The sequence below is a fragment of the Rhodopirellula sp. UH5 genome (genome assembly GCF_056839225.1).
The window spans coordinates 1,326,446-1,382,492 of the sequence record NZ_CM166390.1 but is presented as its reverse complement, the minus strand read 5'-3'; the positions used below and the strand labels follow the sequence as shown (position 1 = coordinate 1,382,492).

The 56,047-nt window shown below is 56.4% G+C and carries 54 protein-coding genes (2 of these 54 cut by a window edge); 28 read left to right on the top strand and 26 right to left on the bottom strand.

Features of this window, described 5'->3' with window-relative positions; all coding sequences use genetic code 11:
* A protein-coding gene (locus tag UH5x_RS05195) for a hypothetical protein (RefSeq protein ID WP_047813676.1) crosses the window boundary here: on the bottom strand, positions 1–131 show its 5' portion. It extends 145 nt beyond the left edge of the window; the window shows 131 of its 276 coding nt (coding positions 1–131); the start codon lies at positions 129–131; its stop codon lies off the left edge, out of view.
* A gap of 399 nt (positions 132–530) precedes the next feature.
* On the opposite strand from UH5x_RS05195, the gene UH5x_RS05190 reads away from it, so the two are divergent.
* Both UH5x_RS05190 and UH5x_RS05185 read left to right on the top strand, forming a co-directional pair.
* A complete protein-coding gene (locus UH5x_RS05190; protein ID WP_173442635.1) occupies positions 531–704 on the top strand; it encodes a hypothetical protein in 174 nt (57 codons plus the stop codon).
* Positions 705–755: 51 nt separating this feature from the next.
* Positions 756–1,106 (top strand): hypothetical protein, encoded by a 351-nt coding sequence (locus UH5x_RS05185; protein WP_482634957.1) that lies wholly within the window; start codon positions 756–758, stop codon positions 1,104–1,106.
* An 83-nt stretch (positions 1,107–1,189) separates the two neighbouring features.
* On the opposite strand, the gene UH5x_RS05180 is transcribed toward UH5x_RS05185, so the two are convergent.
* The 10 genes from UH5x_RS05180 to UH5x_RS05135 form a co-directional block, all read right to left on the bottom strand.
* Positions 1,190–1,543 carry an Hpt domain-containing protein gene (locus UH5x_RS05180; RefSeq protein WP_047813674.1) on the bottom strand — a complete coding sequence of 118 codons (354 nt, stop codon included), beginning with the start codon at positions 1,541–1,543 and terminating at the stop codon, positions 1,190–1,192.
* A gap of 164 nt (positions 1,544–1,707) precedes the next feature.
* Positions 1,708–3,171, bottom strand: coding sequence for a sigma-54-dependent transcriptional regulator (locus UH5x_RS05175; protein ID WP_047813827.1), 1,464 nt, complete (start codon positions 3,169–3,171; stop codon positions 1,708–1,710).
* 169 nt (positions 3,172–3,340) lie between these two features.
* Positions 3,341–4,459 (bottom strand): glutamate--cysteine ligase 2, encoded by a 1,119-nt coding sequence (locus tag UH5x_RS05170; RefSeq protein WP_482634956.1) that lies wholly within the window; start codon positions 4,457–4,459, stop codon positions 3,341–3,343.
* Positions 4,460–4,566: 107 nt separating this feature from the next.
* On the bottom strand, positions 4,567–5,811 hold the full coding sequence (locus tag UH5x_RS05165) for a M20 family metallopeptidase (RefSeq protein WP_482634955.1): 1,245 nt from the start codon (positions 5,809–5,811) through the stop codon (positions 4,567–4,569).
* Positions 5,808–6,137: a DUF4235 domain-containing protein gene (locus UH5x_RS05160; protein WP_047813825.1), complete on the bottom strand. Its 330-nt coding sequence runs from the start codon at positions 6,135–6,137 to the stop codon at positions 5,808–5,810. Before UH5x_RS05160 ends, UH5x_RS05165 begins: the two co-directional genes overlap by 4 nt.
* 112 nt (positions 6,138–6,249) lie before the next feature.
* Positions 6,250–6,519 carry a hypothetical protein gene (locus UH5x_RS05155; RefSeq protein ID WP_047813672.1) on the bottom strand — a complete coding sequence of 90 codons (270 nt, stop codon included), beginning with the start codon at positions 6,517–6,519 and terminating at the stop codon, positions 6,250–6,252.
* Positions 6,520–6,524: 5 nt separating this feature from the next.
* On the bottom strand, positions 6,525–7,010 hold the full coding sequence (locus UH5x_RS05150; RefSeq protein WP_482634954.1) for a phage holin family protein: 486 nt from the start codon (positions 7,008–7,010) through the stop codon (positions 6,525–6,527).
* Positions 7,011–7,015: 5 nt separating this feature from the next.
* The gene (locus UH5x_RS05145; RefSeq protein ID WP_482634953.1) at positions 7,016–7,225 is read right to left on the bottom strand and encodes a hypothetical protein; all 210 of its coding nucleotides are present in this window, start codon (positions 7,223–7,225) and stop codon (positions 7,016–7,018) included.
* Entirely contained in the window at positions 7,222–7,608 is a 387-nt protein-coding gene (locus UH5x_RS05140; protein WP_047813670.1) for a hypothetical protein, read from the bottom strand. Before UH5x_RS05140 ends, UH5x_RS05145 begins: the two co-directional genes overlap by 4 nt.
* A gap of 2 nt (positions 7,609–7,610) precedes the next feature.
* Positions 7,611–8,042 (bottom strand): CsbD family protein, encoded by a 432-nt coding sequence (locus UH5x_RS05135; RefSeq protein WP_047813823.1) that lies wholly within the window; start codon positions 8,040–8,042, stop codon positions 7,611–7,613.
* 490 nt (positions 8,043–8,532) lie between these two features.
* Here UH5x_RS05135 and UH5x_RS05130 point away from each other — a divergent pair, with 490 nt between their 5' ends.
* Together UH5x_RS05130 and UH5x_RS05125 are read left to right on the top strand one after the other, a co-directional pair.
* Positions 8,533–8,988: a TIGR03067 domain-containing protein gene (locus UH5x_RS05130; RefSeq protein WP_047813669.1), complete on the top strand. Its 456-nt coding sequence runs from the start codon at positions 8,533–8,535 to the stop codon at positions 8,986–8,988.
* Positions 8,989–9,056: 68 nt separating this feature from the next.
* Entirely contained in the window at positions 9,057–9,545 is a 489-nt protein-coding gene (locus tag UH5x_RS05125) for a hypothetical protein (RefSeq protein WP_047813668.1), read from the top strand.
* 120 nt (positions 9,546–9,665) lie between these two features.
* Here the strand turns inward: UH5x_RS05125 and UH5x_RS05120 are convergent, their stop codons facing one another.
* The gene (locus UH5x_RS05120; RefSeq protein WP_482634952.1) at positions 9,666–10,706 is read right to left on the bottom strand and encodes a YheT family hydrolase; all 1,041 of its coding nucleotides are present in this window, start codon (positions 10,704–10,706) and stop codon (positions 9,666–9,668) included.
* 226 nt (positions 10,707–10,932) lie between these two features.
* On the opposite strand from UH5x_RS05120, the gene UH5x_RS05115 reads away from it, so the two are divergent.
* From UH5x_RS05115 to UH5x_RS05095, 5 genes are all read left to right on the top strand, one after another.
* Positions 10,933–11,604 carry a hypothetical protein gene (locus UH5x_RS05115; RefSeq protein ID WP_482634951.1) on the top strand — a complete coding sequence of 224 codons (672 nt, stop codon included), beginning with the start codon at positions 10,933–10,935 and terminating at the stop codon, positions 11,602–11,604.
* Positions 11,605–11,768: 164 nt separating this feature from the next.
* A complete protein-coding gene (locus UH5x_RS05110; protein ID WP_482634950.1) occupies positions 11,769–13,178 on the top strand; it encodes a mechanosensitive ion channel domain-containing protein in 1,410 nt (469 codons plus the stop codon).
* 8 nt (positions 13,179–13,186) lie between these two features.
* On the top strand, positions 13,187–14,443 hold the full coding sequence (locus UH5x_RS05105; RefSeq protein WP_482634949.1) for a DUF2254 domain-containing protein: 1,257 nt from the start codon (positions 13,187–13,189) through the stop codon (positions 14,441–14,443).
* A complete protein-coding gene (locus tag UH5x_RS05100; protein WP_482634948.1) occupies positions 14,433–15,752 on the top strand; it encodes a mechanosensitive ion channel domain-containing protein in 1,320 nt (439 codons plus the stop codon). The genes UH5x_RS05105 and UH5x_RS05100 overlap by 11 nt, the downstream gene beginning before the upstream one ends.
* Positions 15,752–16,780, top strand: coding sequence for an AI-2E family transporter (locus UH5x_RS05095; RefSeq protein WP_482634947.1), 1,029 nt, complete (start codon positions 15,752–15,754; stop codon positions 16,778–16,780). The genes UH5x_RS05100 and UH5x_RS05095 overlap by 1 nt, the downstream gene beginning before the upstream one ends.
* A gap of 390 nt (positions 16,781–17,170) precedes the next feature.
* On the opposite strand, the gene UH5x_RS05090 is transcribed toward UH5x_RS05095, so the two are convergent.
* Positions 17,171–19,207 (bottom strand): flagellin, encoded by a 2,037-nt coding sequence (locus tag UH5x_RS05090; protein WP_482634946.1) that lies wholly within the window; start codon positions 19,205–19,207, stop codon positions 17,171–17,173.
* A gap of 139 nt (positions 19,208–19,346) precedes the next feature.
* On the opposite strand from UH5x_RS05090, the gene UH5x_RS05085 reads away from it, so the two are divergent.
* Positions 19,347–19,784 carry a hypothetical protein gene (locus UH5x_RS05085; RefSeq protein WP_482634945.1) on the top strand — a complete coding sequence of 146 codons (438 nt, stop codon included), beginning with the start codon at positions 19,347–19,349 and terminating at the stop codon, positions 19,782–19,784.
* A gap of 317 nt (positions 19,785–20,101) precedes the next feature.
* On the opposite strand, the gene UH5x_RS05080 is transcribed toward UH5x_RS05085, so the two are convergent.
* From UH5x_RS05080 to UH5x_RS05045, 8 genes are all read right to left on the bottom strand, one after another.
* Positions 20,102–22,630 carry a right-handed parallel beta-helix repeat-containing protein gene (locus tag UH5x_RS05080; RefSeq protein WP_482636130.1) on the bottom strand — a complete coding sequence of 843 codons (2,529 nt, stop codon included), beginning with the start codon at positions 22,628–22,630 and terminating at the stop codon, positions 20,102–20,104.
* 81 nt (positions 22,631–22,711) lie between these two features.
* Positions 22,712–24,886 (bottom strand): right-handed parallel beta-helix repeat-containing protein, encoded by a 2,175-nt coding sequence (locus UH5x_RS05075; RefSeq protein WP_482634944.1) that lies wholly within the window; start codon positions 24,884–24,886, stop codon positions 22,712–22,714.
* Between the two features lie 1,129 nt (positions 24,887–26,015).
* Complete coding sequence (locus UH5x_RS05070; RefSeq protein WP_482634943.1) at positions 26,016–27,017, bottom strand: amidohydrolase family protein; 1,002 nt, start codon at positions 27,015–27,017, stop codon at positions 26,016–26,018.
* A gap of 919 nt (positions 27,018–27,936) precedes the next feature.
* Positions 27,937–28,419 (bottom strand): pyridoxamine 5'-phosphate oxidase family protein, encoded by a 483-nt coding sequence (locus UH5x_RS05065; RefSeq protein WP_047813658.1) that lies wholly within the window; start codon positions 28,417–28,419, stop codon positions 27,937–27,939.
* Positions 28,420–28,579: 160 nt separating this feature from the next.
* A complete protein-coding gene (locus tag UH5x_RS05060) occupies positions 28,580–28,852 on the bottom strand; it encodes a GlsB/YeaQ/YmgE family stress response membrane protein (protein ID WP_047813657.1) in 273 nt (90 codons plus the stop codon).
* A 101-nt stretch (positions 28,853–28,953) separates the two neighbouring features.
* Positions 28,954–29,448: a DNA starvation/stationary phase protection protein Dps gene (dps, locus tag UH5x_RS05055; RefSeq protein ID WP_482634942.1), complete on the bottom strand. Its 495-nt coding sequence runs from the start codon at positions 29,446–29,448 to the stop codon at positions 28,954–28,956.
* Positions 29,449–29,502: 54 nt separating this feature from the next.
* Positions 29,503–30,309 (bottom strand): SDR family oxidoreductase, encoded by an 807-nt coding sequence (locus tag UH5x_RS05050; RefSeq protein ID WP_482634941.1) that lies wholly within the window; start codon positions 30,307–30,309, stop codon positions 29,503–29,505.
* 76 nt (positions 30,310–30,385) lie between these two features.
* Positions 30,386–30,604, bottom strand: coding sequence for a hypervirulence associated TUDOR domain-containing protein (locus tag UH5x_RS05045; RefSeq protein ID WP_047813820.1), 219 nt, complete (start codon positions 30,602–30,604; stop codon positions 30,386–30,388).
* Between the two features lie 293 nt (positions 30,605–30,897).
* Here UH5x_RS05045 and UH5x_RS05040 point away from each other — a divergent pair, with 293 nt between their 5' ends.
* From UH5x_RS05040 to UH5x_RS05025, 4 genes are all read left to right on the top strand, one after another.
* Positions 30,898–31,080 (top strand): zinc ribbon domain-containing protein, encoded by a 183-nt coding sequence (locus tag UH5x_RS05040; protein WP_047813819.1) that lies wholly within the window; start codon positions 30,898–30,900, stop codon positions 31,078–31,080.
* A gap of 280 nt (positions 31,081–31,360) precedes the next feature.
* Positions 31,361–31,858: a nucleoside deaminase gene (locus tag UH5x_RS05035; RefSeq protein WP_482634940.1), complete on the top strand. Its 498-nt coding sequence runs from the start codon at positions 31,361–31,363 to the stop codon at positions 31,856–31,858.
* Positions 31,851–32,321 (top strand): response regulator, encoded by a 471-nt coding sequence (locus UH5x_RS05030; RefSeq protein WP_047813654.1) that lies wholly within the window; start codon positions 31,851–31,853, stop codon positions 32,319–32,321. The genes UH5x_RS05035 and UH5x_RS05030 overlap by 8 nt, the downstream gene beginning before the upstream one ends.
* A gap of 32 nt (positions 32,322–32,353) precedes the next feature.
* Positions 32,354–32,974 carry a DedA family protein gene (locus UH5x_RS05025; RefSeq protein ID WP_482634939.1) on the top strand — a complete coding sequence of 207 codons (621 nt, stop codon included), beginning with the start codon at positions 32,354–32,356 and terminating at the stop codon, positions 32,972–32,974.
* 20 nt (positions 32,975–32,994) lie between these two features.
* Here the strand turns inward: UH5x_RS05025 and UH5x_RS05020 are convergent, their stop codons facing one another.
* Positions 32,995–33,513, bottom strand: a complete 519-nt coding sequence (locus UH5x_RS05020; RefSeq protein ID WP_047813652.1) for an MgtC/SapB family protein — start codon at positions 33,511–33,513, stop codon at positions 32,995–32,997.
* Positions 33,514–33,665: 152 nt separating this feature from the next.
* Between UH5x_RS05020 and coxB the strand changes: the two genes are divergently transcribed.
* From coxB to UH5x_RS04990, 6 genes are all read left to right on the top strand, one after another.
* Positions 33,666–34,739, top strand: coding sequence for a cytochrome c oxidase subunit II (gene coxB / locus UH5x_RS05015; protein WP_482634938.1), 1,074 nt, complete (start codon positions 33,666–33,668; stop codon positions 34,737–34,739).
* The gene (gene ctaD / locus UH5x_RS05010; RefSeq protein WP_482634937.1) at positions 34,736–37,237 is read left to right on the top strand and encodes a cytochrome c oxidase subunit I; all 2,502 of its coding nucleotides are present in this window, start codon (positions 34,736–34,738) and stop codon (positions 37,235–37,237) included. Before coxB ends, ctaD begins: the two co-directional genes overlap by 4 nt.
* Complete coding sequence (locus UH5x_RS05005; protein ID WP_482634936.1) at positions 37,237–37,650, top strand: transmembrane prediction; 414 nt, start codon at positions 37,237–37,239, stop codon at positions 37,648–37,650. Before ctaD ends, UH5x_RS05005 begins: the two co-directional genes overlap by 1 nt.
* On the top strand, positions 37,650–38,321 hold the full coding sequence (locus UH5x_RS05000; protein WP_047813649.1) for a cytochrome c oxidase assembly protein: 672 nt from the start codon (positions 37,650–37,652) through the stop codon (positions 38,319–38,321). The genes UH5x_RS05005 and UH5x_RS05000 overlap by 1 nt, the downstream gene beginning before the upstream one ends.
* Before the next feature lie 42 nt (positions 38,322–38,363).
* Positions 38,364–39,458 (top strand): c-type cytochrome, encoded by a 1,095-nt coding sequence (locus tag UH5x_RS04995; protein WP_482634935.1) that lies wholly within the window; start codon positions 38,364–38,366, stop codon positions 39,456–39,458.
* A gap of 205 nt (positions 39,459–39,663) precedes the next feature.
* The gene (locus UH5x_RS04990; protein ID WP_236696121.1) at positions 39,664–40,008 is read left to right on the top strand and encodes a DUF3140 domain-containing protein; all 345 of its coding nucleotides are present in this window, start codon (positions 39,664–39,666) and stop codon (positions 40,006–40,008) included.
* 214 nt (positions 40,009–40,222) lie between these two features.
* On the opposite strand, the gene UH5x_RS04985 is transcribed toward UH5x_RS04990, so the two are convergent.
* Entirely contained in the window at positions 40,223–41,125 is a 903-nt protein-coding gene (locus tag UH5x_RS04985; protein ID WP_482634934.1) for an SDR family oxidoreductase, read from the bottom strand.
* A 240-nt stretch (positions 41,126–41,365) separates the two neighbouring features.
* On the opposite strand from UH5x_RS04985, the gene UH5x_RS04980 reads away from it, so the two are divergent.
* Positions 41,366–42,352, top strand: a complete 987-nt coding sequence (locus UH5x_RS04980; RefSeq protein ID WP_482634933.1) for an NAD(P)-dependent alcohol dehydrogenase — start codon at positions 41,366–41,368, stop codon at positions 42,350–42,352.
* A gap of 536 nt (positions 42,353–42,888) precedes the next feature.
* On the opposite strand, the gene UH5x_RS04975 is transcribed toward UH5x_RS04980, so the two are convergent.
* The 3 genes from UH5x_RS04975 to UH5x_RS04965 all read right to left on the bottom strand — a co-directional run bounded on the left by UH5x_RS04975 (position 42,889) and on the right by UH5x_RS04965 (position 45,404).
* The gene (locus UH5x_RS04975) at positions 42,889–44,244 is read right to left on the bottom strand and encodes a dihydrolipoyl dehydrogenase family protein (RefSeq protein ID WP_482634932.1); all 1,356 of its coding nucleotides are present in this window, start codon (positions 44,242–44,244) and stop codon (positions 42,889–42,891) included.
* A complete protein-coding gene (locus tag UH5x_RS04970; protein ID WP_047813643.1) occupies positions 44,241–44,753 on the bottom strand; it encodes a carboxymuconolactone decarboxylase family protein in 513 nt (170 codons plus the stop codon). The genes UH5x_RS04975 and UH5x_RS04970 overlap by 4 nt, the downstream gene beginning before the upstream one ends.
* 84 nt (positions 44,754–44,837) lie before the next feature.
* Positions 44,838–45,404 (bottom strand): type 1 glutamine amidotransferase domain-containing protein, encoded by a 567-nt coding sequence (locus UH5x_RS04965; protein ID WP_482634931.1) that lies wholly within the window; start codon positions 45,402–45,404, stop codon positions 44,838–44,840.
* A gap of 674 nt (positions 45,405–46,078) precedes the next feature.
* Here UH5x_RS04965 and UH5x_RS04960 point away from each other — a divergent pair.
* The 7 genes from UH5x_RS04960 to UH5x_RS04930 all read left to right on the top strand — a co-directional run.
* Positions 46,079–46,918: a C39 family peptidase gene (locus UH5x_RS04960; protein WP_482636129.1), complete on the top strand. Its 840-nt coding sequence runs from the start codon at positions 46,079–46,081 to the stop codon at positions 46,916–46,918.
* Positions 46,919–47,105: 187 nt separating this feature from the next.
* A complete protein-coding gene (gene sbnA / locus UH5x_RS04955; protein WP_482634930.1) occupies positions 47,106–48,134 on the top strand; it encodes a 2,3-diaminopropionate biosynthesis protein SbnA in 1,029 nt (342 codons plus the stop codon).
* Positions 48,131–49,768 carry an FAD/NAD(P)-binding protein gene (locus tag UH5x_RS04950; RefSeq protein WP_482634929.1) on the top strand — a complete coding sequence of 546 codons (1,638 nt, stop codon included), beginning with the start codon at positions 48,131–48,133 and terminating at the stop codon, positions 49,766–49,768. Before sbnA ends, UH5x_RS04950 begins: the two co-directional genes overlap by 4 nt.
* 142 nt (positions 49,769–49,910) lie before the next feature.
* The gene (locus tag UH5x_RS04945; RefSeq protein ID WP_482636128.1) at positions 49,911–51,281 is read left to right on the top strand and encodes a Y4yA family PLP-dependent enzyme; all 1,371 of its coding nucleotides are present in this window, start codon (positions 49,911–49,913) and stop codon (positions 51,279–51,281) included.
* Between the two features lie 330 nt (positions 51,282–51,611).
* Positions 51,612–52,796 (top strand): AI-2E family transporter, encoded by a 1,185-nt coding sequence (locus tag UH5x_RS04940; protein ID WP_482634928.1) that lies wholly within the window; start codon positions 51,612–51,614, stop codon positions 52,794–52,796.
* 80 nt (positions 52,797–52,876) lie between these two features.
* A complete protein-coding gene (locus tag UH5x_RS04935; protein ID WP_482634927.1) occupies positions 52,877–54,358 on the top strand; it encodes a catalase in 1,482 nt (493 codons plus the stop codon).
* 866 nt (positions 54,359–55,224) lie between these two features.
* A protein-coding gene (locus UH5x_RS04930) for a tyrosine-type recombinase/integrase (RefSeq protein WP_482634926.1) crosses the window boundary here: on the top strand, positions 55,225–56,047 show its 5' portion. The gene runs 524 nt beyond the window's last position; only the first 823 of its 1,347 coding nucleotides appear in the window; its start codon is at positions 55,225–55,227; its stop codon lies beyond the right edge, outside the window.

Sequence of the window (56,047 nt, the reverse complement as noted above, 5' to 3'; positions counted from 1 at the left end):
TGCCCCGAGTCACCTTGCACGTCGACATCGACAGACGGCATTTCGCCATCGCGAGTTTGTTCCACGTCGCAACCGGTCGTTGCAAGTGCCAAGGAAGCTGACAACAACGTCATGAAGAATGTCTTGTTCATTTTGGTTCTTTCCTAAGAGGATCAGGGCAGCGGCGATGAGCCTGATCTGGAGATCGTGTTGGTGCCGCGAGATGACTAAGATGGCAAAGGGTGTGCCAACTCACCGCGGTCGTGCCTAGGAAGAGCGTCTGCTGTGGCTCGAAGCGACTCTTGTTCTGCATGAAGCGATTGTTTTCCACCCGGGCAACGCTTGAACTGACAGCGGATCGGTCAGGTTGGTGCAAAATCACGCTGTCGGCCGCAACCAGCTGTGAGCGGCATTTGGATCGCTGGCGTGGGAATGGATCCGAAATGTCGTCGGCGCTGCAAAGCGGCGCTGAGTGGCACGGCCGTTGCTTTCTCTTCAGCCTGTTGGCCCCGTCACTTCGCTGGGGCGCACTCAAACGAAGGAACTTCATCATGGCCAATGAAACTGGCATTCTCGAAGAAACAAAGAAGGCTGTTACTGATAACGAGCGTCCACTCGGTGAGGAATCACCCGGGGCACCCTTCTTGTTCGTTGCACTCAGCTACTTGGCTGTTCTCGCGGTGGTATCAGGCGTGGTTGCGATGATCATGTGGGCCTCCAGTTGAGGCTCGCGATTCCCGATGGTGTGACACTACTCAACCTTCCTGGAGACCAAGATGAAACTTTCACCTGAACTTGAGGCAGTGCTGTCTGAGCTGGCGACGCTGTGCTGCGACGCACTGGAGCCAAGCCAAACACTGAATCATGCCCGCGTCGAATCGCTCTGCCAGAATTTGTCGACCAGCGGTTGGAAGCGGTATTCTCGAAACAGCCCACCGCTGTCAGTCGTGTTGAAGGACAGGGCGAAGGAGCAGCGGCCGGAAATCACGATTCATCGTGGTGGCGAACTGGACGCGGTGGTTGGGAAGATTCAGTCCGTTTATGACGATGTCAGCCGAATGCAAGCGTCGTCGGATGAGGAGTCACCAGCAGGGACGGCGATGCCACCCCGCACATCCTTGTCCTGAACGCAGGACCGCATCGCAGGCGGCGTCAGCTTTTTGTGTCAAAAGCTTGTTTTGCCATTGCCCGGATGGGCTTTGAGCGGTCGTCACTCAACGCCGCGAGCAAGCGTCTCAATTTCCACCATCAGCTGCTCGAGCTTGGGTTCCACCGATGCGTGGGTCCGTTGGGCAGCGGCGGCGTCTTCGCTTCTGGCAGCATCAATGAATGGCTGCAGTTGATCGACTGGTGAACCAGCTTCAAAGGTGCTCAGCAGTCCCTTGAGCGCATGTCCCGTTCGAGCGGCCTCGTTCCAGTCGCCATTGTCGACGGATTCGTGAACCTGTTTCAGCATCGGAGGCCCGTCTTCGGCAGCAATGTTGGCGAGCATCACGAGCATGTCTTCGTCGCCGGCAACTCGCTGAAGAGCAGCAGCAAAACGTTCGCGTTGGGCTTCGTTCATAGGAGGGTTGAGGGGGATGTCTGATCGGGCACGAATGCCTTTCACAGGGATGGAATGGAGGTGGGTGTCAACTGAATTCGTATCCATTCAGGCGGTGCATCAACAAGCAACGCATTGAATGTTCGGCCGGACACCGGCAAAGAAGCAAAGAATGATTGACGAACTCAGGACTCAACCGCGATGTCGCTTTTCAGAACGATGTTGTACGAATTGATTCGGTCTCGAAGTTTCCCACGGGTGATTCCTAGAATTTCAGCGGCCTGGCTTTGATTGCCGTCGGTCGCTTGCAGGACCTGCAGGATGACGAAACGTTCCATGTACTCCATCGCTTCACCATACACATTCGTCGACTTCTCCTTCAACAGTCGCTTCACCAGTTGTGGAAGCTGACTGCCGGGGGCTTGGTTTTCGAGTGTTTCAGCCGACTTTGCATCGGGTTTGTTTCCGTTTGGTCTGGGACCAGCAATCGCGTCCGGCAGGGTGTCCGGTGTGATCACAGGCATCACTGTGTCGAGAACACAGCGACGGATGACGGCGCGAAGTTGGCGAACGTTTCCGGGCCACTCGTAAACTGTCAGCAAGTCAACCGCTTCGGGGGACAGGCCTTCCAGGTCAGGTTTGTTGAATTCTATCTTGGCTTGCGCCAGGAAGAATCGAATCAACGCGGGCACGTCACTCAGGCGATCCCTCAGTGGCGGCAGTTCGATGGTGACCCCGTTGAGACGATACAGCAGGTCCTCTCGATAGTCTCCGTCCACCACCATCTGTTCGAGTGGTCGGTTTGTAGCGGCAATGATGCGGACGTTGGTGGTCAGCTCTTTATTGCCACCGACGCGTTCAAAGCGTTGTTCCTGCAGCACGCGAAGAACCTTGGCTTGAACCGACGGTGCCATGTCTCCGATTTCGTCGAGAAACAGGGTTCCGCCGTTGCACTGTTCAAACTTACCGATCCGCCGCGATTCGGCGCCGGTGAAGGCTCCTTTCTCGTGGCCGAACAGTTCGCTCTCGAGCAAATTGTCTGGGAGTGCAGCGCAGTTCACCGCGAGAAAGGTTTCGTCGCTGCGATGGCTGTATTGAAACAACGCCCGAGCAACCAACTCCTTGCCCGTCCCGCTCTCGCCTCGCACGAGAATGGGAACGTCCTGCTTGGCGACCTTTCCGACTGCCTTGAAAACGTCCAGCATGACCGGTGAGCGACCGATGAACAATTCGGCGGATTGGTCGCCGCCCTCGTCATCGGCAGAGATCGCGACTGGGACACTGCTGATTTGCCGCTGTTCGATCGCCTTCTCAACCAGGTCACGAAGCGACTCGACGTTGAGCGGCTTGGCGATGTAGTCGAACGCCCCCAGTTGCATCGCTTCGATCGCGGTTTTGCTGGCCGCTTCCACCGTCATGAAGATCACGGGGATGCGTCGATCGTGCTCGCGAATTTCACAGTAAACGGCGAGGCCATTTTGGTCAGGGAGCTGAATGTCCAGGAGCACCGCATCGAAATTGCCCTCCCGGATTTGGTTCAGTCCGGTTGCGGCATCGGCGGCGACCGACACGTCCGCGATGGGAGCCAACGCTCTCTCGGCGAGCGCCAAGATGGTTCGGTCATCGTCGATGACAAGAAGGCTGGGCATGGATTTTGACCACTTTGAGCGAGGAGCGGATTGGGCCCCCGTCTCATTGTGAGGGGCTTGAAGAGCGGTGCCTGCTGCCATAGGAGATCACCCAGTGTGAGAGATTATCGTTTGAAGAATCGTTTGTCGATCAGTTTGGTTGATGGCCGAGCAATTTTCGGGCCAACATTCAAGTGGCCATGGCCGTGGGGACTGTTTCGGCGACCACCTGAGCGACCACGTTGCTCAAATTTCCGCCACGGCGTTGGCGATCCGCGCCAGTCCCCGTCGCGAGCAATTGGTTGACGAAGGCTTCCACCGGGCGGGCTTCGCCGGTGGCAAGCAGAGCTGGTTGAAGAGCTGCCATCAGACGCCCAAGCAGGTCGGCGGCGGGGATCTTTTCGCAGGACGCCGGATCGATCAACTGATCACTCATTCCATACCGGGCGGCGTGCCAAATGGAATAGGAAAGGACAGAAGGATGGATCGCCGCGATGGGGCGTTGATGCTCAGCTTCTGAGATCGCTAGCATCACGATGGCGCGGACAATCCCCACGTACCCGACCGTTTCCTCCACATGGGTCATGACGTCCGCCGCTCGAAACTCAATGGTTGGCACACGAGTTGGCAATCGGATGTCCCAGTAGAGAAAGCTTTCGTCTCGGATCGCGCCGCATGCCACCAAGTCATCAACGCACCTTGAATAGTCAGCGAGTGACTCGAACTGCGGGGGCGGCCCGGCCATCGGCCACTGAGCCCACAGTTCACGGCGGTAGCTCGCGTAGCCCGTGTCCACTCCGTTCCAGAATGGCGAGTTGGCGGTGATTGCTTGCAGGATTGGGAGCCAACGCCGGCAACGGTTCATGACTTGAATCCCGAGTTCTCGGTCTTCCATCGCGACATGCACGTGACAGCCGAAGATGAACAATTCGCGAGCGATCTGTTGGTACCGATCTGTCATCGCCAGGTATCGGTCCTTGGGTGTCAGGGCCTCATCTTCGGGCACTGCCAGCGGATTCGTGCCGGCTGCGGCAAGCTCGGTCTCGTTTGATCGGGCGGCTTCGATCAACAGGTGACGCGTTTGATGGAGAGCATTTCGAACCTCTTCCAGGCTGCTGCAAACATCGGAAGCCATCTCGATTTGATTCAGATGCAGTTCATGTTGGATTTCTGATCCGACCTCCTGGGAGCCACGATTGCGACGAATTGTCTGCATCACCTCCTTGCAGTTCGGGATCAATTCGCCGTTTTGAGGGTCGACCAGTTGGTATTCTTCTTCGACGCCGATGGTGGGGATGGTGTACGACATGAGGGATCTCCAATCAAACAGTGGACCGCCGATTGGATACCGGACGGGACAGGAACGAAGTCAGGGGAGGACGACAGTGATTCCGTGCATGACAGCGCCGGACTGAGTCACTGAAAGCGAGGCGAATTCAGATTTGGAAATTCGTTGAATGACGAATCTGAATCTGCCGTGTCTTGGATCGCAGCCAGAGCCAGGACGCTGGCGCCGATCGGTAACGCGGATTCGTCAATGTCGAACTTGGGTGTGTGAAGCGGTTCGCTGCCCAGGTCCATGCCCGCAACGCCGAGTCGGAACATGGCGGCGGGGACCTGCTGTGCCATGAACGCAAAGTCCTCGGCACCCATGCTGGGTTGCGTGATTTCACGTACGTTTGCTTCGCCCAGAATCTCCTCGCCCGCTTTTCGAAGTCGCCGAGCGACGGTGACGTCGTTGATAACAGGCGGTGTGTGTTGCCCGAAGTTCAAGTCAATTCGGCAGGAATGAATCGATGCAATCGCTCGCGAAATCTCTGCCATCATTTCTTTTGCTCGCTCGGCGCTTTCGGATGAGAGCGTGCGAAGGGTGCCGCTGAGCGAGGCGTTGGAAGGGACGACGTTGGGTGCATTTCCGGTGTGAAAGCTGCCAACGTTGATCACAACCGCATCGCGTGCGTCGATCGCGCGGGGAACACGACGGTAGATATCCGTCACCCATTGGGAAGCCGCCCCGACCAAGTCGCCGGTCAAATGAGGCCTTGCGCCGTGGCCACCGGGGCCGGTCATCTCCACCGTGAACAGATCACATCCCGCCGTGAAGGCTCCCTCGCGAATTCCGATGGTGCCGACAGGACGCGTGGGGTCCACGTGCAGTGCAATTGCCGATCTCACTCCTTGGAGGGCGCCCGACCGAATCATGTGAAGCCCGCCGCGGCTGGTTTCTTCCTCCGGTTGAAAGATCACGCGGGAGTTGACAGGAAAGCCATCTCGAGCGAGTTCCGCGAGGATCGCTGCGACGCCATAGGCGATCGCTGAGTGAGCGTCGTGCCCGCAGGCATGCATGACTTGCTCGGTGTCGCTGGCGTATTCCTGTTGGACCAGCGACTGAATCGGCAGCGCATCAATGTCGGCGCGGATGGCGGTTCGTCCGAGCTGCAGTTCTTCCCCGATGTCGACGTACAAACCACGGTTGTCGTCGGCGAGCTTGGGATGGAGTCCCAGATCGGTGACGATCTCGGCGAGGAAGTCAGTCGAGCGATACTCCTGGCCAGAGAGTTCCGGATGTCGATGGAGGTAGCGGCGCACCTCTCGCATTTTCATGGCGTGGGAACGCGACAGGGCTTGCAAGCGGTCAAGCAGACTCTGTTCGATCATCATGAGACGGATCGCATTGAGCGATAGGCCGAGGAGGATGCCCGGCGGGAAGCAATCCGGGCAGCACCGACGATGGCGCCCGACACCGCGCCCCACATCAATGCCTCTCGCCACTGAACCTCATGGGAAGCTGGGTTTTTCGGTGGATCTCGCTTCAAGGCAGCACGCCATCCCACTTGCAACGCTTGTCGAACCAGAAAGGTGCAGCCGATCGCTGCTGCGAAAGCGATGGCATTTTCAGTCTGCCCAATGCCTTGGTTGCGGCCATCGGGTTCGTCGGCAAACAGATCTGTGGTCCGTTCCTTGAGCTGTTCAAGTTGTTCGTGCATGGGAGATGTCCTTGGTGAACGAGCAACCAGATGCGGTTGCTCGGAAAGAATTTTGAAGCGTGCCATCGGTTGGAACGCGGAAGGGAATTCGCCCGAGGGGCGGGGACCACGCTTACGGCTTGAGTTTCCAGCCGACCATGACGCCCAAGCCGAATGCCCAGCAAGCAGCCACGTCGGGATGGTCCTTCGCGTAAGCCTTCGCCAGCGCGAACAAGTCTTGTGCCGGCTCCTTGACGTAGTGTTGAGCCGCGTCGCGGCTGAAGTCCATCGCGCCATGTGCAACACGATCGGCCGCATCACGTGCTTGGTCCGACATGCCGTTCATATTCGCGGTGTTCGAGGAAGAACCGGTTTGGGTCTGTGGTGTGGTTGCTTCGTTCATGACAATTACCTTTGAGGAAGTGGAGTGACAGGTTCGGGTGAGTGATAGTTGGGCGGCTCACGATGCGTTTGAAAGGACTCTCGACGCAGCTGATTTCGTGCGGAAGTGGACGGCGAAAGCATCGTGGCCTTGAGCCAACGAACGTTTTCAGCCAACTCCGACTTGGTTTCGGACATTGCATCGGTCGCGGCCTGGATTGCCTTCGCAGCGATGAACAGAAAGCTACCCACAACGGCAAAGGTCACGACGGCGAGCGTCAGCAAGGCGCCACCCGTCGACAATTCCGTCATCTCGTCGAGTAGGAATCCCAAGCCAACCAGGGACACGGTCAACGCGGATCCCGCGAGTGCGAGCGCGATGAGTGCAAAGATTGCCGCGGTGGTCAGTTTGCGTTTCGCAGCCTGAGCATCGACCGACATCAACTGCAGTTGCAGTTCGCAGAGGTCAAGCACATCCCGGAGGACTTTTTGAATGCTGGCATTGTTTGGCATGTCGATCACACGGGTCGGCGTTTAACGATCCAACCAAGAGCCACACCAAAGACGCCCGCCGCGACAAGCGAGGCGGTTGGGTACTTGGCAACGGATTGGTTGATGAACTTCAGTTTGCTGGGTGTCTTGCCATCCGCATCGAGGCCGAGTGACTCTGGAAGAGCCTCGTCGAACTCGATGCGTCTGGGTGGACGAGAATGTGCGGGAGCAATCATGTGGACGTTCGGTTGGTCAGGATGCGATTGATTTGATGAGCTGCCACGGTGCTGGCCTGCCGAATCGCGAGAGTCATCACGGTCCCGGCAATCCCAGCCATCAGCCCTTTCTTGGCCGGTTCCGGAGACGTTTGCTCAGGACGCGAGCTTTCGCGAATGATGATCCGGTCCGGTCTGCGTCGATTGGGCACGATCAAGAACCCGAGGGCCGCGACACCTGCCAAGATTGGCAGAGGGTGTCGAGACATGTGGTACTTCCAGTCCGTCAGTTGACGCACACGAACGCGAGCGTCGTCGACCTCATAAGGAAGTTCCGTTCGGATCTCAGCCATTCGCTGCTTGATCGCCGCGGACTGCTTCTTGGTTGCTAACGTGGTCGCCATGATCACTTCTTGTTTCCGAAGAACAACAGTGCGCCAGCGGCGATTCCCAATCCAAATGCGATCGCGAGTGATTCGCCTGGACGGGTTCGCACGGTGTCGGCCAACTTGGCCCCGTACTCGCCGGACTGGGAGGCCAGACGCTGGTAATTCTGGCGAGCGTAGGCGGCGGCATCCGCGGCGGCGGCTTGGGCTGCCTCACTGTACTGTTGGACGGTTTCGGAGGCCTGGTCACCGAAGTTGCGATTCAGCACGCTGTCGAGAAACTTCTCGATCTCGTTCTGAGTGGCACCCGTTTTTTGCTGCACGACGCCGACAAGTTGCTCGGCTGAGCCGCGTGCTTGTTGCAGGTCGTCTTCGGTCAATTGGCCCCAGTTCTCTTTCAGGCGGCCTTTGACTTCGTTCCAGTGACCCTGCAGTTCTTGACGATTAACCATGAGTTGAACTCCTTTTTGAATGTGTTTTGTCTTGCTTGCAATCTCGTCTGAGATGGCGTTGGATGAGAAACGCATTTCGCGGGCCAAAACCTGTTCGGATTTTTTGGTCCTCGGTTGTGACAACGTTTTGGGTATAGCGGGCGTTGGTCAAAACCCTTTGTCTGGGTTCGAGAACTCACGACTTGATTTCAACCAGTGCGCACATTCGAGTGGGGTGGCGAGGCGTTGCCGGTGCTTCCCCGAGCACCTTGGTCGGTTGTCGTCCAGTGCAACGAGGCAGGCCCTCCAATTTGCCGACCAATTGAGGCGTCAGCGTTTCGGTGAGGAAACAGGTGAGCCTGTCGAATCCAGGTGGTATGGCGATTGCGTTCGTTGTCAGGTTCAGAACGCTCCACTTTCCGCAGCGTTGGCTCACCGGGGGTGACGAGGGCAACTCGCCTGTCCTCGGCGGGTCTCAACCATATATCTGCTTCCGCGAAGGACCATTGCTATGTCACGCTATTCGATGTTCGCCGTTTTGCCTTGTCTCGTTTTCGCCTCCATCGTTCCAGCTCAGGGTGACGAACACACGCAGCCGCTGCTCAAACGTTTGGCAGGCGTTTGGGACGTGGAAGAGGGCGTGAACCAAGGGGAAGAGATTCCCGAGGATGAATTGGAGGGGACGATCATGAAGATCGAGAAGAACATGATCATCACCTACGATCGCGAGAAGCGTGAGGTGTACCGAGCCTTGTTCACCGTTGACGAAACGAAGAAGCCCGTTCAGATCGACATGACTACCGAGATGAAAGGAATGCCTCCGATGAAATCGCTTGGCATCATTCAAATGGAGGAGGGTGACGAGTTTGAACTTTGCTATGCCTTGCCGGGCGCCGATCGGCCGAAGGAGTTTCAATCGCCCAAAGGAAGCAAAGTGATGCTGTTTGAAGCCGAACGGGAAGACTGATCGTGTTGTTGTGAGGTTGCACCCGTTCCCGAGGCCGTTTTTAGACCACCCACAAAGAAAGAAAAGTCATGAGTCATCAATGCTTGGTTGCCGAGTATTCCAGCCGCGAAAAGTTGGCGATCGCCGTCGAGGCACTTCAGAAAGATGGGTATCAAGCCGCTGACTTCAGTGTCATCACTGCGGCTGACCAGCGACATGACGTTGTGTCTGGCAGCGGCAGCAGTGATCGGGCTTCGTCACCACCACCCGAAAAGACGACCGGCGCAGCGACGCTTGCGGGCGGCGCGATTGGAGCGCTGCTCGCAGCGCCAACGATGATCGGGCCGTTCTTGGTCGCAGGACCGATCGCAGGGATGGCGGCCGGAGCTGTCGGTGGTGGTCTGCTTGCGTCTGTCAAACGCTGGGGATTGGATGAGAAGTCGAGTGCCAATTACGAATCCAACCTGAACGCTGGTTCTTCGCTGATCGTAATTGAAGGGGACCAGGCCAAGTTGAACACCGCTGCCCAAACCCTGCAGACATGTGATCCCGTTTCGATGGAACGATACGAGGCTTGAACTGAAATGGGGAGGCAGCATCAAGAGCAACGTGGTTGGATCGGCGTACGTCGGTCCAGCCACGTTCTTGTGAGTCTCGTCTCAAAGTCGCGGATTCCTGTTGATCATCGTTCCGGTTGATCACTGAAACGATTCGAAAAATGCAATGGCCGCGGATTCATGCCAGCGCTGACGGTTTCGATCAAGGAATCCCGTGTGACCACCGGAATCGCACAGCATGGGGTGCAAAGCCGCGTTGTTTTCCCATTCAATGCCTTCGAAGACATCCGGGACAACAACAGGATCGTCTTTCGCATGCAACAGTAGCGTCGGCGTGCGGATCTTTTGCAGGGAATCGATCGCTGAGTTGTCTGCGTAATAATCTTCTGCTCCCTCGTACCCAAAACGGGGCGCTGTGAATTCGTCATCGAGCTCCCAGACGGAGGAGACTGATTCGAGCGTGCCTCGTTCTTTCTCAGTCAGCTTTGCCGAGCTTCGGAGGAGTTCATCGCGTTGTTTGTTCAGCAGGTATTGATCGAACACGCGGTTCGATCCCGTTTGTAGATTTCGTGAAGTGATGCTCATGTCGAGCGGGGCGGACACACTGACCGCGGCGTCGAAGTTCGACTTCGAACCCGATTCTGCCAAGTACTTCAACATCACATTGGCTCCTAGAGAGAACGCAACGCAGGCGAGACCGTTTCTGGTCCAGGCTGATCGTTCAGCTTTCAGGTGTTCGGTCAGATGGCAAATGTCCGCGGTCAAGTCCGGGTGATGAAATCGCGAGCAATTTGAGGAGGATCGTCCTGCGCCGCGGTGGTTCCAAAGCAAGACATCAAATCCGCTGGTGTTGAGCCGTTGCCCAAGCGAACGCATGTACCGGCTGAGCGCGTGGCCGCCCATCCCATGAAAAATCGTCACCAGTGGTTTGCTTCCAGAGTTCTGCGTGGCTGGAAAGTAGTAGCCACTCATCTCGTCCGGAGGCGTGTGATCGTCGGGCACTGAGATGGCGATGGCATCCGGTCGAGATTGCAAATCGAGCCGTGGATTCAACCATTTGACCGAGAGTGTTTGCAGCCAGCCTCCACGGCAAAGGGGATGTGGATCAAAGGGCTCAATGGAATCAATGCGTCTCGCGGAAGGGGTGGAATCGTCCGCGTCTGTCGGACAGGCATCAGGCATGGGTGACTTTGGAAAGGCGAGGCTGAAATTGGTGAGAGTTGTACCCTCGAATGGATTTCAGATTGTTGACGGACGTCATGGTTTCCCCGTTTTTTGCGTTGATTCGCAAGTGAGAAGGGAGGTGCCAATTGAGTAGCGAATTTCAGGCCAACGCCAATTGGAACGGTGTTTGCGTAGATCCTCTCAAACCAAACACTTCGCAAGCACTCAACGATGGGGACCAACGATGACACATTCAACCCACTCCCGACACGCCGCCGTCGCGATCGCAGTCACAGCACTGACGGTGTTATTCGCGATCACGATCACTCACGCGGACGACGGTTTGTTTGACAACGATGGTGCATCCACCGTCGCAGGCGACGTGCTGGAATCTCGAGGCGATTTAGCCGAAGGGTTGGGGCGTGGAGCCGTCCTGCGTTCGCTTTCGGCGAAGCGATTTCAAGAGGCCATCGCGAAACAACTCGAGAACAGGAAAGAGTCAGTCGAGCTGTACTATGACCTCAAGGAGTTGCGAGAGGAGCAACTTGAGGAGGATCGCTTGTCAGCGTCCGATCGAATGAAGATCGCGAACTCACAGAAGCCTGATCGTTTGAATGAGAATCAAATCAAGCGAGACACCGGCGAAATTTTCTGGCCCGAACCGCTGGACAGTCCCGTGTTGGAACCGTACCGCCGTCCAATCGAAAAGACCTTGGCAAAACGATATCAGCCGGAGACTGAATACCGAGAGTTCGATTTCATCAAGGTTCACCGGATGGTCAAACGCATGGAAGAAGCGGTTGATTCGATCAAAGACGAGCTGGATATCCGTGAAGTGGTCGCACTGAAAGACTATCTGGTTCAGATCGACTACGAAGCCCGCTTCGATAGCAAGAACAACCGCGTCGACTTTTAGGTCGGCTGCCAGGATTTCCTCTGCAGGCACCATGATGCCCAGGCTCGAATCCGAGCCCTGGGGCGTCCGATCCTTCTGTGCCCTTCTTGCTGGTACGCTTCTTCCAGGCCCCCGTGCCAATTTTGTTTCTTCCCTGCACTCGGTGTGGCTTTATGATTCGGTTGATGAATGTTTCGTGCAGGGCGCTGCTTATGTTGGTGCTCGGTTTGGCCGTGTGTGGAGAGCATGCCCATTCACAAGACGAAACTCCAACCGCCGACGATGTGGCCGCGGAAGTGACTGGCAGTGAAACGGAATCGACGAAGAAGGCAGTGCAGGTCGCCGATGAAGTGCAGGTCGATCCCGTCAACAGTGATCAGCGAATCGAGTCACGGTTGCAGGAGATCATGGAGGCGACCGGTTGGTTCGACAAACCGGAGGTGAAGGTCGATCGTGGTGTCGCGTTTCTCAGCGGCACATCGGACACAAAGAGTCATCGAGAATGGGCCGAGTCGACGGCAATCAAAACGTCTGACGTGGTTGCGGTTGTCAATCGGCTCAAAGTCGCTGAGTTGCCTCTTTGGAACTTTGCTCCCGCGATAGCATCCCTCAAGCAACTTGGCCGCGAGGCGACCGGAGTGTTGCCGCTCGTGCTGGTTGCGATCGCAGTTTCAATCGTGTCCTATTTCCTGGCCCGAGTTGGAGCTGGATTGACACGTTGGTTCACTCGTTCGCGGATTGAAAGTTCGCTGTTGCGTCAAGTTGCCGGGAACGTGGTTGCGGTGCTGATCTTCATCATCGGCACCTACGTCGCTCTTCGGGTTTCGGGGCTGACCCGATTGGCGGTCACGGTTTTGGGCGGCACCGGTTTGGTTGGATTGGCTTTGGGATTTGCTTTTCGAGACATCGCCGAAAACTACTTGGCCAGCATCCTGCTCTCGCTCAATCATCCATTCCGGGTCGGTGATCTGATCGAAGTGGAAGGGGCCAAGGGCTTTGTTCGCAAGGTCACGACTCGCGGGACGGTTTTAAACACCCTGGAAGGCAACCAGATTCAGATGCCCAACAGCACGGTCTTCAAAGGGAAGATCATCAATTACACCGCGACCCCGCTGAGCCGCCAGGATTTCACCGTGGGGATAGGATTTGAAGATTCAATCGTGGAAGCTCAGGAGATCGTGATGTCGGTCTTGAAGGATCACGTTGGCGTGGTGGATGATCCGGCGGCCATTGCGATTGTTGAATCTCTGGGGTCAGCGACTGTCAATTTGCGTGTCTACTACTGGTTCGACCAAACGACGCATTCGCCTCTGAAGGTCAGCAGCAGTGTCATCCGACTGGTGAAACAGAAACTCACGGAAGCAGGAATCAGCATGCCCGATGAAGCTCGCGAATTGGTTTTCCCTCGAGGTGTGCCCGTGCAGATGGTGGATCAGTTGCCTACCAAGCCACCTGCACAGCCGCAGAGGGCTCCGTCAGTCACCGAACCCACCACGTCGGTTGGCGAAGGAGACTTGGGCCCCGAGCAAGGCGAAGTGCTGCGAGCGACAGAGGACGACGAAACCGTCGAGGGTGAGGCGAACTTGATCGCATGAAGGCTACCTTGCAACAGCTCATTTACCGAATCAAAGGAAGCTATTGGTTCATTCCCTCGTTGATGGTCTTTTCAGCGATCGTGCTTTCCCAGTTGACGATCTGGCTGGACCGTACCCTCGGGTACACCTGGTTGCAGGACTATTGGTTCACGTCGATGAATCAACCCGACGGGGCTCGGGCGTTGTTGGCGACGGTCGCAGGATCGATGATCACGGTCGCCGGCGTCACGTTTTCGTTGACGATTCTCGCTGTGTCGCATGCAACATCGCACTTTGGTCCGCGATTGCTGGACAACTTCATGCGAGATCGCGGCAACCAAATCACGTTGGGAACATTCGTCGCGACGTTTTTGTATTGCTTGTTGGTGTTGCGGGTCGTGCGCGGCGGGTCGGTTCCTGAGAGTTGGGACTTGACGGTGGAGGCCTTTGTTCCACAGCTTTCGTTGTTTCTCAGTTTAGTGCTGACCATCGCCAGTGTCGGTGAGCTGATCTACTTCATTCACCATGTGCCTGACAGCATTCACATTTCGACCGTGCTGCGTCGGCTATCGATCGACATGTCGAACAAATTTGACGAGTTGTATCCTGAGACGATGGGGCAAGCCTTGGAGGAAGAGCAGGATGTCCCGAGTCTTTCCAATGATTTTCTGCATGTGGTGACGTCGGAGGGGGCGGGGTACCTGCAAGGGATCGACGACGAGCAACTGATTCGGTTTGCGAAGGAACAGCAAGCGGTGGTGCGATTGGTCAAGCGTCCGGGAGATTTTGTCTGCCGCAGTGAAGTCATTGCCGAGGTCACACGAATCACGGGCTGGAGCGACGACGACGCACGTCAGATTCGACGCGGCTTCGCGATTGGCTATTCACGCACGCCGACTCAGGATGTGTTCTTTATCCTCAACGAATTTGTGGAAGTCGCGACCCGGGCGCTGTCGCCGGGCGTGAATGATCCCTTCACTGCCATGCAGTGCATCGACTGGTTGTCGGATGGATTGATTCAGCTGTCACAGCGAAAGCTGCCGACACGCTACCGCATGGATGAGAACGAGGAACTGCGAATCATCACAACGGAGGTCACGCGGGCGGATTTCGTTCAGTCAATGATTTGGCAGTTGGTTCCCTATGTTCGTGGTGATCGAAATGTGTCGCAGTATTTCATTGCGTCCCTGGAACGCGTGATTCAGATCTCAGACTGCAAGACGCTCAACCAGTTGATCGAAGAACCCATCCGTACTCTCGAACAGGCCTGGCACGATGAAAACTGATTCACAATTCAGTCGCGGGCGTCGGTGGTCGGTCTGGACAGCGTTCTGTGTCTGCCTCTTCGTGAGCCTGAATCACGCGGAGGGGCAAGACGCAAACGAGACGGAACCCACGGTGGAAACCAATGCTCCCGCGGAAACGGTCGCCGTGCAGAACATTGTCGACGACGATGCGATTCGTGATCGACTGACGGAGATTTTTGACTCCGCCAAAAACGCTGGCTGGCTGACCGATGTGGAGGTCCAGTTGCAAAGCGGCATTGTCACGATCCGAGGGAAGGCTGACACGGACGAACACCGGCAGTGGGCCGAGAACGTGGCTCGGAAAACGGAAGACGTGGTCGCGGTGATCAACGAGTTGGCGATTGACAGTGCGGTGAATTTGGAATCAACCCGCGATGTCGTCAGCAAATCCCTGGATTCGCTGTGGACCGATTTTCTGGTTCGGTCTCCTTTGTTGGTCGCGGCGTTGGTGGTGGTTCTCATCACGTCATTGCTTTCGAAGCTCGCGAGCTGGGTCATTCATCGATTGCTGGACAAACGCGGGATGCGAACCAGTCTCAAGGACTTGATCAATCAATTGACGTTGATTGCAATCTGGATTGTGGGGTTGCTGATCGCAACCGTTGTTGCTTTTCCCGGGATGACACCCTCCAAGGCCTTGACCGTGCTGGGGCTGGGGTCAGTCGCGATCGGTTTTGCATTCAAGGATATCTTCGAAAACTTCTTCGCCGGGATTTTGATTTTGTGGGGCTACCCGTTTGACCGAGGTGACTTCATCACCTGTGGTGACGTGACAGGAGAGGTCAAGCAAATCACGATTCGCAACACTTTGATCCGCAAGCTGGATGGTGAGTTGGCCGTCGTTCCCAATGCGACGCTGTTCAAGAACAATGTGGACGTTCTAACCAGTCAGCCACAGCGTCGAGTGAGAATCATCTGTGGGGTCGCCTACGACGAAGACGTCGATCAATCTCGCGATGTGATCAAGCAAGCGGTTCAGTCTTGCGAGAGTGTCCAAGGCAAGCGGACTGTCGAGGTCTTTGCAAAAGAATTCGCGGACTCCAGCATCAACTTTGAGGTTGCCTGGTGGGCCGGATCCAAGCCCTTGGATATCCGTCGCAGTCGCGACGAGGTGGTTGCGGCGATCAAGCGAGAACTGGATGGAGCCGGGATTGAAATTCCATTCCCGTATCGGACACTGACCTTTAAGAACCCAGGACAGCTTGGTTTTCAGTCGCCTGAACCATCCATTCAAACTGGCGAGTCGGACAAGTTTCACTCCTCTCAAACAGACGAAAGCGATTCCTGATGGATGACACTGGTTTTGCACGACGCGTTCTGATTGCCAGCGGCATCACGCTGCTCGTCGTGGCGGTTGCGGCATTGTTCTACGTTGCTCGGAATTTGGTGCCGTTGATCTTCGGGGCGATTTTGATTGCGGTGGTGCTGAACCAATTGGCCACGGTTCTGGGACGCGTGGTACCAGCATCGCTGTCTCATAAAGCACGGGTCGGATGGGTGATCTCAGCGGTTGCATTGCTGTCCTGTGTCATGTTGTATTCGTTCGCCAATTCGGCGGTGGACAAAGCCACTCAGTTCAAGGACCGAATCGAAAGTTCAGTTCAAGAATCCTTTGAGTCGTTCAAGACGCAACCGTTGGTGGAAGATCATTTGAAGGACGATGCGAAGCTCAGTTCGATGATGCCTTCGTCAGGCAAGTCGATTGGATTGGCCAAGAATTTCTTCACGTCCGCGTTCGGTGGAATGGCGGACTTCCTGATTCTGTTGATCCTGTCCATCTACTTCGCAATCAGTCCCGACAAGTACCGCGTTGGTGCGATTCGGCTGCTGCCAACGGGGTGGCGTGACAAGACTTCTGATTTGCTCTCCGATTCTTCGACAACGTTGTGGCGGTGGATGATCGGTCGTTTGATTGCGATGGCGCTGGTGGGAATCGTGTTCGGAATCGGATTGGCTGTGATCGGCGTTCCGATGCCCTTGGAATTGGGGGTGTTCGCTGGTTTGGTGACGTTCATCCCGAACATTGGCGGGATCGCGGCAGTGGTGCCTGCGTTGTTGTTGGCATCCCAGGAGGGAACAACGGCCTTGATAAGCGTGCTGGTTCTCTATCTGGTGATCCAGACGATTGAAAGCTACCTGATCACGCCGATGGTTCAAGAACACCAAGTCGAACTTCCGCCAGCAATGGTGATCTTGGCGCAGATCGTCGGCGGGTTGGTCTTTGGATTCTGGGGAATCGTGTTTGCCACGCCAATGTTCGCGGTCAGCATGCTGTGGATCAAACAGGTCTACGTCGAGGACTGGTTGGAAAGTTGATGGCGCCAGTGTCAAGCTCGGAGATGGCTGGCTCACAAGCATGCGGAATCACCGTCTGAAAGGAAGGTTCATGGATCTCGCCATGGGGGTGATAGCATCAACACGGCGAGGCAGACGAATGAGATGTTATTCTGCTCTAGTGGTCTGTCACAGCTAAAAGTGAGGGTTGATCGTAGTGGACGAGGCCACGAGTCCTTGGATTTGACGCCAGTTCAGGACTCGTGGCCTCGTCCACCACCCTAAAAACAAGTCCTGACAAACCACTAAGCAGGTCGGCAGGAGTCTTTCGGCATTTGGACTGTTTCGGTAAGCGTCGTTGCTCCCAGGTACAACCGGGGCTAACGCCCAAACGGCTCACATGATTGTGCCCGATCAATCCTGCCGACCTGCTTAGCCAAGAAGTGACAGGACATTCCGTGGGTTTTGGTTGGCGAGCGACAGCACGTTGGTTCCTGATTGAACCAAGATTTGTGCTCGGGTCAGATTGGCAGATTCTTGAGCGAAGTCGGCATCGCGGATGGAGGAGTCTGCTTCTTGCAAATTGGCTTTGGTCTCATTGAGCGACACCAGGTTGCTCTCGAGTGTGGTGCTTTGGAACGATCCTAGGCGGCCTCGCATGCCAACGACTTTGCTGATGACCTCGTCAATGATTGCGGCGGCACCCTGCACGTCGTTTGTCAGCGACTTGGCTTGTCCACTGCCCAACTCGTAGAGACGTCCTGACGCGCCGCCCAGTTTTCCGGTGGAGACGCTGCCGATTCCAAGTGACGCTCGTTGGGTGCTGGTGGCATTGGGGCCGAGTTGGAAGGTGGCGCCACCGCCTGTGATGCTGAATTGGAAATTGCTGCTGCTGCCTTCCTCGACGGTCACTGACAAATCCAAGCCGGATGTGTTGATGGAAAGATTGTTCCCACTTCCACCGGCTTTCACACCGTTGACGGTTGCTTCGACGTCACTTCCGAGACCTCGGGATTGGCTCAGGTTGCTTTCGAATGTGCCGTCGTCACCTTCTCGGATCACTTCGATTTCGACGGATTCGCCACTGCCGTAGTCTTGACTGGTGAAACGAAGACCGTCGTCGATGCTCGCAACCACCCCGGTTGAATCACTGACCAAGTTCACAGCGGCAGCAATCTGTTGAGCGGTGGCACCCTCGGAAAATTGAAAGGTTTCTCCGCCGGCACTCCCTTTGAGTTCGAAGATCAAGTCACCCTTCAGCTTGGGTTGGAAGTTCGTGAGGTTGGTGCTGAGGTCAGCGGCGGTCAAGTTCAAGCGTTGCGATGATCCGGTGGCTTCTTCCCCATCGCTGTCGATGACTGTGGCGGTTAGGTCAGCACCTCCGGAGAGCGAGGGGAGGTCGTTGACCAGTTGCGCGATGTCGACAAACCCCTTCCCGGTTTCGTCCGTTCCCAATGCGATGTTGACAGTGTTGGTCTGTTCATCGAAAGAGGCGGTTGTCGCGGCTTGATCCGCATCGGTGTAGGCGATCGCGATATTTCCACCATCACTACGGCGAACTTCCAGGCCGGCGTGCACTGGGGTCACACCGCCAGTTTGCTGGGTGTGCTCTGAATAGCCTCCCTCGTAATGGGCTTCGATGCCGGGAAGAGCGTTGATTCTTGACGCGCTCAAACCAATGGCATGAGGCTGATCGTAGGAGTCGTAACGCAAAGTCAGAACACCGCCGGCGATTGATGCGGCAGGAATGTTGTTGAAGTTGCCGTCGTCGACAAATTGGACGGAATCGAAGTCGCCAGTGATGCGGATGCCGCTGTCATTGAGCACCGCATGATAATACGTGTTGGTTTCCAGCTTGCTGGTGGCGACCGCTTCTCCATCGAGCGGCGGATCAAAGGTTCCAGCGGCCACGGAAATCTCCGCCTTGGCCGCCGCGGAACTGACATTGACTTCCACGTCGATTTTGCCGCTGGTGCCCAGATTCGCTTGGTCGATCGAAAAGTCGGTCACACCGGGGACCGTGTCCAATGTACTGATGAATTCTTGCGATCCATCGAGCAGTTTTTTGCCTTGGAACGTCGTTGTTTGAGAGATTCGGTTGATCGCCTCGAGTGACGAATCAATTTGCAATTGATTCGCGGCAATTTCCTCGTTCGACAATGCACCCGTGTTGGCTGCCTCAACCACCAATCCTCGGACGTCATTGAGCAAATTGCTGACTTGGCCGAGCGCGCTGTCGGCGGTGCTGATGATCTGGCTGGCTCGGGTGGTGTTGCTGATCGCCTTGGTCAGGCCAGTGATCTCGCTTCGCAGAGCTTGGCCTGCCAAGAGGCCGGCGGGATTGTCGGAGGCGCTATTGATTCGCAAGCCGGTGGACAACCGAGTTAGCGATTGCTGAAGATCATGGTTGCTGGACGCCAGACGGTTCTGGGCGACCAACGACGAAACGTTCGTGTTGATTCGGGTCATGGCGACGGGGGCAACGTGAGCCAGGATGTGTAGCGAAAGTGACGGCAGGGGGGTATGGAACCATGACACATTTTTGAAACACAGCTTCAATTAGCGCCTCGTGTGGCTGCCAAAAACAAAGGCGAATGCCGTTGCCCACATGCCCCATCCACTACAGTCGCTTCAACCCAAGGAGAACATGGAGTTTCGGGCCGCGATCTGCGCTCACCATCTCTGTTCTGGACTGTGGGTGGTGGGGCGCAACTATCAGCGGACCGCGGAGGAAGTCATCGCGCAGGACATCGCCTCTTTTTCGTACTTTGGTTGGCAACCTGAGTTTGAGTATCAGGTCGATGAGGCTCGAAAGATCGTCACGGTGACCGCTCCCGATGCTCCGCCCCGCAGCGCTCGGTACACCAGGGACCAAGGCAGCACGATTCTGCCGCGCGGCGAAACAAACGTCTTTTTCGAACCCGTTCAAGTTCCCCGAAACCCGCCCGATCCTTCCACACAGGAGTGGCCCATGGGGGATGTCGGAGCGACCGTTCCGGTTCCCGATGGCGTTGACTCCAAAGCAGTCGCTGCCGCGCTGGATTGAGCGATGACGCAAGAGGATCAGAACACTCGGGCCTTGGTGGTCGCATACGATGGCAAGATCATCGGTGAGCGTTACGCGGACGGTTGGACGAAGGACACGCCGCAGCTCAGTTGGTCGCAGGGAAAGAGCATCACCGCAACGCTGATCGCCATTCAGCGTTCGCCCCGGTTGGGCGTGGAAGCCACCACGCACTTCCAAACAGTTCCAATGCCGGAAGACTCCTGCCGACCTTTTTCGCGTTCGCTGGTCGTGACATCACGACATCCCTTGGCAGACGGTGGTGCAAACGACGAGGAACCGTTTGGACTTGGACGGTGTTACTCCGTTCGAGTCAGTTGGAGATCGTCGAGGAGGACCACCGCATCGCCATCGGCTTGGCTGACGAAGCCCAGCCAGTCCAGACGATTCCATTTGTCGCTGACGAGCGGCAAGCCGTCAAATGTTTGCGTTTGCTGGTGGGGGATTGATACGGAAACGCTCCACTCGCCCGCGTCTGTTCCGAGTTTGGCGGTCACCTCAACGAGGATCCATTCGTCGACGGGGAGTGTCGTCAGGACACGATTCGGGGAGCGAAGCTGGCCATTCTCGAACCACAAACTGGGACCGCTTTGGTAGGGGTGAGAGGAATCCCGCCATTCATGCTGGAACACCGCATTGTTTCCGAGGCGGATGGCGAACTTGCAACTCGTTGTGCCGTCGCTGTGCTTGGGTTGGATGGATAGCATCGGATAATAACGATGCTTTTGACCGGGAGTGTCGGTGAACTGCAAGACCTTGTTCCCGCTGTTTGCGAGCGCCGAATCGATCACCTGGATTCCACCGAGGTCCGGCGTGGCAGAAACAGATGAGCCAACCGGAAGATCACCGAACTCAAAGTCTTCTCGAAAGGTCAGCGGCGGAGGGGCGGGGGCCTGTTGCATCGTTGGCATCGACAACGACCTGGCTCGTTCTTTCCACGCCTCATCACCATCAACGCCAGCCTGTGACGCATCGAACGGCTGGAAGCCAATCTTTTCAGCGATCGATGTGTCTGCAAACCGGAAGTCGTCCTTCGCAGGATCGACAAACAACGGATCAGCGATGAGTGAATTCTCGCTGGTGTCGGCCTCGCTCAAGTCGACAGGCTTGCCCATTCGCCAATACAAGTTGCCACCAATCTCAACGCCATCGTCACCCCAATTGCCATGAAACAATTTTTCGGAGTCCCACAGAATGATGTTTTGCTGGTAGGTGAAGGAGAGATGCTTTTCAACTCTGCTGCGTCGAACTTGATACTCACGACCGAAGGCGAAGATGTTGTTGCGGATCACATTTTCGCGACCGTAGTGTTGGTGGTAGCCACCGGACTTGGTGCGATAGACAAGATTGTTTTCCAACAAGATGCCAGTGCTGCCCTCGTCGTTGTACAGCCCCCAGCCACCGTATCCCCAAGACTCGATGTCGTGGATGCGATTTCCTCGTAGGACTGTGCCTTCAGACGGGCCAAGCGTGTAAATGCCGCCCATGTCACTGAGCCAGCCTTTGCCGAGATGGTGAATGTGGTTGTGTTCGATCCGATTGCCCTTCGCCAGGCTTCGATCGTATCCCCACCGCCAACCGACGGAGATGCCGGTGTAGTACATGTTGGCAATTTCGTTGTGTGTCACATGGTTGTCGGCACTGTTGCCAATCCAAACGCCCACCGCACACGGAAAGAGATGCCCAGCGTCGTAGACAATGTTGTTGTCGACAACGATGTCGTGGGTCCGTTCCGATTCATTGGTTGCAATTCTTGTTTCACCGACCCGCACTCCTCCTGCGCCCAGGTCGTGCACAAAGCTGTGCTTCAGGACTCCTTCCGTGCAACCCTTGCGGAACCAGATGCCATAACCACCGGTGTGGCCAATTTCGCAGTGATCCAAGACAACGCCTTTTGTCCCATCGATCTGCATCGCAGCCTCGATCGGAGAGGCGGATTGCGATGGCTCAAACCCGGATCGAGGCGTGAGCATTCCGCAGTGGCGGAACGCGATGCCACGAAATTCGAGCTCCTCAACGAACTTGTCGTGGGAGGAATCTCCCCGGATCACGACCAGTTTCTCGCAAACGGGGACGATGAACTCAGCGTCATCCATGGACTCGCCTGATCGCGGTCGGTAGCTGAGTTGCCCTCCGGACGCCAGAAAGAACTCCCCGGGTTCGTCGAGAGCCTTGAGGTAGTTTTCCAGGATGTAACCGGTGTTGCGGGTCAGTGGGTTCCAGGACTTCATTTTCCGACCGGAAGTGACCAATTGACCATTCTCGACGTTGGCGCTGTCGAGGAATCGACGCGTGGTATCCCATTTGTGGAAGGCGAGTAGTTGGACCTGGCGAATCTCTTCTGGAGTGAGTCCTTCAAGGCCGACGATGTCCTCGGGACGAACCGAAAGCGTTTGCTGGGCACGCTTTCCACCGTCGATTGGCTGTTCTCGGCAAGCAACGAGATAGTGAAAGAAGTGGTCGGGTTCACGTGCTCTCACAGCGCGTTGGCCGTTGACCCACAGTTGTTCAAAAAGCCAGTCCGGAGGAAGTTGAGTGGTCCAAATGCCGCCTTCTCCCTCCGTCCATTGCGACGTGATGCGTCGACCTCCTGAGATCACCGGGGTGGTTCCCGCGACGGCTTCGTAAACCACGTTGCCATCGCCGAGTTCAAACGCCAGTGGCTCGGTGATTTCATAGCGACCGTCTCCCACGAGCACGCGAAATGCTTCCTTCGGTGTCTCCATTCGCCGCTTGCGGATCTCGTCGCGGGCTTCCGCCAGCGTTCGCAACGGACCATCTTTGCTGACCTGCAACGTTGTCTCCGCGGAGACAACTGTCGCCATCATGATCCACGCGAGCAGGAGGGGAGTCAGTGTGCGAGGCATTCTTCGATCCAATGGTGTTTCGGTTGTGGGGCGAGGCAAAGTTCAGTGGTCAGGCTGCAAACCAATTTGATCCATGGGGATCCGCTCAAAGGTCGGCAGCTCTTTCAAAATGTTGGAGTCCGATTGCAGTTGGAAGTCTTGGCGGGTGGCATTTTTGAATCCGGCGGGAAAGGGGATTCCAACACCGCCAAGATTTGTGAACCCTTGGATGCCAGCCGCGGTCGCAATCCCTTCGGACGCTCCCGTTGTGTTGACAACGAGGTTGTCAGAGATCTCAAACTGATCGAGCAATTTCTTGACGTTTCCATCGAAGCTGCAGACTTGCTTGGAAACGTCGACAAAGATGTTGCGACGGATCGGATTGTAGAGCGGTTCCCGGGGCGAGTCCTGCATGATCTTCGCGAGGTGTGGGTAGCGGTTGCTCCAAGGCGGATGCTGGTAATTGAATTTCTCCGCCTTTGCTTCCAGACGCCAACTGGGGTAGTCGGGATTGTTCCACTGCTTCCAGGTCATCCCGCGGGCATCCATGTGCAATCCAATCGGGCAGTCGATGATCAGATTGTTGATGACCGGGTTGTCGCGGCCGCCGCCAATCATGATCGCGCGACCAGCTCGGTAGAACACGTTGCCTTCAATTGTGTCGCCGCAATCGCAGTCGTCCAGGTAGATTCCCATCGTGTTGATGTGCTTGTCGTCACCACCTCCCAGATCGTGGATGTAGTTGTGGCGTAGTACATTGCCGCGACTGGTCCAATCACGTCCCGTGTAGAACGCGCCCGAATCGCCTGTTTCCATCACAACGTGGTGGACCTCATTCCGTTCGATCAAGTGTTCGTTGCCGCCGTAGGTCACCGCATTGTGAGGGGCGTCGTGGATCAAGTTGTTGCGAACGATTTGCCCACACCCCTGGACACTCACGCCAGGCTGGTAGGTCCGTATGAATTTGGCATAGTCATGGATGTGGTTGTTGACGATGCGATTGTTGGCGGGCGTGAGCGTCCGTCGATCACCGCCGTTGACCGAGATGCCTGACGTTCCCAGGTTGTGCAGATGACAGGAACGGACTTCGTTGTGACTGCCAATGATCGAAATTCCTGAACGGGCGTGATTCGCTACTGTGCAATTCTTGATCGTGACGTGCTCCGCGTTCCGCAAGACCATCGCGTCGCTGAAGCTGAACTGCAACGTCAAACCTTCGAGCGTCACATACTGGGTGTCACTCATTTTCACCATCGGAGAGGCGAGGACAGCCAAGTCAATGTTCGCACTTTGAAAGTCGGCCGGAGGGTAGACGTAGAGCTTTTTCTGCGATCGGTCGAGGTACCATTCGCCTGGAGCATCGAGTTCCTCGAAGACATTGATCGCATGAAATCGTCGTTCTGCCTTGCCCCATGTGCCGCCCATGATTCCGTAGTTGTGCGGTTTGGCCAAGCGAATCGCCTTCGTTGAATGATCGTAGGAGGCCACGCGGATGACTTCGTCAAACCAATCGTGTGTCCAGTACCCTCGCAGCCACACACCCTGGTCGATGTTCCACTTGCTTGGACGAGTGTTCTCAAACTGAAATGAGCCCGGATGAGGCTTGCGCAAGGATTCGTTCTTTGCATCGGGTTGTGGCAAGCCCGTGTCAATCACTTTCGAGAAACCCGCCCAACCGCCATTCGCAGCGTCCTTGTTCGGCCAGCGAGCCAGTTCCATCGGTTGCCCGTTGATGTACAGCCATGGCCCGGTCGAGACGCCACGGAATGCGTCGCTGAATGCCTGGAACTCCCCGGGGAAATTTTTAAGATCACAAACTCGCACGAGTTCGCGTGCCGAAGGATCCAACCGCTTCTCCATTTCACCGTCAGTGACCGATCGGAAGTCACCTGGTTTCAGTTGGATGCCGCCATGAAGTTGGGCGGCACCGATCTGGACCGCTCGATAGACGACAGGCGATTCTGCTGTGCCGCTGTCCGCCTTGGTCAACTCAAATGACTGATCCAGAGGATAAGTACCAGCCCCGATGTGAACGACCACGGGTGAGTCCGTTGGTATCGCGCCGGAGTCTCTGGCCGCACGGATCGCGTCGCGTGCCTCGGTCAGCGATCGAAATGGTTGCTTCTGACTTCCCTTTCCTCCGGCACTCGCATCGGCCGCGACATGCAGGTTCCAGTCGCAGTGGGCGATGTTCGACATGGTCAGCAGGGCCAGCAACAGGCAAGCAGTGGTTCTCATTCAAGATGTTCTGGGGATGAAGGGGCAAGAATGGCAGTGAGGTGGTGAGCTAACTTCACCCACCATGTTAGCGGAATCTTCTTGTCCCCAGGCTCTGCCTGGGGACACACTGGCTTGGAGGCTCCTGCCTCGCGAGTTTGATTTGGCAGGCGGGAGCCTGCGGTGCATGGCGTTCCCAGGCGGGAGCCTGGGGACGAGCGGGGGAGATCTTGTTCCCAGGCTCTGCCTGGGGACACGCTGGTTTGGAGGCTCCTGCCTCGCGAGTTTAATTCGGCAGGCGGGAGCCTGCGGTGCATGGCGTTCCCAGGCGGGAGCCTGGGGACGAGCGTGGGTCTTGTTCCCAGGCTCTGCCTGGGGACACGCTGGTTTGGAGGCTCCTGCCTCGCGAGTCTGATTCGGCAGGCGGGAGCCTGCGGTGCATGGCGTTCCCAGGCGGAAGCCTGGGGACGAGCGTGCGAGATCTTGTTCCCAGGCTCTGCCTGGGGACACACTGGTTTGGAGGCTCCTGCCTGGCGAGTTTGATTCGGCAGGCGGGAGCCTGCGGTGCATGGCGTTCCCAGGCGGGAGCTTGGGGACGAGCGGGGGAGATCTTGTTCCCAGGCTCTGCCTGGGGAAACACTGGCTTGGAGGCTCCTGCCTCGTGAGTTTGATTCGGCAGGCGGGAGCCTGCGGTGCATGGCGTTCCCAGGCGGGAGCCTGGGGACGAGCGTGGGTCTTGTTCCCAGGCTCTGCCTGGGGACAGACTGGCTTGGAGGCTCCTGCCTCGCGAGTTTGATTCGGCAGGCGGGAGCCCGCGGTGCATGGCGTTCCCAGGCGGAAGCCTGGGGACGAGCGTGGATCTTGTTCCCAGGCTCTGCCTGGGGACACGCTGGTTTGGAGGCTCCTGCCTCGCGAGTTTAATTCGGCAGGCGGGAGCCTGCGGTGCATGGCGTTCCCAGGCGGGAGCCTGGGGACGAGCGTGCGAGATCTTGTTCCCAGGCTCTGCCTGGGGACACGCTGGATTGGAGGCTCCTGCCTCGCGAGTTTGATTCGGCAGGCGGGAGCCTGCGGTGCATGGCGTTCCCAGGCGGGAGCCTGGGGACGAGCGGGGGAGTCGCACGAGGTGGCGCGTTGGCCTGGCCTACCAGCTTCAGCGATCCTCGTTCACTTTCCACTTGTAAGCCGCGAGGGAGTTCTTCCAGAAGTACTTTTCTTGGAGTTCACGCGGTTTGTCAGCGAAGTGGTCTTGGACGATGCTCACGATCTGATCCAGAGGTGCAGCACCGTCGCTGTTCGGCCAGTCGCTGCCAAACAGGATTCGGTCGTCTCCAAACACATCGATCAGTCGATCTAGTTTGGGGCGATGCACCTCGAGGTCCTTGACGATCTTGCCAGCGATGCGATGAATCACGCCCGACAGTTTGACATAGACGTTCGTTCGATGGTGGAGAACTCTCAGGACATTGTCGTAAGCCGTTTGAGTGGCCGCGGTGGGTTCCAGCCGGGGCAGGTGATCGATGATGATGCGTAGATCCGGCACGCTGTCGTTGAGCTTCACGACCGCTTCCAGCAACGGCACGGACGGGTTGGCAACATCCAGCGACAGATCCCGGTCGGACAGCAAACGCATACCTCGAAGGAATGCATCGTCTTGGACCATCTTCGGGAGATCGTAGCCCCACAGCGTTCCGTGCCGAATGCCACGAAACAACGGGTTCTTGGCGTGGCGAACCAACAATTCGGCGAAGTCCGGTTTCTCCGGCTGCAGATTGCCGACCAGCCCGAGCATCATGTCGTCCGACTGCATGACTTGAAGCGCCCACAGGTTGTCTTCCACCCACGGGCTGGCTTCGACCTTGATCGCACCCGTGATTCCCAACGGAACGGCCAGCTTCCGATAGTCGGCTGGCATGGCAATGGTGGGGGAGTCACCGCCCGGACCTACGTAGGGCGCTCCCTGAGGACGAGACCCGTCGAAGAGATGGATGTGGCAATCGATGATTGGAATCGGCTCGTCTTTCGGACTTGGTGCCGCGATTGCAGACTCTGACATCGCCATTGCTCCCATGGCAACGGTGCTCACCATGAATCCACGGCGGGTCGTGTGTTCGACTGACGAGGCCGAACGATCGGATGAGGATTCACCACTCATGCTGTTCCTGGTCCGTGTAGAGGTCATGCAATTTTGAAGTGCCGTGTTCGTGACGTCTTGCGACCCCCGCCCGCTGGCAAAGGGCGAGTCGATTTTGCAATAGGTTGACCACTCTTGGCCGACGTCCGCAACTTGGACGGGCAAGAGTGCCTTTTTATACCCCACAACTCGAAACACCAAAGATTAGTGTCCGATCAGAGTGGATTAGTGTTCCGCCAGAGCGGCCAAGGGAACACTAATCTCCGCTGATCGAACACGAAGCAGGTCGGCAGGAATGATCAAGCACAATCATGTGAGCCGTTTGGGCGTTAGCCCCGGTTGTGCGTGAAAACCGTGGCTAACGCCAACGGCTCACATACCCGATGACACCTGCGTATCTGCCTAATGGTTCTTGGGCAAGGGATGTTTGGCTTCAAAACGCCTGTATTTACAACGCAAACGGCTCCCAGAAGTTGTGGGGTACAAAAAGGCAAGAGTGCCCATCCTACAGGCTACCTGCGTTGAAACCTCATTGACGGCTCAACCTCTGTATTCGAAAGGAGCATTGGGGGCTGTCCTGGGCTGTTCAATCTTTGAGGTTGCAGCGCTTCTGGTGTGTGCAAGTTTCTGTCTCGCATCGACAAGTCACCTCTCCCTCATCTTTGTCGGGGGAGAGGTCGAACAGGCCGATGGAGGCCCTGTTCGGGTGAGGGGGCGATTCACAGCAAACCGCCTTTTTGGCCTCGTTTCACACATCGCGTGCCCCCTCACCCGGATCTCGCTGAACGCTCGCTCCGACCTCTCCCCCAACTTCGTCGGGGGAGAGGTGACAGGCAAGAAACTGTCCACAAAAACGCTGTGTCGACACCAAAGATTGTCCAACCGGGGCGAACGCCCAAACGGCTCACAGGATTATGCCCGATCATTCCTGCCGACCTGCTTACAACGAGACGCTGGCGTTGATTTTTTCGTCCGTTTCGGCACGTTCGCCCTGGACGTACGCTTTCCCCGCACGCAGCAAGTACTTGATCCCGGTGAAGCCGCTGTTGTCCCAGTACTCTCCATGGTCGGGTTCGACGCGGAGCAAGGTGATGTTGGGATCGTTCTTGCCTTCGGGGAACCAAACCTTCCAGGCTTCTTTCCAAAGTTGGTCCAGCTTGGCCGCGTCATCGATGACGCGGCACTGCCCCGACAAGGTGACGAATTTGTTGGACGCCTGCAGGGTAACCGCCACGTCACGGTCCAGCATCAATTCCGCGATTTTTCCGGAGTTGCGACTAGTGACAAACCAGAGTTGACCGTCGTCGGTCGCTTCGGCGATTGCCATCGGACGAGCGTCCAGCCCGCCATCATCGGTCTTGGTGACGAGCATGGCATTGTCGAAGTCGTGAATGAGTTCAATCAGCTTCTTTTGAGTGTTCATCTTGGTACCTACTAACGGGGGCGAGTTACGTGACTGGCATGAGTTGCAAATGGGAGGCCAACATGCCTGAGATCATGCCTTCGCACAAAAAAACGAGAGGTGGGAACCTCTCGCAGTTCGAAACGGTGATTCGATCCGGTTCACACGAATCGTTTGCGGATCAGTGCATGTGGGTCTGTGAAGGCGACCGATTCCAACGGGTTGCGATGGCGAGCACGGCGACGGCACCGATGATCGATCCGATCCATCCGGACGCTTGCATGGCGGACCCACCGAATAGTAGGAAGGCAAGGAATCCGCCGACGAACGAACCTGCGACGCCCAACAGCGTCGTCTTGATCATTCCCAGGTCTTGGCGACCCGGATAGATGAGGCGAGCAAGGGCTCCAACGATCAATCCGAAAATGATCCAGCCGATGATAGGAATTAACATAGTGGGGCTCCTTTCAAGAGCGATGTGTGAACTTCAAACGAGGTGGACTCACTTCGAAGGAAGCGAGTCGTTTTCAACGAGCAAAGACTCGGGACGCCAGGTCAGACTTCTTGGGCTTGCAACATCCACAGATGTTTCTCGAGTTCCCCGGACAGGGCAATCAGCATGTCTTCACTGATGGCGTCCAGTTCACCGAGCTTTTCGATGGCACTTCGAAGCGAGTCAATCATTTGCTTCAGTGCGTCGGCGACCTTCGCAATGGTTTCGCTCACTTTGACGAAACCGCCGGGGTATTCTTCCAGTTCGCTTTCCGCGACGACGGTCGAACTGCGCCCATCGGCAGGTACACCCAAGGTAACGATCCGTTCCGCGACTTCATCGCTTCCGGCACGTACCGTTTCTATGATTTCATCGAGTTGCAAGTGAATGCTGCGGAAATTCTGTCCCACCACGTTCCAGTGGGCTTGTTTCATCAGCAGGGCAAGGTCAATCAAATCCGTCAGGTTGTGTTGCAACAAGGAAGTCACTTCCTGGTTCGTTTCGTCCTCGAGGATCTCACGTTTGAACGGAGTTTTTGTCGTGGTTGTGGTGGACATGCTTTAATCTCTTGGGTTTGTGGGAGAAGGAATAGATGAGCGGGAGGGAGTTCGCTAGGGAGCCAAGTAGTCTTCGCGAAAAGCGGTGGCAGCGAGTGGTGCGGCGGCTTCGAAGCCTCCGTCGATCGGCCAGCGTGCTCCGGTGATGAATCCCGCTTGCTCGCCAGCCAAGAAGTTGATGACGGCCGCGACTTCATCGGGATGACCGACTCGGCGGACGGGAATTGCCTCACGCGGCGAGCTGCTTGCCTCGTCGGCATCCATGTCGTTCATTGGTGTCGCGATTTCACCGGGGGCAACGGAGTTCACCGTGATGTTGAGCGGTGTCAGATCCAATGCCAAACATTTCACCAGGCCGCCAAGAGCGTGCTTGGTCATGGTGTACAGCGTATCGACTGGACTGGCGATCGCTTCGTGAACGCTGGTGACGACGATGATTCGTCCAGGCGTCCTTTTGGGGGCGCCGTCCAAACCACCGGGCAACATGTGGTGCACGGCCCGCTGGATCGCCAAGGTTGCACCGATCGTGTTGACGTTGAAGATTCGCTGTGCTGTCGCAACGTCCAGATCTGGCATGGTCTGGTTGACCATCATGCCGGCATTGTTAACGAACACGTCCAAACCACCCAGTTCGTCGGCCATCTCATCAACCACTGGATTCGCGGTTTCAGGATGTGTCAAATCCAAGTGTTTGATCACGCACGAACGTCCTGTTGCTTGCACCATTTTGGCAGTGCGCTGGGCCTCTTCTTCGCTGTGAGCGTAGGTGATTGCAACGTCATGCCCCGATTGAGCCAGGGCGACAGCGGTCGCGCGGCCAATGCCTGTGCTGCCGCCGGTGATGATTGCTTTGCGATTCATGGGATTCTGTGATGAGGATCTTTGGTAGCGGACTCTTGCCGCTGGATGTTGCGTTGCGTTAGGAGACCCGAGTTGCTCAGGCGTCCTCCAGCTCGGTTTCGCTTTTCAAAACATGGTCGCCGTCTTCCTGTTCGATGAAATAGGCAGGTGTTTCGTCGCTGGCGTTTCGTGTGACCTCATTGCCCTTGATGGTCTTCGTCACCTTCTCCTTGTGGGACTCTTTGATCTGTCCCTTGGCGGTTCCGCTGCCATAGTTCCACGTGACGTACTGGTTGACTTGGAATTTTTGGCTCATGAGAAGTTCAGGCTGCTCTCGGGGAGACGTGTTTCGGTTTCGAACGTCGCGGGCTGAGTCCGAGCGAAGCACAGGAAACGATTCAGACTGCGAAGATCAGACTGGTAGAAACTTGGAAGCAAACGCCGGGCCAAAGGTGATGCCGTTACGATTGGCTCGCCGCTTGCGGATGATGGAGAGGCGGACGCAAACGGTTCATTGCATGCCTTCGCGGCCGTCTTTCGCTGCGGCAGTTCAGCCTGGGTTTTGGCTGAATTGATCCCACAGCATTCTTTCACTCACGGACAATGGTCATGAACGACACTCAACAAGACACCGCCCCTCTGAATCACACGCCTTGCCCCGGGTGCGGGAAGCAGGTGGATGATCGCGTTCCGGCTTGCCCTCGATGCGGCGAGAAGATCTACGTCGAACATCCGGGCGGGATCACTCCGACCAAGCACGAGCCTTTGCCGGCGAACGATCCCAGGAAGTAGTGTTTGGTTCCCTTTCTTGCGACGCGGTCGATTGCAGATCATTTCACATCCGCAAGCGTTGTCGCGTTCGTTTGAACGCGATCATGTGTCCCGCTGATTGTGATGATTTGTTCAGTTGAAGTTCTCCTGTGAGGGAGGATCAGGTTTGATGTTCATCGCCTGACGCTTCGCCGTGGAAAACGCTGGGTCCACGAGCGGTATGCAGCTGGCGGTCGATCGCGGCACGACACTTGCGTCGCCTTGATTTCAAACTTTCATCCTTTCTTATTGATCTAATTCCATGTCTTCATCCTCGGCAGTTCGCAGCGATATGCTTCGCCAGTGGATGAAGTCTGTTGTGTCGGTGACGATCGAGGGAGTGGCCAGCGGCGAGCATCCGTTTGGTGCTGGCGTCTTCACCGAGGACGGAAGGCAAATCGCCGTTGCTCACAACCAAGTGGTCACACGCTGTGATCCGACAGCCCATGCAGAGATTCTGGCCATCGGGAAGGCTGCCAAAAAGCTTCGGGGGCCGGACCTGTCAGGTTTATGGATCGTTTCAACCGGCGAGCCCTGCCCGATGTGTCTGGCTGCAATCGGGTTGGCAGGGATCCAACGAGTTGCGTATGGAGCGTCCGCAGCAACCATCGAGGCGGCCAACTTCGGCACCTTGGGATTGAAGGCCAGTGATCTCGCAAGTCAGTTGTCGCCGGCCATTGAACTGACCGGCGGTGTCTTGGAGTATGACTGTTCGGCTCTTCTGATCAATCATCGAAGGAAGGATCAGGGCGATGGTTGAACTGAATTGGAAGGTTGCCCAGGAACTGCCGCTACCAACGATTGGCATGGGAAATGTTTTGGTCGTGGACGATGTCGCCGTGATGCGAACGATCATCTCAAGAGTTTTGAGTGACCTGCAGGTTGAAAGCGTGCAGGCTTCCGACGGTCGCGAAGCATTCGAATGGTTGTCCAAGCGGGCTTTCAACGCTGTGATCACCGACATCGAAATGCCAAATTGGAGTGGCTTTGATTTGGTCGATGCAATGCGGAGGTCAAAGGATCAGCGAGTGGCAACCATGCCGGTGATTGTGACGAGCACGCTGGCAAGCAAGGCAGTCGCTCGGAGAGCACGGCAGTACGTTGGGGTGTATTTCCTGCAGAAACCAATCTCCGTCTCACGGTTGAGCGTCACGCTGAAGATGGTTGCCACCAGCCGTTGGCTGCATGAGCGATTTTCGGCTGGTCAAGAGATTGGTCTTTGACACAAACGTCACTTGCGAGGATTTGATCAATCATGGATCAGTGGATCGAAACAGTCTTGGAGCAGTTTGGAGCGTTCGGCGTCGGAATGTTGATGCTCCTAGAAAACGTGTTCCCTCCCATTCCATCTGAGTTGGTGATGCCTTGGGCGGGATACTCAGTCAGCCAGGGACAGTCTTCTTTTCTCGCGGTTGTCGTTTCCGGTAGCCTTGGATCCTTTGCAGGGGCGTGGGCGTGGTACTGGGGCGCACGTCGAATCGGAAAACAACGTTTGGCGGCGTGGGTGGATCAGCATGGTGCCTGGCTGACCATCAGCCGTGACGACATTGACCGGGTCGATCGTTGGTTTGGAGAGTGGGGTGCCGCAGCCGTGCTTTTGTGTCGTTTGGTTCCCGGTTTGAGAACGTTGATCAGCGTTCCCGCTGGCTTTGCAGAGATGCCCCCCTTCAAGTTCTCCGTTTACACCGCCGTCGGGACGGTCGCTTGGACCTCGCTGTTGGCCGTGATCGGCTGGTGGCTCGGTAAGAATTACGGCGATCTCGCCGGTCCGCTCAGTTGGGTCAGCACAGGAGTGATCGCTTTGATGGTGGCGATCTGGCTCTACCGGTTGGTTCAGCAACGTCGTATGCGAGCCCGTAGCACAACGCACGGATGAGAGAATGGATGGCGACCTGCTTAGCGTCGGTCTTGAGGCTCTTCTGAGCTATTCTTTGCCGAACTCGTTTTGGACCTTCGAATCACCCACTTTGCGATGCGATGTTCGATGCATCCCACAATGAGAAGCACGAACACGGCCGCGATCGCGACGCTGGTTGCCAGTGCCACTCGTTCCACAGCGGTTGCGACACCGATGCCAGCCGTCAGAAAAATGCTCGCCGCTGTTGTCAGTCCTTCGACCTGTTCGCCTTTCTGATGAACGATCGTCCCGGCACCTAGGAAACTGATGCCAACCACGATCGCTTGAAGGACACGAATCGGGTCCGCGCTGAGGAGCGAATCGGGCTCGCGAGATTGGAAGTGATTCACTGCTTCCTGAGCCAGCAGCATCATCAGCGATGATCCAGCGCAAACGAAAATGTGAGTCCGGATTCCAGCGGGCTTGCGAGCGAACTCACGTTCGATTCCCAGCAAAGCGCCCAGGCCACCAGCGGTAGCGATGGTTTGCAATTGGGTGATGTCGAGACTGTCTAGCATGCGCTCTGCACCGAGCAAAAATTGTGCCCTTGCTTGAGAACGGTCGTGAACTCAGTGTCCGGTACCTGTCGCGGGAAGCACCCCTTGGGCCGTCCCCGGCAAACGGTACCTGCAACGTATCTTCAGCTCATGACATCGTTGGTGATCTCCGGGTGAACACGTTCAGTCCACGAGCCTGTCCGGCATGGCGATTGCTGCTGACAACCGCAATCTGGCGTCCCACCGATCCGAACATGCGTTGCATGGTCACTGGACGAATTGCTATCCCGCTGAGCATTTATCGACCACCGTCTATGAACTTCGCTGCCTCCCAGTCCGCTCTCGATCCCGCCGGTGTCGGTGCCGATTCGATTGCGGACTTGTTTTGGGTGATGTTGTTCGGTGGAAGTTTGATTTGGCTGATCGTGGTCGGGTTAGCAGTCTATGCGATTGTGGTCCCGGGTCAGCATGACCAGAAGAAGACACGAATGCTTGTCATTGGTGGCGGGGCAGTTTTCCCAATATTGGTTTTGACGGCGCTCCTGACGTACGGGTTGGCGATGTTGCCCGAGCTGCAACGCCCGGCTCCGGATGGCAGCCAGGTGATCGAGGTCACCGGGGTTCGATGGTGGTGGCGAGTTGTCTACCAAACGACAGACGGAAACAAAGTGGAGACCGCCAACGAAATTCATTTGCCGGTGAACGAACCCATCGAATTCAAGCTGAAGAGCGACGACGTGATCCATGCGTTTTGGATTCCTTCGTTGGGCGGCAAGATCGACATGATTCCTGGTCGCGAAAATCGGTTGAAGCTGGTGCCCAATCGAATCGGTGTCTATCGCGGTGTGTGCGCCGAATACTGCGGTGAGGCCCACACGCAGATGGCGTTTGATGTGATGGTGGAGTCACGAGAGGATTACGACGAGTGGCTACGCCAACAAAAAGTGCCCGCGGTCGAAATGTCAGGCTTGGCGAAACGAGGTCAACGCGTCTTTGAGTCGTCCGGTTGTGGCGCTTGCCATGCGATTCGCGGAACGTCGTCTGACGGAGTTGTCGGTCCCGACTTGACGCACTTTGGTAGTCGCCGAAGCATCGGTGCGTCTGTGATGCCAAACAATCCGGACAATCTGACTCGCTGGGTCACCGAAACTCATCGCATCAAACCGGGAGTGGAGATGCCTACGTTTGAAGTCTTGGATGATGCCGAGCTGCAATCGTTGGTTCGCTACTTGGGGGAATTGAAGTGAATGATCCAAGAGCGAAGCGGTTGTTGAAAGCGTGGGAAACGCCCAAAGGTTGGCGTTATTGGTCGGCGGTCAACAACAGCGAAGTGGGACTGTGGTACACGCTCACTGCGTTTGCGTTCTTTCTATTTGGCGGTGTGCTGGCGCTCATCATGCGGGTTCAATTGGCGTTGCCCGACAACCATTGGCTGACACCTGATCAGTACAATCAGATCTTCACGATGCACGGCAGCGTCATGATGTTCTTGTTTGCCGTGCCGATCTTGGAAGCGATCTCGATCATGCTGCTTCCCGAGATGTTGGGCTCACGTGACCTGCCGTTCCCAAGGTTGTCAGCCTACGGGTACTGGTGCTTCTTGATTGGTGGCGTGTTTGTGTGCGCCTCGCTGTTTTTCGGCGTTGGCCCCCGCGGTGGTTGGTTCATGTATCCACCGATGACAACGGAGTACCAAGAGGGGATTGGGCCCGACATTTGGTTGCTGGGGCTTTCGTTCATTGAAATTGCTTCCATTGCTGCAGCGGTGGAACTCATTGTTGGTGTTTTGAAGTGCCGGCCGCCGGGAATGCGATTGAATCTGATTCCGCTTTACGCTTGGTACATCCTGGTCGTGGCGGTCATGATTCTGTTCGCCTTTCCACCATTGATCGCTGGTGATTTGTTGATGGAATTGGAACGAGCCATGGATTGGCCGTTCTTTGATGTCGAGCGTGGTGGCGACCCGATGCTCTGGCAACACCTGTTTTGGATCTTCGGACATCCTGAGGTCTACATCGTTTTCCTGCCTTCGATCGCCTTGGTCGCGATGATCATTCCGACGTTCGCCCGTACGCCGATGGCTGGATATGGGTGGATCGTGCTGGCAGCGGTGGGAACCGGGTTTTTGAGCTTTGGGTTGTGGGTTCACCACATGTTCACGACCGGATTGCCGGGGATCTCGATTGGCATCTTTTCCGCTGCGTCCCAAGCGGTGGCGATACCCACCGGCGTGCAGATTTTCTGTTTCATCGCGACGTTGTTGGTGGGCCGTGTCCAACGCAATGTCTGTTTGAAGTTTGTGCTGGCCGGGTTGGCGACGTTCATCATCGGCGGGTTGACAGGGGTGATGGTTGCGATCGCCCCGTTTGATTACCAAGCTCACGACACTTACTTCATCGTTGGGCATCTGCACTACGTGTTGATCGGTGGCACGATTTTTCCAATCGTTGCGGGATTTTACTACTACTACCCATTCGTGACGGGCAAGCGACTTTCGGAAAGGCTGGGCAACATCGCGTTTTGGTTGATGTTGATCGGATTCAATGTTGCCTTCTTTCCGATGCACCTCGCGGGATTGACTGGGATGCCTCGCCGGGTCCACACATTCCCGGGTGGAATGGGGTTTGAATTGCCAAATTTGATCTCATCCATTGGCGCATTTGGGTTGGGAGCGGGATTCGTGGTGCTGCTTTGGGACGTGTTTCGCCCCAAGGGGAACCAGCCATATGTACCGCGAAATGTTTGGAACGCGGGAACGCTTGAGTGGAGCGGGCAGGTGCCTGATCATCCCTGGGGTATTCGCTCCATACCGATCATTGAAACGAGATACCCGCTGTGGGAGCAAGAGAATCTGATGGCCGAGATTGATGCCGGACAATTCTACTTGGCCGATGCGGAGGAGGGGCGGCGAGAGACGTTGGTGACCAGTGCGGTGGACGCGGAATTGATCCAGTGTTTGCGTGTTCCGGGGCCATCGTTTTTGCCTTTTTGGGCGGCAGTGTTCACCGGTGGAGTGTTCATCTTTTCAACCTATCACTGGTGGATGCTGGCCGGTTGTTGCAGCGTGCTCTCGTTCGCAACGATCGTGACTTGGATGTGGACGGGGACGGCAGAGATCCCTGAAAAAGAAACCAAGCCGGTTGGATTGGGCCAATCGTTGCCACTTTATGTGTCGGGTCCCGCGGCGGTGGGTTGGTGGGCGATGTTCATCACGATGCTGGGCGATATGACAGCATTCATCTCGCTGGTGTTTGGGTATTTCTTCTATTGGACCGTGCACGAAGACTTCCCCCCGGCACACTGGAACGGCGAGCCTGTTGTCGGCGCAGGATCGCTTTGGCCCCTCGTTTCGGTTGGATTGGGGGCTGTGGCGTGGTTCGCGGTGGTGATGGCGCGGCGTTGGAATCACAACGACTTCATTCTGGGGTTTTATGCGTCGAGCTCGTTGGCGGTGGCGGCCGCACTGGCGTCTGGCGTGGCGCTTGTTTGGGGACCGCATTCCAACGGGATGGATCCAACGGTGCACGTGTATAGCTCGACCACCGGAGTGTTGGTCCTCTGGTCTTTCGTACATTTGATTCTCGGTGCCACGATGCTTCTTTACTGCATGGCTCGGCGCCTCTTCGGGAAGATGGATGCCGAGCATGACGCGGATATCGTGAACGTCACATTGGCGTGGCACTTTTTGTTGCTGACCGTTGCGATCACCGGATCGGTGTTGGCACTCTTTCCTTGGGTGGCTTGATGAGTGAGCGTGTGAATCGGCAGGCTGTTCCACTGCATGAGCATGAGCGACTGCGCCCGATGCGGATGCGTTTGTGGTGGATTGCGATTTCGCCGACGGTTTGGGCCATTCACTTTCTGGCGAGTTACATCACCGCGGCGATTTGGTGTGAGAAGATGATGGCAGGCAACCTGCGGCCGTTGCAGTTCTCCGTTGCGATCTACACCGCGATCGCGTTGCCCGCAATGGGATGGGTTGGTTGGGCGAGCTACCGCAACTTTCGTCGCGGCGATCCGCCGGTCCCGTATGACTTTGACGATCCGACGGATCGAACTCACTTCCTCGGATTCACCGCCTTTTTGTTGTCAGTGTTGAGTGTCGTCGCGACGCTGTTCACGGCTTTGGTGTTCGTGTTGATTGGGAGTTGCGACTGATGAAAGTGTGGATGTGGAATTTTGGCTGGGCTGTGCTCGGACTTGCTTGGTTGGGACCGTTGCCTGAACTCGCGCAGGTTTCCTTCGCCGCGCACATGACGTTGCACATGGCGGTGGTTGCGGTTGCGTCGCCGCTGCTGGCGATTGCGGCAGCCGGGACAAGGTTGGATCCTGTTCGGAAGGTGCCTGGTCTGTTCTCACCGATCCCAGCATCCGTGGGCGAACTGTTGATCGTTTGGGCTTGGCATGCTCCCGGCTTGCATCACTTCGCTCGTCACTCCCTGATCGGTTTTGTGATCGAACAATCCATGTTCTTGGCTGCCGGCGTGTGGGTTTGGATCTCTGCGTTCGGGGGCTCGTTGCCTCGCTCACCGGCACGCAGTGGAGCGGGTGTGATTGGTTTGCTGTTGACTTCGATGCACATGACGTTGCTCGGTGCCTTGCTGACGCTCTCACCAAGACTTCTCTATTCACATCATCATTCAGGATGGCTGGATCCGATCACGGACCAACACCTTGGTGGAGCAGTGATGTTGGTGGTCGGCGGCATTGCTTTCTTGGCGGGAGGGCTTTGGCTCACAAGGGATTTGGTCGGCGATGGTGAGAATGGTTCAGCACGGCTCTCCGTTGCGTCTTTCCAAACGCATTGCGGGAGTGCATCACATGAATGATCCTGGGTTTCATCTTTCAAAGCAGAGTGACGGTGCCGAATCATGTTGTTGACTTGGAAGCGAGCATTGTTCGCAGCTTGCGTTTTTGGGTTTCTGGGCAGCGTTGTCTTGGTAAGCGGTGTCGTTCCGGTGAAAGCGAGCAGTGGTCATTGGCAGGTCACACGTTGGTTCCTCGATTTCGCAAGCGACCGATCGGTGAGTTTTCACTCTCGAGGGACTGAGCCACCCGAAGACAGTGAACTGATGGACGTGCGATTGGGGGCCGAGATCTTCCAAACCAATTGTCGTTCCTGTCATGGTTTGCCCGGGAAAGAACAACCGCCCGTTGCCAAGGGGATGACGCCGACACCGCCGAGACTGGACCGATCACTGCTAGAGAAAGAACCGAGGGAACTGCACTACATCATCCAACATGGAATCAAGTTCGCTGGCATGCCCGCTTGGCCTGTTCCAACACGAGGCGACGAGATCTGGCCGGTGGTCGCCTATTTGCGACAAGCATTGAAGGACGATCGCGGTAGCTTTCATGCGGAACGATCAGAGAGCGATCTGTCTGCACTTGCGAAGCTGCCTCTCCTTCAAGCTTGCGTTGATTGTCATGGCGTGGATGGGGGCAGTCGAGCGGGCAAGCAGGTTCCGCATCTGACGGGGCAAGGAGAAGCGTATCTTCGTCAATCGTTGATCGCGTTCCGATCCTCCGAACGTACCAGCGGTGTGATGATGCCGGTGTGTCATGATCTGACCGATCAAGAGATTGAAGCTTTGTCCAAGCACTATGTCGAGATGAATCCAGCCGATGTGCGGTCCAGAGTTGACGAAGCGATTCCGGATCAGGCTGCGATTGATCGCGGCCGTGAGCTCGCGATGCGTGGTGATCGCGGTCGAAAAATTCCTTCTTGTCAGAAGTGCCACGGACCGGATTTGGAGAACCGACGTGATGATTATCCAAGTTTGTCGGGGCAGTCGAAGTGGTATCTGCAGCGACAGTTGGAACTGTTTGAGAAGCGAGCACGTGGTGGGACACAAACGGCACGTTTGATGCATCCGATCGCAGACAAGCTGTCCGAGCGAGATCGTTCCGATTTGGCAGCCTTCTACGCTTCCTTGCCCACGTCCGACAAACGTTCGGAGAAATGAATCGGCCTATTGGCCTGTCGCTTTAGTCAGCCGGAACACGATCGCGTCCGGTTTGTCTCCCGTGACCGTGGGTGAAAGCCCATCGGCTGATCGCGAAATCTGCGAAACGTATTGAATCAGTAGGCTGCTATCGCTGAATTCCTTCGGTTGCAGCGAGGAAGACGTGTTCGTTCACCACACACATCCCGCAATGGAAGATCTGATCATGGCGACCAGCTTGTCTGAGAAGCAAGAAGAAATCTATGAAGAGTTCTACGACCTCGTCAACATGCAGCCCAAAGAGATCGAGGATTGGTTGGAGACCGACGAGTCCAAATCAGTCGGGCAAACGAAAGACGGTGCCGAAGAGTCTGTCGGTCGGCAATCCGCTCGCAAGATCATCGAAATCAAACGCACGAACAAGTCGGAGCTTTCAGACGAGCAATTGGATCACATGCAAAAGGTTTGTGGGTACATCAAGCGGCACGCGGCGCAAGAACCCGATGGGGATGTTTCAGAAACGGACTGGTGCTACAGCCTCAAGAATTGGGGCCACGATCCATCGAAGTAGAAAGCAAGGTCGGCTCGCCGATCGGGTGAGCCGGCCTCGCGTTTAAGCAGGTTGGCAGGAGTCTGTTGGCATTTGAACTGTCATCGCAAACGCCACTGTTCCCACGTACAACCGGGGCTAACGCCGAATGGCTCACATGGTTCTGCCTGATCACTCCTGCCTACCTGCTTAGACGTTTGAGAGTGTCCGGCCAAGTGGCGACATGCCGCCAGTGTCAGACGGGTGTGCGACCGCCAGTGCACCCGAAGACTTCGCCGGTGACATAGCTTGCGTCGGGACTGGCCAACCAGACGTACAACGGTGCCAACTCGATCGGTTGAGCCGGACGTCCAAAGAGGCTGTTGGCTCCAAATTCCTTGAACTTTTCTTCTGGCATCGAGCCGGGAATCAGCGGCGTCCAGACGGGACCTGGTGCGACCGCGTTGACCCGCACCCCATGGTCCATCGCCAGTTTGGCCAGTCCTTTGGTCATTCCCAGCAGGGCGGATTTCGTGGAAGCATACGGCAGCAGGTACGGCGAAGGGTCGTAGCCTTGAATCGAAACCGTGTTGATGATGCTCCCCCCTGGTGGCAAGTGTTTCATCACGGCGCGCGAGAGCCAAAAGGGCGCATAAACGTTGGTTTTGAAGATGCGGTCGAACAGTTCCGTTGAGAATTCGTCGACGTCATTGGCGGTTTCCTGGTAGGCCGCGTTGTTGACGAGAATGTCAATCGCACCGTGTTCTTCGCGAGTCTTCTCCACCAATTCGTTGCAAAAGGATTCTTCGCGAAGATCGCCGCGAATCACGGAGACATCGACGCCGGATTGCTTTGCGACTTCTGCTGTTTGCTTTGCATCGGCGTCTTCTGAGAGATAGTTGATCGCGACGTTGGCTCCCTCTCGAGCGTAGCAAATCGCGATCGCACGACCGATGCCGCTGTCGCCGCCAGTGATCAGAGCGTTCAGGCCCTGCAATTTGCCAGAGCCTTGGTAGCTGTCTTCGCCATGATTGGGAGAGGGGTGCATCTTCTCCGTGCTGCCTGGCATCTCCATTGGTTGCTGGTCGTTGAACGGAGGTTTCGCGTATGCTTCTCGCGGATCGACGAGCTGCACGCGTTGTTGGGTGGCGGTGGTCATGATTTATTCCAGACGCTTTTTTGTGGAAGGGGGAGAGGTGCGATTTGTCCTTCATCCGAGATGCAAACAACGTTCCGGGAAATGCAGGATTGGGGTGGCAGGTGTTGTTCTCGGTTGCGGCGATTCTCTCACCTGCCCGGTACACCAGTTGCAGTGATGAAACTGGCAGTTTCGCGAGCACAATGAACGCTCGCGGAACAAGAAATCAAAAACAACCAACGAGACTCGAGAGAAAACGTCATGACTGATGCAGCAACGCTGAATGACCGCCAAACCATGAACGCGATGGTCTACGAGGACTACGGCGACGCAACTGTGTTGCATCCCGGCGTCGTTCCAATCCCGGAACGCTTGCCAGGGCAGGTGCTGATTGACGTGCGAGCGTCCAGTGTCAATCCAATCGACTACCGATTGCGGAGCGGCGAGATGAAAGGGTTGTTGCCGGGCGGGTTTCCTCGGGTTCCCGGCTACGACGTCGCGGGGGTGATCGCGGATTGCGCCGGCGACGGACCCTTTGCGGTTGGAGATCGAGTGGTTGCGTTCCTGGATACGATGCGAGGTGGAGCCTGTGCTGACTTCGCTGTCGCAGCGATTGATGTGACCGCTGCGATTCCCGATTCGATGAGCTTCAATGAAGCCGCCGCCATTCCGCTTGCGGGCACGACTGCGCTCCAGTCTCTCCGAGATCACGGGGGCATTGCGAAAGGCAAGCAGGTGTTGATCAATGGCGCGAGCGGTGGTGTCGGGATGTTTGCAGTGCAAATTGCAAAATCCTACGATTGCCATGTGGATGCCGTCGCAAGCGGGGACAACGAAGATTTTTGCCGGTCACTCGGGGCGGACCACTTTTACAACTACGAAACAACGGATTTTGCCAACTCATCCGAACGCTGGGATTTGATCTTCGACGCGGCGGGAAAATCGGACTACTGGGATGTCAAGCAGGTGCTCAAGGAGGGTGGGCGTTATGTGTCGACGGAGCCCGACGTGAAAGGCATGTTGATGACTTTGGTGACTTGGCCGTTGTCAAAGTCGGGGACAGTGATGTTGGCGAAACCGAATGCGGACGATTTACGGACGCTGATCACGATGCATCAACGGGGCGAACTGGAGATCACCATCGACGCGATCTATCCGTTTTCTCAATTGAGCCAAGCACACAAGCATGTGGAAAACGGAGTGGAACGCGGCAAAGTTGTGCTGACCGCTGACGGCAGTGGGCTGTGATCTCGGGTCGTTCCAAGCAGGTAGGAACGATCGAACAGAACCGTGTGAGCCGTTTGGGCATCATTCTGGACTGTGAAAGGTTTGGTGGAGCGGGGTCCAATGGTTTGCGCAAGTTCCGTTGCATGACTTCGCCCCAACAGGGCAGCCCTATGACAGCCCAGGGCAAGGGACGTCGATTTTATTAGTGACGTTCTTCCAGGCGTCCTTCGCCCAGGACCTGAACCGTAGTGGACGAGGCGACGAGTCCTTTCCCACGCAAGGGACTTGTTGCCTCGGCCACTACCAAATGCTGTCCTTCATCAATCGACATACCCTGCCTGCTGAGACAGAATCGGGAGGCGGAGCCTCCAAGACAGTGTGTTCCCAGGTAGAGCCTGGGAACAAGGAAACACGGAAAAAATCCTTCAATCATTCAATCAATTTCCCACGCCCTGGGTTGTGGCTGCCCCGTTTGGGGCGTGGGACAGAATCCAAACCAAGGCCGCATTGTCTGGCACCCGCTTTTTCCGAAGCCCAGTGTTGGTCCCGGTTGCGGCTCAAAGCATTGAGCGGACATCGGACGCGAAGGTGGGGAACGCGAACAAGGTCGACTTCATGTCGGTTGCGGTCAGATTGAACTTCATCGCCAGTGCAAACAAGTTGATCGTTTCTTCCGCGGATGGGCCGAGCAAGTGAGCGCCAAGAATCACATCGGTTTTCGAATCAATGAGAAGCTTGTAACCGGCGACAGTTGGTCCTGTCTTGCGGACACTTCCCCAGGACGAGATGTCGTCGCTCAGGACATCCAGGTCGTGATTGGCCTGACGGGCTTCCTCCTCTGACAATCCAACGGACGCGATGCTTGGAATCGTGAATGCGACCTTGGGAACATGCCCGTAGTCGGGAACCCGATCCAGCTTTTCGGAGAACAGGTTCTTCGCCGCAATTCTCGCGTCTTCATTTGCGACAGGAGTCAATCGCGGCATCCCATTGTCGGCGCAGTCGCCGGTTGCGAAGACGCGTGGGTTGGTCGGGTTTTGCATGAATGAATTGACTGTGACCCCATTCTCGCCGTGTGCGATTTCGCCTTGAGAAAGGCAGAGTTCGTCAATGTTCGGGACGCGGCCCGCCCCATGAATCGCAAGTCCACATGGAAGAGGGGATTCCTGATTGGCAAAGTGAATTTGCAGCCGACCGTCTTTCGATTTCTCGACACGGGAGATCTCCGCGTTCATTTGGAACTGAACCCCATTGTCACGGAGAGAGCCAGTGAGTTGATCGACAAGATCGGGGTCGAAACCCGCGAGTACTCGAGCGTTCTTTTCGATGACGGTGACCCGGCGTCCGGCGCGGGCAACGACGCCAGCAAACTCCAACGAAATGTAACCGCCGCCAATGAAGACGACATGATCGGGCAACGTTTCCAGTTCCAGAAACTCATCACTGCGGGTGACATTCTCTGCGCCAGCGAACGATAATTCACGCGGCCTGCCGCCGGTGGCGATCAAGAATCGCTCGGCGGTCAGTTTCGTGCCAACGACGTCAATCGTATCTGGTGCGACAAATCGTGCGACCCCATGAAACGTCTTGATCCCGTCGTCTTGGAACGATTGTTCCTTCTTGTCGGCGACGGGTTGAGTGAACTCCGTTTTGAACGCGTGAAGCTGCTTCCAGTCAATTTGGAGCGACGCGTCTGAAACAAGCCGACCGTTGCCACGGTGGACTTGGTCGACCAATTGACCCGCGTTGACATAAACTTTCTTGGGATTGCATCCACGCAGTGCACAGACGCCCCCGAATGTCCTCGAGTCGACCAACGCAACGCGTTTGCCTGACCGAGCGATTTTCGAGGCGACTGTGCCGCCGGAAGGCCCCGTTCCCAGGACCACCAAATCAAATTGTTTGCTGCTCATGGCAGTTCGATGTCCAATCCGTGATTGACACGATTGGTGAAGTTGGCGAGTGCCACCGCAGCGGCCAGGGTGACCAGTTGTTTTTCGTTGAGGAACAACTTGAGTTCCTTCACAACCGATGCGTCAACGTTTGCCTTGGTCGTCAATTGCTCGGCGTACTTCAGAACCGCCTGTTCCTTGTCATCGAACAGGTCACCTGCGCTGACGTTCATTGAGTCCAGTTGTTGTTCCGACAAACCCGCTTTCTTTGCTGCTTGGCGGTGGTAGTGGGAACAGTAGTCGCACGAATTCAACTGGGACGCTTTGTAGTACGCCAGCTCTCGATATTTGGCTGGCAAATCGTTCTGCAGCCCATCGTTGATTTGAGTCATGCCACCTAGAACGTCTGGCTGGTGTGCCAACGTGCTGAAGATGTTCATTGACTGGCCGAACTTTTCTTCGATGGCCTCGAGGATTGGTTTGGCTGCGTCGGGAGCTTCGTTGATCGACAGTGGTTGTGCATAAGCCATGGTGGTTTCCAGATAGTGGGGGAGGTGTTGGACAAAGGTTCCAGGTCGGCTCACGCGAGCGGACCTGGAACTCGGGTTCAGGCATCAGACCGTTTGAGCGGCGTGCTTGCCTTCGGCGAATTCTTCGATCGCCTTGTCGCAGAAGGCTGGCAGGTCATCGGGGTTGCGACTGGTCACCAGCCCTTCATCGCACACGCATTCTTGGTCCACCCATTCTGCACCCGCGTTTTTGAGGTCAGTTTTTAGACTTGGCCAAGACGTGACTCGACGCCCCCGAACAACGTCCGCCTCGATCAGCGTCCACGGTCCGTGGCAAATGGCCGCGACGGGTTTGTGTTGTTTGAAGAAGTCACGGATGAAGCTAACGGAGTTTTCGCAGGTCCGGAGGGTGTCGGGATTCGCGACACCGCCAGGCAGGACCAATCCATCGAAGTCCTCCGCTGAGACGTTGGCCACGTTCTGGTCGACCGAAAACAGATCGGCCTTTTCGTCGTGGTTCATGCCTTGGATTTTTCCATCCTTTGGCGACACCAAAACAACGTCTGCGCCGGAGGATTTGATCGCTTCCCAGGGCTTGGTCAATTCGACTTGCTCGAAACCGTCCGTTGCGAGAAAGGCGATCCGCTTTTTGTTCAGTGTTTGTTCACTCATGGTATTGTCCTCATTGATTGGGTGCGAATTTCAATTGCGAGGGACAATGGACGCAGATTGCGTGCCGCAACAACGCGTTCTTCACGGTTAAGCAGATACGCAGGCGTCATCGGGTATGTGAGCCGTTGGCGTTAGCCACGGTTTTCACGCGCAACCGGGGCGAACGCCCAAACGGCTCACATGGTTGTGCCCGATCATTCCAGCCGACCTGCTTAGCTCCAAACGAGATAAGTTTTCGCCCCGGTTGTGCGTGGGAGCAACAACGCGTTCTTCACGGTTAAGCAGGTACGCAGGTGTCATCGAGTATGTGAGCCGTTGGCGTTAGCCACGGTTTTCACGCGCAACCGGGGCGAACGCCCAAACGGCTCACATGGTTGTGCCCGATCATTCCAGCCGACCTGCTTAGCTCCAGACGAGATAAGTTTTCGCCCCGGTTGTGCGTGGGAGCAACAACGCTTATCGAAACAGTCCAAATGCCGAAAGACTCCTGCCGACCTGCTTCGCGGTCGATGGCAGGCGGCTCGATGTGTAAGGCTGTTCGTTGCGGCGTGAGAATTGCGTTGATGCCGCAATGCTCGGGTGGCGTGTTTCAGGATCGCATTCCGCCTTGCCGACCCAGATCACAATTTCAATGAATTCTACAGAAGGATAGCCAGTTGATAGCGACTGATTTGATGAATGCGATGTTGGTGATGGCCGGGTTGTCGATTGCGGCAGGGTGGTTTGTGTTCTCGGTCGCCTATTCGGACAAAGGTCAGCGGGTGATGTTGTGCTTGTCGCTCGCAGTTCTGGCGATGATCTACTTCCTCTTTTACGCGTCTGGCCAGCTATTCTGGGCCAAGTATGTGCCCAATTCTGCTGCGATTGTCTACACGAACTTCGCTTCGATCTTCGCTGCACTCGCTGCGGGTTGGGCTTTGCGTCTCCCCAAAACCCCCGCGTGGCGCCGCGTGATCTTGTCCGCTTTGTTGGGGATGGTTTCGGGAGCAGCCATTCTTTGGCCGTTGCTTTCCATCGCAATTCGTCCGGCACCCGAGGGCGGAGATCAATGGAAAAACGGCGTGGCGATGCAGACTTCTTGGGCGACATGCAGTCCCGCTGCAGCAGCGACGCTGCTTCGTGCTGAGGGAATCAACGTGTCTGAATCGGACTTGATCCCGCTTTGTTTGACTGATTCCAGTGGCACGCCAACCCTTGGGTTGTATCGTGGAATCAAATTGGTCGCTGACCAACACAGTCGGTCGGTAACCGTCCTGAATGAGACGCTGGATGAGATGTGGGACCGGAACGATTGGCCAGTCTTGATGGCGGTGAAGTTGCCGTATGGAGTCGATGATCGACGGTACGCTGACCAATGGGGATGGATTCCGGGGATGGGGCACAGTGTTGTTGCACTGGGGCTGACCAGCGACGGGCAACGCATGCTCGTGGGCGACCCGTCGGTCGGGCTCGAGGAGTGGTCGAGAGATGACCTTCGCGTTCTATGGCATGGCGATGCCATCCGCATGGACTGAATTGGTTTGCCAGACGGTGCTGGTCCGCTGATTTGATAGAAGTTCTCGTCTTCGCATGGAACGAGCTGGGCGAACGAGGTGGGCAGGCGTCTCGCGGTTGTGAATTCTCGCGGTTGAGTTGGAGGCATTGGCACAGTGATTGCTTCAGGAGCAGCAATCCAAAATTTTGCTCTTGAGCCAACCAAGCATGAACCAATCAGCCTCGCGAGTTTGCAGCGGTGTCCTCGATGCGATCGGTGGCACACCACTGATCCGACTCGACCGATTCTTGGACCGACCCGATATCGAGTTGATCGTGAAATGGGAGGCCGCCAATCCGGGCGGAAGTGCCAAGGATCGTCCGGCCGCCAAGATGCTGTCCGAAGCGTTGCACCGCGGTGAGATCGGGCCAGGAACCACCATCGTGGAATCGACGTCGGGCAACATGGGCATTGGTTTGGCGCAAGCGTGTCGGTATCACGGATTGAAGTTTCGCTGCGTCGTGGATCCTCGCGCACAGAAGCAGAACCTTTCGATCATCGAGGCACTCGGTGGCACGATTGAGTTGGTCACTGAACCACTCCATGGCGATTTTCTGGCAGCACGGATCGCGAGAGTTTGCGAGCTGATTGAAACGACACCCAACAGTTTTTGGCCCAATCAATACGCGAACACTGACAACCCGCGATCGCACTTTGAAGGCACCATTCGCGAAATTGATGAGACGCTCGGTGGTGAACTGGATGTGTTGTTCGTGGCCACGAGCAGCACGGGGACCGCGCAAGGTTGCCGGGATTTCCTGAAGGCGCGCGGACGCGACGTGCAGGTCGTCGCGGTCGATTCTGTGGGCAGTGTTTTGTTTGGCGGGGCGTCGGGACCTCGCAAAATTCCCGGATTGGGTGCCGGGAAAGAACCCAGGCTGGCGGCAGGCCAACGATTTGATCATCTCGTTCGGGTGACCGATCTGGAATGTGTCATCGGTTGCCGCCGGGCGGCTCAGCGAGAAGCGATGTTGATCGGCGGGTCAGCCGGTGGCGTTCTGATGAGCGTCGGAAAGATGCAAGAACAATTCGCCGGTAAACGCTGTGTCGCAGTGTTGCATGACTCCGGCACGCGTTATCTGGAGACTGTTTTCAACGATCAGTGGGTGGCTCAGTCGCTGGACTGCTCCGGCGAGGAGCTCAATCAATTGGTCGATTCTTCCTCATTTGAGTTTTCGGAAGGGGTGGGCGCATGAATGTTGCGATTTCAGGCGGAAGCGTTGCGGACGATTCGGTAGCGAGTGCCAATCAGTCGAATCCTCCAGTTCGCTTCGCAATCGTGGGTTGCGGCCCTCGCGGGTTGCAATGCCTCGACGCATTGTTTCGGAAATTGTCGTCGGACGAATTGGCAAGGATAGAAATCACCGTTTTCGAACCGTCCACGTTTCCCGGTGCGGGTTGCATCTACAATCCGAAACAGCCACGGATGCTGCGAATGAACTTTGCGTCCCAGCACATTGATTTTTGGAAAGTCGATTCCAATCAGCCAACTCCGAGATCGGGCTCGCTGATCGGTTGGCTGGACCGCAACTACCCTGAGTATGCCGCGTCGGATCAATTTGTACCCCGGGCCGTTGTTGGAGAATACTTGCACGAGTGTTTTGAATCGGTCTGCAGAAGATTGCGTCGGTGGACCAAGTTGACGGTTGTCCGTCGCCGGGTGAAATCGATTCGGAGCGTGACGGATTCGACATCAGGCAGTGGATGGTTGCTGTGGGACGGCGAAGACGAAAGTTCTTTCGATCGTGTGGTGTTGACGACCGGTCACGAGGGATTGCGTGGTTCTGGAACAGTGCCTTCGTCGGATCGAGAGACGTTTGTCTTCCCGGTCGAGACCCAACTCTCGATAGCGCGTGTGCCCGCTGACTGCGACGTTTGGCTGCGTGGGTTCGGTTTGACCGCGATCGACGCCATCATGATGTTGACGGAAGGGCGTGACGGGCGTTTTGAACCCAATGACACGCTACCAAACTATGTTCGCAGCGGGATGGAGCCGCATCAAATCGCGGTACATTGCCGATCGGGACGCCCGATGTTGGCCAAACCCACAGCGAAGGTGGAGCCAATCACGGAGGTGTTTTGGGATCCCTATCGAGCGAGATTGCGTGAGTGTGAGAGCCAACATGGCAAGCTGAAATTTCACCATGACATTTGGCGAATCCTCTGCGAAGCAGCCGCGGGATCGATGGTGCATTCAGGGATCTCGGTGACTCCGCGAGATGTGGAAGAGTGGTTCCGCGGTTGGTCTCGATACAAGATGGACGAAGCAGCGGCTCGGCGCGCGATGTTGCAGTCGTACGGTGTCGCGACGGGATCTCGCACAATCGACATACCGTTCGCCTTGGGGGATGCATGGCGTCGCCTGTATCCGCAAATCGTGAAGTTAGTGAGTTTTGGGGGGCTGGCGGACAAGCAGTACAAAGCGTTCCAACAGGTCGCGAAGGAGATGGAGCGGATTGCGTTTGGGCCGCCGGCTGAAAGTGTCGCGAAGCTGTTGCGTCTGATGCGGGAAGGTTTGGTAAAACTGAGTGATCAATCGGTGGCACCTGATGGGGCTGTTGTCGTCAACGCCGTGATTGCCTCACCGAGTCAGGCCGACGAAACAGGCCCACTTTCACAGCTCATCTTGCGTGGTGACGTCGAGGTGGATTCGCTGACGCAGGCGATTCGTGTGAGTGAGTCCGGTCATGTCCTTGGCCGGCGCAAGGGACTCGCGGTGTTCGGACGTGCCACCGAGGGTTGGATCGTCGGCAATGACACCCTTTCGCGAACGTTGCATTCACAAATTCAAAATTGGGCCGACACAGTCGCGGTGGAGTTGCATGGATAAGGCATTGGATGTGATCTTCGAGCGTTCTTCGGTCGGCCAAGAGAGGGAAGGATTTTCGATGGAACATGAAGCAGTGGCAACCCGTTCGTTGCGAGTGGGCTGCCGGGGAGCGTTGCCGTTGGATGCCCGCATTGAACCATGGATGAAGCGTTGTTTGAGTTCGGAACACTTGTTCGATTGGGTTGAAACCTACGGGTCGCCATTGAATCTGTTGCGTCCTCGAACGATGCGTCGCAACGTGGAGGAACTCAACGCGGTGGCTCGCGAGCGTGAGCTCGATTTCCGGGTGTTCTTTGCTCGCAAAGCAAACAAGTGCTTGGGTTTGGTGGACGAAGCGATCGAGTCGAATTTTGGCGTCGACACTGCGAGTGAGAATGAGCTTCGCCAGTGCCTGCGACGGGGCGTCCCCGCCAAAGACCTGATCAGCACCGCCGCGATCAAGAGTGATTCGCTGATCGATTTGTGCTTGGAACATCAGATCTGCATTGCGGTGGACAACGACGATGAGTTGGAAGTCGTGGTCAATCGAGCGAACGAGGTCGGGTGCTTGGCACGAATCGCTTTGCGTTTGGGAGGGTTTTGGCATGATGGTGCGAAACTGCCGACTCGATTCGGTTTCGATGTGGACCGAGATCGCGATCTCCCGCAGCGTCTCACCTCGTTGCCGGTGAGAGTGGAAGGAATTCACTTTCACTTGGACGGCTATCTCGCTGAACAGCGAGTGTCAGCGCTCGCGGAAGCCATGAAGTGGGTGGAACGACTGCGAGCCATTGGGGAACCGGTGAGCTTCATCGACATGGGGGGCGGTTTTCCAATGAGCTACCTCGACGAACCTCGTCAATGGGCCGCGTTTTGGAAGGAGCATCGTCGTGCGTTGCTTGGCGAGCGAGCTTCGCTGACCTATCGAGGCCACGGCCTGGGGCTTTCCGTCGAACGAGGGCGCGTGGTGGGAGAACCCAAGATGTATCCCTTCTTTCAACGCCCTGTCCGCGGCGATTGGCTGGTTGGAGTGTTGGACACGTTGATCGACGGGAAAAAGATCGCCGAGCGATTGGTGAAGCTCAACGTGCAGCTTCGTTGTGAACCCGGACGCAGCATCCTGGACGGATGCGGGATGACGATTGCACGCGTTGAATTTCGCAAGCAAAACGCGGAGGGCGATTGGTTGATTGGGTTGTCCATGAATCGGACACAGTGCCGTACATCCAGCGACGATTTTCTGGTGGATCCGATCTTGGTGCCCAAATGGCAACCCTCAAAGGATCGGCAAAGTGCACCAGCGATGTCGGGATATCTCGTCGGTGCGTATTGCACAGAATCGGAATTCATCTCCCTTCGAAAACTGAATTTCCCAAACGGAATCCAGCGTGGTGACTTGGTCGCGTTCCCAAACACCGCCGGCTACTTCATGCACTTTCTCGAGAGCCGTTCCCACCAGTTCCCACTGGCAAAGAATTTGATCGTGGACTCTCACCCGGTGCCGTCCGTTTGTCTTGACGTGATCGATGAATGAACTCCCTGGTCGGCCGTCGTTCAGTGGGCGGAACAGGCTTGCAACCTGACGAGCAGATGCTTCGAAAGGTTGCACATTCGGCTGTGATGATGCGCAGCGTCGATTGATCTGAATTTGAGTCCTCCGGATCGGCACGGGGTTTGCGAAGTGTCATGGCGGCGTTGGACCTGGCGGTTGCGACTGGCGTCAACGTTTGTATGACGCCTCTCGATTCGAGCGAGCGTTTGTATTCCCTGCTCTACCGTTGGATGTTGCCATGCTGATTCTGTCGCACATCCGAACGGGCTTTTTGAGTGACGTCGCAGTCCCTCCGTTTCGAGGTGCGATTTGATGTCACACATCCATCCGTTCCACACCATGATGACGGGAGTTCGTCCGGAACGACGGCGCGAAAAATCGTGTGAACTGGTGGCCGCTGAGAAAATGTCGGCGCAGTTGTGGTGGACTTCCATGGGGGTTTGGGTGTGCGCTGGGTTTCTGACCTTGTACACGTTGTACATCGGTCGAAACCTCTTCATGCCAATCTTGGTCGCTGGGTTCGCCTACCTGACTCTGAGACCGGTGGTTCGAGCGATGGGGCGGATTGGAATTCCCTCGGGGGTTGCTGCCACCGGGGTCATGTTCGCCATTGCGACCGTCTTTGGAACGATCGGGTACGTGTTGTCTGGTCCCGCGCAGGACATGTTGCAGCAGGTCCCGGGATCGATGCCGGAGGTCAAAGAGAAACTGGGATTTATCTTTGACCAACTTGAAACCGTCAACCAAGCCACGGAAGACATTTCCGACACCGCCGACAAAGAAAACATCACGTCCGAGGAAAAGCCGGTTCCTGTCGAGATCAAGCAACCGGCGTGGACCACGACGTCGCCGTTGATTGCCGGCACCGGCAATGCGGTATCGTTCGTTTCGATTGCCGCCGCGTTGTTGTTCTTCCTGATGGCCGCCGGCGACTCATTGATCGTGACGGTCGTCACTGCTCTGCCGTCGTTTTCATCCAAGCGACGCTTCATCGAGGTGCTGGAAGGGGTTCAAGATGCGCTGAGCAGCTATCTCGGCTGGGTCACCTGCATCAACGCTTGTCTTGGCGTTTGCGTGGGGTTCGCGATGTGGTTGCTGGGAATGCCATCTCCGCTGTTGTGGGGCGTGGCAGCGATGTTCTTGAACTTCATTCCCATCGTGGGAGCGATGATTGGAATCGCGATGGTGTTCTTCGTCGCCCTGGTCAGCTTTGAGCATGCATCGTTTGCATTCGTCGTTGCCGGAATCTACGCGACGCTGACAACGTTGGAGGGACAATTCATCACTCCGACGTTGTTAGGGAAATCAATGAATCTGTCGTCTGTGCTTGTATTTCTATCGATCGTGATTTGGGGATGGATGTGGGGGATGCTGGGTGTGTTCCTAGCGGTTCCGATTTTGATTGCCGCCGTGATGGTGATGGAGAAGTTGGAAGCCACGTCTTCGGTGAACGCGATGTTGAACGGAGCCGTTGGAAAGACAGCACAGCCGGAGTGACGTGCATCACGCCTCCGGCACCGATTTTCGATTCCTACAATTCAAACCCGTTTCTGTTTCTCTGCTAGCAAAGTGGATCTATGTCTGAAGAATCCAAGTGCCCGTTTCAAACCCAACAGTTCGGCCGTGTGGTCGATGACAATCAGCACTCGCAAACCGCCGGACCGCGGGGGCCGGTCTTGATGCAGGACGTTCACCTGGTCGAAAAGATGGCGCACTTCAACCGGGAGCGGATTCCTGAGCGAGTGGTTCATGCAAAGGGTTACGGCGCCTTCGGGACATTCACGGTCACGAACGACATCTCCCAGTACTGCATGGCGGATTTGTTCTCGGAAGTCGGTAAGAAGACGGAAACGTTCGCTCGTTTTTCAACCGTTGGCGGCGAGAGTGGATCGGCCGACACAGCTCGTGATCCACGCGGTTTTTCGTTGAAGTTCTATACCGACCAAGGTGTCTGGGATTTGGTCGGCAACAACACGCCGATCTTCTTCATTCGTGATCCGTTGAAGTTCAGCGACTTCATTCGGACGCAGAAGCGAGAGCCTCAAAACCACCTGCAGCCTCATTGGCGTCGTTGGGATTTCTGGGGTGAGGTTCCCGAAGCATTGCATCAGGTCATGTTTCTTTACAGTGATCGAGGAACGCCCAAAAGCGCTCGCTTCATGAACGGTTACGGCAGTCACACGTTCAGCATGTACAACCAGGATGGAGTCCGACACTGGGTGAAGTTTCACATGAAGACGGAACAAGGTTCGGAGAATTTCAGTGCCGATGAGGCGATCAAAATGGCGGGCGAAGCGCCAGACTATTCCACTCGAGATTTGTTTGACGCGATCGAGCGAGGAGACTTCCCTCGATGGCGGATGCACATCCAGGTCATGCCTGAGTCGGATGCGGCGGACTACAAGTGGCATCCGTTCGATCTGACCAAGGTGTGGCCGCACGATGACTATCCATTGATCGAAGTCGGTGTGTTCGAACTCAATCGCAATCCATCGAACTACTTTCAGGATGTCGAGCAAGCCGCGTTTGAACCAGGCAACTTGGTCGAGGGAATTGGGATTTCACCGGATCGCATGTTGCAGAATCGAGTGCTTTCCTATCCCGATGCACACCGGTATCGATTGGGTGTGAACTATCACCAAATCCCAGTCAATCAACCGCGTTGCCCGTATGCGACTTACAACCGTGACGGTGCGATGCGAGTGGACGGAAACGGCGGGGGCACGGTCGACTACGAGCCCAATAAAATGAACGGACCGAAAGAATCTGGCCGGTCTGTGGAGCCTCCGATGCCGGTGCACGGCGATGGCGATCGCTATGACGAGTTCGCGTGTGATGACAAGGACTACTACGGTCAGCCCCAGATGTTTTGGAACAAGGTGTTGGACGAGGGAGCTCGCGAGCGACTTTGCACTGCGATCTCCAATTCGATGGCCGACAGCCCTGAAAACATTCGCGAAAAAATGTTGGCTCAGTTCGGCAAAGTGCATCCGGATTTTGAAGCGGGTGTGCGGAGCCGATTGGACGCTCCCAAGTCACAACCGATCCCGATCGCATAGCGATCATTCCCAAAGCACGACGACAACGCTTGCGTCAGGAAATTCCAAAACCGGGAGTTGGCATCACAGGCAAACCTTGAATGATCGGTGAGTTCGATCTCCCCTGTCAAATACAACGTTCCTTTGAGAGTGCTGCCTGTCCCGGCTTGCTGGTCCTTGGCGTGCCGTTTTGGATTCGTTTGCCGGTCGCTGGCGATACGTCGGCTGCTGAGAGTTTGCTGACGCGTCGTCGGTCTCCTGTTTTCCATTCAGCAGAAAACCGGGGGGTGGTAAGCTGTTCGGCCATTCGTTGTTCCGAAAAGAGGGCCGGATCGAGACGAATTCGCATTGTGTACCTCGCTCGACTCGCTGAACGTTTGAGCAACGTGTCTTCGCCCTGCTTGCTGGAGCAGCCCATGTCTCGTCCGCGAGTTGCGGATCCGCTTTTCAGCAAGGACGCAGGAATGATTGAGCTCGATCCTGTGAGCCGTTTGGGCATTGGCGTGGGCTGCGAAATGTTTGCTATTGACGTTCTGGTCGCGAATGCAATTTTTCTTCTGGCTTCAACCTTTCTTCATCCCCGTAGGGTTTTCAGATGGTAGCCGGTGGTTGCTGCGTAGCAGCGTACCCCCGGAAAACGAGCTTCCATAAAACTCTCCCTCCCGCCGTGGCCAAAGGCCACGGCGGGAGGGAGAGTGGCGGCGTGGGGGCCGCCGAATCCAATCAGCATTCTGTTGTCGATACTGCGACAGAATGGGCTGATGGCAGTTGATGACGCATTCGTGGTTCCGAAAAAACAACGAATTGCGAGAAGTTCGCGTTGTACACCACGCTCGACTCGGTGAACCTCACGGCATGCGTTTCCATCATTTTCACGGGAGTAACCCATGTCTCGTTCCGTCGCACCCGATGCACCGCGTCTCTACAGCAACGGCCAGCCTTGGCGAAACGCGCGCGGTCGCGACGCCCCACGACACGCTGTGGAGACGGAATTCAAAGCCGAGCATGCCGTCGTCGACCTCTCGACTCAGCCGCCCAAACCGTTGGTTGTTAAATGCCTGGTCCGTGAGTTGCGGATCCGCTTTTACGCCGTTAGCACCATCAAAAACTATCGCTCCGCTTGGGTCTGCTTCCTTCGCTGGTACCGAGGACCGCTGGACCAGATCGACCAAGAGGACATTCGGGAGTACTTGGAACTGCTGGTCAATGGCGGCGCATCGGCGTCGGAGGTCAGCGTCACGTTGTCGGCACTGCGAACCGGCCTGGATAAATTCTGTTTGTTGCGGTGCACGGTTGGACTGGTGTCCCCGCGAAAGTCAAAGCGACTGCCTGTCGTGATGTCCAAGAAAGAGGTCCAGCGAATGATGGAGGCCGCTCGCACGTTGCGTGACAAACTGCTTCTCACCGTGTTGTATGCAACCGGTTTGCGAGTCGCTGAGGTCGCCCGTTTGCAGTGGTCGGATTTTGATTTCGATCGCCAGCAAATTCGAGTTCAACTTGGCAAAGGCAAAAAGGATCGCTACGTCATGTTGGCCGACGAACTGTTACCGCTGATGAGGCAGTTGTGGCGGCACACCAAAGGAGTTGGCTACCTGTTTCCTTCCGAAGACAGGCGTGTCGACCGCCATCTTTCTCCGCGGACGATCCAACGTGCGGTCAAGCAGGCTCGGATTCTGTCGGGAATTGGCAAGGCGGTCACGCCGCACAGTT

Bases quoted from the DNA above. Each gene is read 5' to 3' on its own strand.
- UH5x_RS05130 (WP_047813669.1), top strand. From the start codon at position 8,533: ATGTCACGCTATTCGATGTTCGCCGTTTTGCCTTGTCTCGTTTTCGCC.
- UH5x_RS05040 (WP_047813819.1), top strand. From the start codon at position 30,898: ATGAACGACACTCAACAAGACACCGCCCCTCTGAATCACACGCCTTGC.
- UH5x_RS05045 (WP_047813820.1), bottom strand. From the start codon at position 30,604: ATGAGCCAAAAATTCCAAGTCAACCAGTACGTCACGTGGAACTATGGC.
- UH5x_RS04940 (WP_482634928.1), top strand. From the start codon at position 51,612: ATGTCACACATCCATCCGTTCCACACCATGATGACGGGAGTTCGTCCG.
- UH5x_RS05190 (WP_173442635.1), top strand. From the start codon at position 531: ATGGCCAATGAAACTGGCATTCTCGAAGAAACAAAGAAGGCTGTTACT.
- UH5x_RS05175 (WP_047813827.1), bottom strand. From the start codon at position 3,171: ATGCCCAGCCTTCTTGTCATCGACGATGACCGAACCATCTTGGCGCTC.
- UH5x_RS05150 (WP_482634954.1), bottom strand. From the start codon at position 7,010: ATGCCAAACAATGCCAGCATTCAAAAAGTCCTCCGGGATGTGCTTGAC.
- UH5x_RS04965 (WP_482634931.1), bottom strand. From the start codon at position 45,404: ATGAGTGAACAAACACTGAACAAAAAGCGGATCGCCTTTCTCGCAACG.
- UH5x_RS04990 (WP_236696121.1), top strand. From the start codon at position 39,664: ATGGCGACCAGCTTGTCTGAGAAGCAAGAAGAAATCTATGAAGAGTTC.
- UH5x_RS05135 (WP_047813823.1), bottom strand. From the start codon at position 8,042: ATGGTTAATCGTCAAGAACTGCAGGGTCACTGGAACGAAGTCAAAGGC.
- dps (WP_482634942.1), bottom strand. From the start codon at position 29,448: ATGTCCACCACAACCACGACAAAAACTCCGTTCAAACGTGAGATCCTC.
- UH5x_RS05050 (WP_482634941.1), bottom strand. From the start codon at position 30,309: ATGAATCGCAAAGCAATCATCACCGGCGGCAGCACAGGCATTGGCCGC.
- UH5x_RS05125 (WP_047813668.1), top strand. From the start codon at position 9,057: ATGAGTCATCAATGCTTGGTTGCCGAGTATTCCAGCCGCGAAAAGTTG.
- UH5x_RS04995 (WP_482634935.1), top strand. From the start codon at position 38,364: ATGTTGTTGACTTGGAAGCGAGCATTGTTCGCAGCTTGCGTTTTTGGG.
- UH5x_RS05140 (WP_047813670.1), bottom strand. From the start codon at position 7,608: ATGGCGACCACGTTAGCAACCAAGAAGCAGTCCGCGGCGATCAAGCAG.
- UH5x_RS05005 (WP_482634936.1), top strand. From the start codon at position 37,237: ATGAGTGAGCGTGTGAATCGGCAGGCTGTTCCACTGCATGAGCATGAG.
- UH5x_RS04960 (WP_482636129.1), top strand. From the start codon at position 46,079: ATGAATGCGATGTTGGTGATGGCCGGGTTGTCGATTGCGGCAGGGTGG.
- UH5x_RS04970 (WP_047813643.1), bottom strand. From the start codon at position 44,753: ATGGCTTATGCACAACCACTGTCGATCAACGAAGCTCCCGACGCAGCC.
- UH5x_RS05070 (WP_482634943.1), bottom strand. From the start codon at position 27,017: ATGAGTGGTGAATCCTCATCCGATCGTTCGGCCTCGTCAGTCGAACAC.
- UH5x_RS05185 (WP_482634957.1), top strand. From the start codon at position 756: ATGAAACTTTCACCTGAACTTGAGGCAGTGCTGTCTGAGCTGGCGACG.
- UH5x_RS05075 (WP_482634944.1), bottom strand. From the start codon at position 24,886: ATGAGAACCACTGCTTGCCTGTTGCTGGCCCTGCTGACCATGTCGAAC.
- UH5x_RS04985 (WP_482634934.1), bottom strand. From the start codon at position 41,125: ATGACCACCGCCACCCAACAACGCGTGCAGCTCGTCGATCCGCGAGAA.
- UH5x_RS05060 (WP_047813657.1), bottom strand. From the start codon at position 28,852: ATGTTAATTCCTATCATCGGCTGGATCATTTTCGGATTGATCGTTGGA.
- UH5x_RS05035 (WP_482634940.1), top strand. From the start codon at position 31,361: ATGTCTTCATCCTCGGCAGTTCGCAGCGATATGCTTCGCCAGTGGATG.
- UH5x_RS04935 (WP_482634927.1), top strand. From the start codon at position 52,877: ATGTCTGAAGAATCCAAGTGCCCGTTTCAAACCCAACAGTTCGGCCGT.
- UH5x_RS04950 (WP_482634929.1), top strand. From the start codon at position 48,131: ATGAATGTTGCGATTTCAGGCGGAAGCGTTGCGGACGATTCGGTAGCG.
- UH5x_RS05095 (WP_482634947.1), top strand. From the start codon at position 15,752: ATGGATGACACTGGTTTTGCACGACGCGTTCTGATTGCCAGCGGCATC.
- UH5x_RS05165 (WP_482634955.1), bottom strand. From the start codon at position 5,811: ATGATGATCGAACAGAGTCTGCTTGACCGCTTGCAAGCCCTGTCGCGT.
- sbnA (WP_482634930.1), top strand. From the start codon at position 47,106: ATGAACCAATCAGCCTCGCGAGTTTGCAGCGGTGTCCTCGATGCGATC.
- UH5x_RS05110 (WP_482634950.1), top strand. From the start codon at position 11,769: ATGAATGTTTCGTGCAGGGCGCTGCTTATGTTGGTGCTCGGTTTGGCC.
- UH5x_RS05020 (WP_047813652.1), bottom strand. From the start codon at position 33,513: ATGCTAGACAGTCTCGACATCACCCAATTGCAAACCATCGCTACCGCT.
- UH5x_RS05080 (WP_482636130.1), bottom strand. From the start codon at position 22,630: ATGATGGCGACAGTTGTCTCCGCGGAGACAACGTTGCAGGTCAGCAAA.
- UH5x_RS05025 (WP_482634939.1), top strand. From the start codon at position 32,354: ATGGATCAGTGGATCGAAACAGTCTTGGAGCAGTTTGGAGCGTTCGGC.
- UH5x_RS05120 (WP_482634952.1), bottom strand. From the start codon at position 10,706: ATGCCTGATGCCTGTCCGACAGACGCGGACGATTCCACCCCTTCCGCG.
- UH5x_RS05145 (WP_482634953.1), bottom strand. From the start codon at position 7,225: ATGATTGCTCCCGCACATTCTCGTCCACCCAGACGCATCGAGTTCGAC.
- UH5x_RS05180 (WP_047813674.1), bottom strand. From the start codon at position 1,543: ATGAACGAAGCCCAACGCGAACGTTTTGCTGCTGCTCTTCAGCGAGTT.
- UH5x_RS05085 (WP_482634945.1), top strand. From the start codon at position 19,347: ATGCCCCATCCACTACAGTCGCTTCAACCCAAGGAGAACATGGAGTTT.
- UH5x_RS05000 (WP_047813649.1), top strand. From the start codon at position 37,650: ATGAAAGTGTGGATGTGGAATTTTGGCTGGGCTGTGCTCGGACTTGCT.
- UH5x_RS05155 (WP_047813672.1), bottom strand. From the start codon at position 6,519: ATGAACGAAGCAACCACACCACAGACCCAAACCGGTTCTTCCTCGAAC.
- UH5x_RS05065 (WP_047813658.1), bottom strand. From the start codon at position 28,419: ATGAACACTCAAAAGAAGCTGATTGAACTCATTCACGACTTCGACAAT.
- UH5x_RS04980 (WP_482634933.1), top strand. From the start codon at position 41,366: ATGACTGATGCAGCAACGCTGAATGACCGCCAAACCATGAACGCGATG.
- UH5x_RS05090 (WP_482634946.1), bottom strand. From the start codon at position 19,207: ATGACCCGAATCAACACGAACGTTTCGTCGTTGGTCGCCCAGAACCGT.
- UH5x_RS05115 (WP_482634951.1), top strand. From the start codon at position 10,933: ATGACACATTCAACCCACTCCCGACACGCCGCCGTCGCGATCGCAGTC.
- UH5x_RS05030 (WP_047813654.1), top strand. From the start codon at position 31,851: ATGGTTGAACTGAATTGGAAGGTTGCCCAGGAACTGCCGCTACCAACG.
- UH5x_RS04975 (WP_482634932.1), bottom strand. From the start codon at position 44,244: ATGAGCAGCAAACAATTTGATTTGGTGGTCCTGGGAACGGGGCCTTCC.
- UH5x_RS05100 (WP_482634948.1), top strand. From the start codon at position 14,433: ATGAAAACTGATTCACAATTCAGTCGCGGGCGTCGGTGGTCGGTCTGG.
- UH5x_RS05160 (WP_047813825.1), bottom strand. From the start codon at position 6,137: ATGCACGAACAACTTGAACAGCTCAAGGAACGGACCACAGATCTGTTT.
- UH5x_RS05170 (WP_482634956.1), bottom strand. From the start codon at position 4,459: ATGTCGTACACCATCCCCACCATCGGCGTCGAAGAAGAATACCAACTG.
- UH5x_RS04945 (WP_482636128.1), top strand. From the start codon at position 49,911: ATGAAGCGTTGTTTGAGTTCGGAACACTTGTTCGATTGGGTTGAAACC.